The organism is Mycobacterium sp. DBP42, assembly GCF_005924235.1.
Taxonomy (GTDB): Bacteria; Actinomycetota; Actinomycetes; order Mycobacteriales; family Mycobacteriaceae; genus Mycobacterium; species Mycobacterium syngnathidarum.
This window is the reverse complement of sequence record NZ_VCMY01000017.1, coordinates 55,331-106,639: the sequence shown is the minus strand read 5'-3', so window position 1 is coordinate 106,639 and position 51,309 is coordinate 55,331. Positions and strand designations below refer to the sequence as shown.

Annotated in this window: 48 protein-coding genes and 1 pseudogene (1 of these 49 running past the window's edge); 19 read left to right on the top strand and 30 right to left on the bottom strand. The window is 67.2% G+C overall.

Annotated elements, in window-relative coordinates; genetic code table 11:
- Positions 1-389, top strand: a pseudogene (locus E0T84_RS31855) (hypothetical protein); the annotation flags it as partial.
- Here the strand turns inward: E0T84_RS31855 and E0T84_RS17300 are convergent.
- The 4 genes from E0T84_RS17300 to E0T84_RS17280 all read right to left on the bottom strand — a co-directional run bounded on the left by E0T84_RS17300 (position 386) and on the right by E0T84_RS17280 (position 3,336).
- Positions 386-829 carry an SRPBCC family protein gene (locus E0T84_RS17300; RefSeq protein ID WP_138745048.1) on the bottom strand — a complete coding sequence of 148 codons (444 nt, stop codon included), beginning with the start codon at positions 827-829 and terminating at the stop codon, positions 386-388. The pseudogene E0T84_RS31855 and the gene E0T84_RS17300 sit on opposite strands and share 4 nt — an antisense overlap.
- Before the next feature lie 245 nt (positions 830-1,074).
- A complete protein-coding gene (locus tag E0T84_RS17290) occupies positions 1,075-1,890 on the bottom strand; it encodes an SDR family NAD(P)-dependent oxidoreductase (protein WP_138745047.1) in 816 nt (271 codons plus the stop codon).
- On the bottom strand, positions 1,883-2,287 hold the full coding sequence (locus E0T84_RS17285; protein ID WP_070945782.1) for a nuclear transport factor 2 family protein: 405 nt from the start codon (positions 2,285-2,287) through the stop codon (positions 1,883-1,885). Before E0T84_RS17285 ends, E0T84_RS17290 begins: the two co-directional genes overlap by 8 nt.
- Positions 2,284-3,336, bottom strand: a complete 1,053-nt coding sequence (locus E0T84_RS17280; RefSeq protein ID WP_138745046.1) for a zinc-binding dehydrogenase — start codon at positions 3,334-3,336, stop codon at positions 2,284-2,286. Before E0T84_RS17280 ends, E0T84_RS17285 begins: the two co-directional genes overlap by 4 nt.
- 117 nt (positions 3,337-3,453) lie before the next feature.
- Between E0T84_RS17280 and E0T84_RS17275 the strand changes: the two genes are divergently transcribed.
- Positions 3,454-4,284, top strand: a complete 831-nt coding sequence (locus tag E0T84_RS17275; protein ID WP_138745055.1) for an IclR family transcriptional regulator — start codon at positions 3,454-3,456, stop codon at positions 4,282-4,284.
- On the opposite strand, the gene E0T84_RS17270 is transcribed toward E0T84_RS17275, so the two are convergent.
- Complete coding sequence (locus E0T84_RS17270) at positions 4,250-4,960, bottom strand: fumarylacetoacetate hydrolase family protein (RefSeq protein WP_171055063.1); 711 nt, start codon at positions 4,958-4,960, stop codon at positions 4,250-4,252. The genes E0T84_RS17275 and E0T84_RS17270 overlap by 35 nt on opposite strands.
- 160 nt (positions 4,961-5,120) lie before the next feature.
- Here E0T84_RS17270 and hrpA point away from each other — a divergent pair, with 160 nt between their 5' ends.
- Positions 5,121-9,032, top strand: a complete 3,912-nt coding sequence (hrpA, locus tag E0T84_RS17265) for an ATP-dependent RNA helicase HrpA (protein WP_138745044.1) — start codon at positions 5,121-5,123, stop codon at positions 9,030-9,032.
- Here hrpA and E0T84_RS17260 read toward each other — a convergent pair whose 3' ends face one another.
- The 4 genes from E0T84_RS17260 to E0T84_RS17245 are packed head-to-tail and all read right to left on the bottom strand — an operon-like array spanning position 9,033 to position 13,180.
- Positions 9,033-9,938, bottom strand: coding sequence for a fumarylacetoacetate hydrolase family protein (locus E0T84_RS17260; RefSeq protein ID WP_138745043.1), 906 nt, complete (start codon positions 9,936-9,938; stop codon positions 9,033-9,035).
- Positions 9,935-10,774 (bottom strand): alpha/beta fold hydrolase, encoded by an 840-nt coding sequence (locus tag E0T84_RS17255; RefSeq protein ID WP_138745042.1) that lies wholly within the window; start codon positions 10,772-10,774, stop codon positions 9,935-9,937. Before E0T84_RS17255 ends, E0T84_RS17260 begins: the two co-directional genes overlap by 4 nt.
- A gap of 44 nt (positions 10,775-10,818) precedes the next feature.
- A complete protein-coding gene (locus tag E0T84_RS17250; protein ID WP_249383671.1) occupies positions 10,819-11,985 on the bottom strand; it encodes an acyl-CoA dehydrogenase family protein in 1,167 nt (388 codons plus the stop codon).
- Positions 11,978-13,180: an acyl-CoA dehydrogenase family protein gene (locus E0T84_RS17245; protein WP_070945789.1), complete on the bottom strand. Its 1,203-nt coding sequence runs from the start codon at positions 13,178-13,180 to the stop codon at positions 11,978-11,980. Before E0T84_RS17245 ends, E0T84_RS17250 begins: the two co-directional genes overlap by 8 nt.
- Positions 13,181-13,239: 59 nt before the next feature.
- Between E0T84_RS17245 and E0T84_RS17240 the strand changes: the two genes are divergently transcribed.
- On the top strand, positions 13,240-14,391 hold the full coding sequence (locus E0T84_RS17240) for an FAD-dependent oxidoreductase (protein ID WP_138745041.1): 1,152 nt from the start codon (positions 13,240-13,242) through the stop codon (positions 14,389-14,391).
- A gap of 40 nt (positions 14,392-14,431) precedes the next feature.
- On the opposite strand, the gene E0T84_RS17235 is transcribed toward E0T84_RS17240, so the two are convergent.
- A complete protein-coding gene (locus E0T84_RS17235) occupies positions 14,432-17,053 on the bottom strand; it encodes an Ig-like domain-containing protein (RefSeq protein WP_138745040.1) in 2,622 nt (873 codons plus the stop codon).
- Positions 17,054-17,088: 35 nt separating this feature from the next.
- Positions 17,089-18,285 (bottom strand): cytochrome P450, encoded by a 1,197-nt coding sequence (locus E0T84_RS17230; protein ID WP_138745039.1) that lies wholly within the window; start codon positions 18,283-18,285, stop codon positions 17,089-17,091.
- A 292-nt stretch (positions 18,286-18,577) separates the two neighbouring features.
- Here E0T84_RS17230 and E0T84_RS17225 point away from each other — a divergent pair, with 292 nt between their 5' ends.
- Positions 18,578-19,477, top strand: coding sequence for a helix-turn-helix domain-containing protein (locus E0T84_RS17225; protein ID WP_249383670.1), 900 nt, complete (start codon positions 18,578-18,580; stop codon positions 19,475-19,477).
- Between the two features lie 28 nt (positions 19,478-19,505).
- Here E0T84_RS17225 and E0T84_RS17220 read toward each other — a convergent pair whose 3' ends face one another.
- The 3 genes from E0T84_RS17220 to E0T84_RS17210 all read right to left on the bottom strand — a co-directional run bounded on the left by E0T84_RS17220 (position 19,506) and on the right by E0T84_RS17210 (position 22,305).
- Complete coding sequence (locus E0T84_RS17220; protein WP_138745038.1) at positions 19,506-19,913, bottom strand: cupin domain-containing protein; 408 nt, start codon at positions 19,911-19,913, stop codon at positions 19,506-19,508.
- A gap of 142 nt (positions 19,914-20,055) precedes the next feature.
- The gene (locus E0T84_RS17215; protein ID WP_371726026.1) at positions 20,056-21,360 is read right to left on the bottom strand and encodes an esterase family protein; all 1,305 of its coding nucleotides are present in this window, start codon (positions 21,358-21,360) and stop codon (positions 20,056-20,058) included.
- 66 nt (positions 21,361-21,426) lie between these two features.
- The gene (locus E0T84_RS17210) at positions 21,427-22,305 is read right to left on the bottom strand and encodes an AraC family transcriptional regulator (protein ID WP_138745037.1); all 879 of its coding nucleotides are present in this window, start codon (positions 22,303-22,305) and stop codon (positions 21,427-21,429) included.
- A 75-nt stretch (positions 22,306-22,380) separates the two neighbouring features.
- Here E0T84_RS17210 and E0T84_RS17205 point away from each other — a divergent pair, with 75 nt between their 5' ends.
- Entirely contained in the window at positions 22,381-22,974 is a 594-nt protein-coding gene (locus E0T84_RS17205; protein ID WP_138745036.1) for a class I SAM-dependent methyltransferase, read from the top strand.
- On the opposite strand, the gene E0T84_RS17200 is transcribed toward E0T84_RS17205, so the two are convergent.
- Both E0T84_RS17200 and E0T84_RS17195 read right to left on the bottom strand, forming a co-directional pair.
- The gene (locus E0T84_RS17200; RefSeq protein WP_138745035.1) at positions 22,943-24,901 is read right to left on the bottom strand and encodes a CocE/NonD family hydrolase; all 1,959 of its coding nucleotides are present in this window, start codon (positions 24,899-24,901) and stop codon (positions 22,943-22,945) included. The genes E0T84_RS17205 and E0T84_RS17200 overlap by 32 nt on opposite strands.
- Before the next feature lie 83 nt (positions 24,902-24,984).
- A complete protein-coding gene (locus tag E0T84_RS17195) occupies positions 24,985-25,899 on the bottom strand; it encodes a LysR family transcriptional regulator (protein WP_138745034.1) in 915 nt (304 codons plus the stop codon).
- 79 nt (positions 25,900-25,978) lie between these two features.
- On the opposite strand from E0T84_RS17195, the gene E0T84_RS17190 reads away from it, so the two are divergent.
- Entirely contained in the window at positions 25,979-26,743 is a 765-nt protein-coding gene (locus E0T84_RS17190; RefSeq protein WP_070185749.1) for an SDR family oxidoreductase, read from the top strand.
- A 27-nt stretch (positions 26,744-26,770) separates the two neighbouring features.
- Here the strand turns inward: E0T84_RS17190 and E0T84_RS17185 are convergent, their stop codons facing one another.
- From E0T84_RS17185 to E0T84_RS17150, 8 genes are all read right to left on the bottom strand, one after another.
- A complete protein-coding gene (locus tag E0T84_RS17185) occupies positions 26,771-27,169 on the bottom strand; it encodes a heme-binding protein (protein ID WP_070945866.1) in 399 nt (132 codons plus the stop codon).
- A gap of 272 nt (positions 27,170-27,441) precedes the next feature.
- A complete protein-coding gene (locus E0T84_RS17180; RefSeq protein ID WP_138745033.1) occupies positions 27,442-27,906 on the bottom strand; it encodes a DUF4383 domain-containing protein in 465 nt (154 codons plus the stop codon).
- Positions 27,907-27,961: 55 nt separating this feature from the next.
- Positions 27,962-29,509 (bottom strand): acyl-CoA carboxylase subunit beta, encoded by a 1,548-nt coding sequence (locus E0T84_RS17175; protein WP_138745032.1) that lies wholly within the window; start codon positions 29,507-29,509, stop codon positions 27,962-27,964.
- 11 nt (positions 29,510-29,520) lie between these two features.
- The gene (lipE, locus tag E0T84_RS17170; protein WP_070185746.1) at positions 29,521-30,756 is read right to left on the bottom strand and encodes a lipase LipE; all 1,236 of its coding nucleotides are present in this window, start codon (positions 30,754-30,756) and stop codon (positions 29,521-29,523) included.
- Positions 30,753-31,238, bottom strand: a complete 486-nt coding sequence (locus tag E0T84_RS17165) for a peroxynitrite isomerase (RefSeq protein WP_070185745.1) — start codon at positions 31,236-31,238, stop codon at positions 30,753-30,755. The genes lipE and E0T84_RS17165 overlap by 4 nt, the downstream gene beginning before the upstream one ends.
- A 25-nt stretch (positions 31,239-31,263) precedes the next feature.
- Positions 31,264-31,899, bottom strand: coding sequence for an SRPBCC family protein (locus tag E0T84_RS17160; RefSeq protein ID WP_070185744.1), 636 nt, complete (start codon positions 31,897-31,899; stop codon positions 31,264-31,266).
- Positions 31,896-32,249, bottom strand: coding sequence for a helix-turn-helix transcriptional regulator (locus tag E0T84_RS17155; protein ID WP_070185743.1), 354 nt, complete (start codon positions 32,247-32,249; stop codon positions 31,896-31,898). Before E0T84_RS17155 ends, E0T84_RS17160 begins: the two co-directional genes overlap by 4 nt.
- A gap of 32 nt (positions 32,250-32,281) precedes the next feature.
- Positions 32,282-32,935, bottom strand: a complete 654-nt coding sequence (locus E0T84_RS17150) for a class I SAM-dependent methyltransferase (protein ID WP_083284046.1) — start codon at positions 32,933-32,935, stop codon at positions 32,282-32,284.
- Positions 32,936-32,969: 34 nt separating this feature from the next.
- On the opposite strand from E0T84_RS17150, the gene E0T84_RS17145 reads away from it, so the two are divergent.
- The 3 genes from E0T84_RS17145 to E0T84_RS17135 all read left to right on the top strand — a co-directional run bounded on the left by E0T84_RS17145 (position 32,970) and on the right by E0T84_RS17135 (position 35,754).
- Complete coding sequence (locus E0T84_RS17145; RefSeq protein ID WP_070185742.1) at positions 32,970-33,509, top strand: hypothetical protein; 540 nt, start codon at positions 32,970-32,972, stop codon at positions 33,507-33,509.
- A 99-nt stretch (positions 33,510-33,608) separates the two neighbouring features.
- Positions 33,609-35,015, top strand: a complete 1,407-nt coding sequence (locus E0T84_RS17140) for a PepSY domain-containing protein (protein WP_075910410.1) — start codon at positions 33,609-33,611, stop codon at positions 35,013-35,015.
- A gap of 70 nt (positions 35,016-35,085) precedes the next feature.
- Complete coding sequence (locus E0T84_RS17135; RefSeq protein WP_070185740.1) at positions 35,086-35,754, top strand: GNAT family N-acetyltransferase; 669 nt, start codon at positions 35,086-35,088, stop codon at positions 35,752-35,754.
- Positions 35,755-35,766: 12 nt separating this feature from the next.
- On the opposite strand, the gene E0T84_RS17130 is transcribed toward E0T84_RS17135, so the two are convergent.
- Positions 35,767-36,357 (bottom strand): TetR/AcrR family transcriptional regulator, encoded by a 591-nt coding sequence (locus tag E0T84_RS17130; RefSeq protein WP_070185739.1) that lies wholly within the window; start codon positions 36,355-36,357, stop codon positions 35,767-35,769.
- Positions 36,358-36,469: 112 nt separating this feature from the next.
- Here E0T84_RS17130 and E0T84_RS17125 point away from each other — a divergent pair, with 112 nt between their 5' ends.
- Genes E0T84_RS17125 through E0T84_RS17105 form a run of 5 tightly spaced genes read left to right on the top strand, consistent with a single transcriptional unit; the run spans position 36,470 to position 41,684 of the window.
- The gene (locus tag E0T84_RS17125; RefSeq protein ID WP_070185738.1) at positions 36,470-37,477 is read left to right on the top strand and encodes an NAD-dependent epimerase/dehydratase family protein; all 1,008 of its coding nucleotides are present in this window, start codon (positions 36,470-36,472) and stop codon (positions 37,475-37,477) included.
- On the top strand, positions 37,474-39,705 hold the full coding sequence (locus E0T84_RS17120) for an acyl-CoA dehydrogenase (protein ID WP_070185737.1): 2,232 nt from the start codon (positions 37,474-37,476) through the stop codon (positions 39,703-39,705). Before E0T84_RS17125 ends, E0T84_RS17120 begins: the two co-directional genes overlap by 4 nt.
- A gap of 8 nt (positions 39,706-39,713) precedes the next feature.
- Complete coding sequence (locus E0T84_RS17115; protein WP_070185759.1) at positions 39,714-40,934, top strand: thiolase family protein; 1,221 nt, start codon at positions 39,714-39,716, stop codon at positions 40,932-40,934.
- A 4-nt stretch (positions 40,935-40,938) separates the two neighbouring features.
- The gene (locus E0T84_RS17110) at positions 40,939-41,361 is read left to right on the top strand and encodes a Zn-ribbon domain-containing OB-fold protein (protein ID WP_138745031.1); all 423 of its coding nucleotides are present in this window, start codon (positions 40,939-40,941) and stop codon (positions 41,359-41,361) included.
- A 44-nt stretch (positions 41,362-41,405) separates the two neighbouring features.
- On the top strand, positions 41,406-41,684 hold the full coding sequence (locus E0T84_RS17105) for a hypothetical protein (protein ID WP_083284041.1): 279 nt from the start codon (positions 41,406-41,408) through the stop codon (positions 41,682-41,684).
- Here E0T84_RS17105 and E0T84_RS17100 read toward each other — a convergent pair.
- Genes E0T84_RS17100 through E0T84_RS17090 form a run of 3 tightly spaced genes read right to left on the bottom strand, consistent with a single transcriptional unit; the run spans position 41,635 to position 45,202 of the window.
- A complete protein-coding gene (locus tag E0T84_RS17100) occupies positions 41,635-43,149 on the bottom strand; it encodes a bifunctional 3-(3-hydroxy-phenyl)propionate/3-hydroxycinnamic acid hydroxylase (protein ID WP_138745030.1) in 1,515 nt (504 codons plus the stop codon). The two genes, E0T84_RS17105 and E0T84_RS17100, sit on opposite strands and share 50 nt — an antisense overlap.
- Positions 43,146-44,084, bottom strand: coding sequence for a fumarylacetoacetate hydrolase family protein (locus E0T84_RS17095; protein WP_138745029.1), 939 nt, complete (start codon positions 44,082-44,084; stop codon positions 43,146-43,148). The genes E0T84_RS17100 and E0T84_RS17095 overlap by 4 nt, the downstream gene beginning before the upstream one ends.
- Positions 44,081-45,202: a VOC family protein gene (locus E0T84_RS17090; RefSeq protein WP_212757716.1), complete on the bottom strand. Its 1,122-nt coding sequence runs from the start codon at positions 45,200-45,202 to the stop codon at positions 44,081-44,083. The genes E0T84_RS17095 and E0T84_RS17090 overlap by 4 nt, the downstream gene beginning before the upstream one ends.
- Positions 45,203-45,262: 60 nt before the next feature.
- On the opposite strand from E0T84_RS17090, the gene E0T84_RS17085 reads away from it, so the two are divergent.
- Positions 45,263-45,913: a TetR/AcrR family transcriptional regulator gene (locus tag E0T84_RS17085; RefSeq protein ID WP_120770951.1), complete on the top strand. Its 651-nt coding sequence runs from the start codon at positions 45,263-45,265 to the stop codon at positions 45,911-45,913.
- Entirely contained in the window at positions 45,910-46,812 is a 903-nt protein-coding gene (locus E0T84_RS17080) for an SDR family NAD(P)-dependent oxidoreductase (RefSeq protein WP_138745027.1), read from the top strand. The genes E0T84_RS17085 and E0T84_RS17080 overlap by 4 nt, the downstream gene beginning before the upstream one ends.
- Here E0T84_RS17080 and E0T84_RS17075 read toward each other — a convergent pair whose 3' ends face one another.
- Both E0T84_RS17075 and E0T84_RS17070 read right to left on the bottom strand, forming a co-directional pair.
- A complete protein-coding gene (locus tag E0T84_RS17075; protein ID WP_138745026.1) occupies positions 46,813-47,481 on the bottom strand; it encodes an enoyl-CoA hydratase-related protein in 669 nt (222 codons plus the stop codon). It abuts the gene before it with no gap.
- Positions 47,465-48,094 (bottom strand): TetR/AcrR family transcriptional regulator, encoded by a 630-nt coding sequence (locus tag E0T84_RS17070; RefSeq protein ID WP_138745025.1) that lies wholly within the window; start codon positions 48,092-48,094, stop codon positions 47,465-47,467. The genes E0T84_RS17075 and E0T84_RS17070 overlap by 17 nt, the downstream gene beginning before the upstream one ends.
- A gap of 102 nt (positions 48,095-48,196) precedes the next feature.
- Between E0T84_RS17070 and E0T84_RS17065 the strand changes: the two genes are divergently transcribed.
- Both E0T84_RS17065 and E0T84_RS17060 read left to right on the top strand, forming a co-directional pair.
- Complete coding sequence (locus E0T84_RS17065; RefSeq protein WP_138745024.1) at positions 48,197-48,910, top strand: TetR/AcrR family transcriptional regulator; 714 nt, start codon at positions 48,197-48,199, stop codon at positions 48,908-48,910.
- On the top strand, positions 48,910-51,309 hold the 5' portion of the coding sequence (locus E0T84_RS17060) for an ABC transporter ATP-binding protein/permease (protein ID WP_138745023.1). 201 nt of this gene lie beyond the right edge of the window; the window shows 2,400 of its 2,601 coding nt (coding positions 1-2,400); the start codon lies at positions 48,910-48,912; the stop codon falls past the right edge of the window. The genes E0T84_RS17065 and E0T84_RS17060 overlap by 1 nt, the downstream gene beginning before the upstream one ends.

Here is a 51,309-nt window from a genome sequence, read left to right as displayed (position 1 = left end):
CCCTCGACCACGGCCAACACCGCATCAACTACCACCACCGCCCCGAACTACTACTCACCCCACCCGAGGACGAACCACCAGCCGGACGGGACCTCGAATCGGAGTGGGAATTGCAGCCTGATCCGGAGCCCGAGCACTTCCCGCAGCCTGCCCCCGACCCGGAATGGGATCTGGAACCAGAGTGGTTGCCGGAATGGGATCTGACGCCCGACCCAGAGTGGGAGCTGAAGACCGGTTCCGCGCAGCAGATATCGCAATGGGACGATGGGGAACTGGACTGGCACACGCAGCCATGTGCGCCCGGGCAAAGCGACCCACGACTGCCGCCCGACTGGATCCTGCTCGACGACCAACCAGGCCTCACCAGCAAGGAAGTACGCGGACCCTAATCGTCACCTAATGCGGTGGCCGCCTGCGCCATGCGGACTGCACCCGCACTGGCCAGGCGCATGGCGATGGCGACGAGAATCTGCGTGCCCGGGACGATCGTGCGGAAGCTGATCACCGTCGACATCACGGTGCCGGTTTCCGTCGGCTCGACGGTGATCTGGCCCGTGTACTCCCGAAAGGGCAGCCCGGACATCAGACGGTACTGCAGGGTCGTCGGCGGTTCGAAACCCGTAATGCGTTCCCGGATAACAGGTCCAAACGTGTGAAGCGCCCGGATTGCGCCTACGCCGTTTCGATCAGGGCTGCCCGGGCTTTCCAGTACCACCCTGCGAGATGGTGTCCACTCGGACATTCGTTCATGGTTGGAGACGATGTTCCAAACGACAGCTGGGTCCGCGGCGACCCGGCGAACATCGGTATAGCGGTAGGACCGTCCCATCGGCTCAGGCAACCACGGCCGAAGTCTGCTGTCTATCAGCCGAGAGCTTGGACGCGTGCGGCGAGGGTGGCTGTAGCGCACTACTGCCTGGGCGCCTCGTTGGGCAGGCTGGAGACAGGCCTCGCCCTCCGGCACATCCTGCACCGCCGGCCGACGCTCGTGGATACGCCGGCATGGCGGGACACACCCGCCGTCCGGGGGCCGCTGACCGTGCCGATCCAGTTCAGCGCGTAGCGATTTGTACGTCAGGTACCCATCGAGGCGGTGACTGCCTGCGCGATGAACCGCACCGCGTCGTTGCGGCTCACGGACGCCATCAGTTGTGCGGCCGCTTGAATTTCCGGGCCCACCAGGCAGGTTGGTCCCGCGGTGAGATTGGCGAATGCGGCGGCCACCACATCGGCCACCGCCGCAGCGCCCAGCGGGGTCTGGTCAGGTGAATTGATCTGGCCCCGCTCAAATTCGAGCTTGCGCAGCGCCGGGGTGTCGGTCTTGCCGAGGATCAAACCGAGGACGTCAACACCCTTGTCGTGCAGTTCGGTCCACAAGGCCTCGGCGAACACCATGTCGAAGGCCTTGCTCGCGCCGTAGGCCACCATGTTCGGCCCACCGGCGAATCCGGCTCCCGACCCGAAGATGACGATGCCCCCTCGGCCCCGATCCACCATCGGCGGTGCGTAGTGGTGGCACAGTTGCATCGGCACCATGCAGTTGCGCTGCACCAGCGATTCCGCGGCGGCCAGCGGGCTAGCCAGGAACGGTTCGAAATGGGGGTCTGCCCCGGCGCAGTAGACCAGGAAGCCGATGTCGAGGTCCGCGGTGGCTTCGATCACTTCACCGGCCGCTTCGGGGGCAGCCAGATCGATTGCCAGCGTGCGGGTTTGCGCCTCGGTACGGTCCTCGATGCCGGCTGCCACATCATCGAGGACCGCCTGCCGGCGGGCCAGCAGCACCACGTTGAGACCGCGGCGGGCCAGCTCTTCGGCCATCGCCGAGCCGACGCCGTCGGAGGCACCGGCGACGAGCGCCCACGGTCCGTACTTCGCTGCGAATTCAGACATTGGTGATCCGCACCGCGGTGAAGCGTCGCCGCGCGATCCGCCAGCCGGCCGGGGTGCGGACGAGTTCGTCGTCGTAGAAGCCGACGGCGTTGACGCCGGAGTTGTTGTCTTGGGCCATGATCAACCCGTCGATGTAGGTGCGGGCCGTCGCGGTGTCGCCATCGACGGCGATGGCATGGTTGCTCAGCCGGTGCATGGTGTGCCCGGCCATCGCGTGGGATTGATCCATGAACTCGGTGACCGCGTCCACGCCCTGCCAGGTGCCGATCTCGCCGTAGTCCAGCACGCAATCGTCGGTGAACACCGTGCGGAACAGCGGCCAGTCCCGGCGGTCGATACCGGTGGCATAGCGGACCAGCACGTCGACGATGTCCAGGCGGTCCTGAGCAGTGGTCATGCGTTATCTCCGTTCGGATGCACAATGATTCGCGCCGGCCCGGCCGAGCGTCGGGACAGGTTGAGCGCGTCGGGAACCTCGTCGAGCGACACCACCATGCCGATGCTGGGTGTCGGGTCCAGCTCTGCCGAGACGATGGCATCCAACGTCCCGTACCAGTCCTGCGGCCACGGCCCGCCGCCGAACTGCAGGGTTACCCCCTGCCGGGTGGCGGTGGTGATGTCGAGGGTGTCGCCGGTGTACCAGCCGCCGGCGCAGTAGATGCGGGTGCCCATATCGGACTCCTCGACGACTTTCTGGATCAGGCCCGAGGCCCCGACGCATTCGAACACCACGGCAGGGCCCCACAGGTTGCGTTCGGCACGGAGTTCACGCCAGACCTCGATCGGTGAGCGTTCAGCCGGGTCGACCCCGACGTGGGCACCGAATTCTTTGCAGGCCAACACACGTCGATCCGCCTGGTAGTCCGAGACGATGACCGGTTCGATGCCGCGGCGGCTCAGGGCCGCCACCGCGGACAGCCCGATTGCCCCGGCGCCGATCACGATGGGGATCTCGCCGGGCTCGAGGCGGGCGCTGCGGACGTAGAACTCGCCGACTGCGAAGGCGTCGGTGAGGGCAACGGCGTCGTCGGACGCACCGGGACCCACGCCTCGTGCAATCGATTCCGACACCACGACCCGCTCGGCGAAGCTGCCGGGGGAGTCGGGGTGCTGGCCGATGATGTGTGCTCCGTCGGCGCCACCGTTGATCAGCCTGATGGGAATCGACGTGACTCGGGTGCCGACCGGGAACTGATCGGTACAGCCGGGGCCGTGCCCGATGACCTCCCCGACGAACTCGTGGCCCAGGACCACGTCTTGCCCGGGGTCGTAGAGCGAGCGGCCGGTCGGGTCGTTGAGGCCGAGTTCGGGATGGTCCATGAAATGGACGTCGGACGCACAGATCGCGGTACTGAGCACCCGCAACAGAAGCTCACCCGGGCCCGGTACGGGATCGGCGATCTCGCGCACGGTGAGTGCGCCTTCCCGCAGGACGACTGCGCGCATGGCACCTACCTATTCTCGAATAGTCGAGATAGTCTCTCGAACTGATACGTGCGAATGTAGGAACCGCCCGGAAAGGAGTCAAGGGTGCGTGGTGCGAGCTCGGCGCCCACCAGTCGGGTGCTCGATGTGATCGAGTTGCTGGCGAGCTCCGGTGACAAGCGTCTGCGGTTCTCCGATGTGGTCGGCGCGCTGGATCTGACCCAGGCCACCGCCCACGCGATCCTCAAGACATTGTGCGACCGGGGCTGGTTGATCCGTGATCCCACCGACAAGACATTCGCGCTGGGGCCGGGTCTGGCGGTGGTGGCGGCCCGGACGGCGGTGGCGCGACCACTGGCGCATGCGGCACGCATTGCCGCACAGGGGCTTTCGGATCAGCTCGGCTATGCCGCGTCTGTCGTCGAACGGGTGGCGGACGAGCTGGTGATCACCGCATTCGAAGGTGCCGGGCCGCGGCCGGCGGGTGCACCCGGCGACCGCATCCGGTACGCGCCGCCGTTCGGCGTCGCCTTCGCCGCCTGGGACTCGCCGGCTGGGCAGCGCGCCTGGATCGACCGCGCGCCCACGCCGACCGGTGCGCTCACCGACCGGCTCACCGAGGTGCTCGCACAGACGCGGGCCCGGGGGTTCGACGTCGACTGGACGACACCGGATCTCACCCGGGCAGCGCAGATGGTCGGCTCACTGCCGAGCGACGGTCTGCCCGACCACGTCCGGGGCATCACCGATCAATTGCTGGCCGAGTTCACCACGATCGGCCTTACGCCGGCTGGTGGCGCGACGGGCAAACCACAGCCCGTGGCCACGATCGCGGCCCCAGTGTTCGATCCTCATGGCCGCGTCGCGCTGATCCTGTGCATCCACCCGCTGCGCCCCATGACCGCCCGCCAGGTGGACACCGCGGGCGTGCGGGTCAGGCGGGCGGCCGATCGGCTGAGCCGACCGTGAAGGTGAACTCCGCGACGCCTGCGACGCCACCCGAAACGACGTCACCGGGTTGCATCGGACCGACCCCGGCGGGGGTTCCGCTGTAGATCAGGTCGCCGGGGGCCAGGCCGACGGCAGCTGAGATCGCGCTGATGATCTCCGGTACCGACCAGATCAGATCCTTGAGGTCGCCGCGCTGTTTGAGTTCGCCGTTGACGCGCAGCCAGATCTCGCCGCTTTCCGGATGGCCGACTTCTGAGACCGGGTGGATCGGCGTGCACGGGGCGGAGGCGTCGAACCCCTTGGCCCAGTCCCATGGCCGGCTGAGCTTCTTGGCCTCGTCCTGCAGATCGCGCCGGGTCAGATCCACCCCGACGCCGTAGCCCCAGACCAGGCTCAGCGCGTCGGCCGGTGCCACGTCGCGCCCACCGGCACCCAGCGCCACCACGAGTTCGACTTCATGGTGAAACGACGAGGTCAGTGACGGGTAGGGGACGGTGCCCTCGGCGTCGACCACCGCATCGGCCGGCTTCATGAAAAAGAACGGCGGTTCGCGGTCGGGGTCCTTGCCCATTTCCCGTGCGTGGGCCGCGTAGTTGCGTCCGACGCAGAACACCCGCCGCACCGGGAAACGGCCGGGCCCGGCGCTCACCGGGAGCGACGCCTGCGGCGGGGGCGGGATCACGAAGTCGGCCATGTGGTCCATCATTCCTGGCGAACCCCCCGCCCGAGCGTCACGCCAGTGTGGCGCTCGGCTTCGACGGCCACTCTGGCGTGGCCCTCGGCAAAGCAACGTGACTCTCGGCAAAGCAATCGGTGGCGAAAACCGGCTCGCGCCGTCGCCTATCGTTAGTGCAGTGTCTGAACGTCAGGAGCTGGCCGCGCTGCGTGCGCGTCTCGACGGCCTGACCATTCGCGACGAGGCCAGGCTCGGCCGCCGGCTCAAGAACCTGCGCGGTGCCGACCCGGCGAAGATCGCCGAACAAATAGCAGCTGCCGAAGCCCTGGTGCTCACCCGCCAGGCCGCTGTTCCGGCCATCACTTACCCGGACCTGCCGGTCAGTGACCACCGCGACGAACTCGCCAAGGCGATCAGCGAGAACCAGGTCGTGGTGGTCGCGGGCGCCACGGGATCGGGCAAGACCACCCAGCTGCCCAAGATCTGCCTGGAGTTGGGCCGTGGCATCCGCGGAACCATCGGCCACACCCAGCCCCGTCGGCTGGCGGCGCGCACGGTCGCTCAGCGCATTGCCGACGAGCTCGGCACCCCGCTGGGCGAGGCCGTCGGGTACACAGTTCGCTTCACCGACCAGGCCAGCGATTCCACCCTGATCAAGTTGATGACTGACGGCATTCTGCTCGCCGAGATTCAAAGGGACCGCCGGCTGCTGCGCTATGACACGTTGATTCTCGACGAGGCACACGAACGCAGCCTCAACATCGACTTCCTGCTGGGCTATCTGCGCGAGTTGCTGCCGCGGCGCCCAGATCTCAAGGTCATCGTCACATCGGCCACCATCGAGCCGGAACGGTTCGCGGCGCACTTCGGCGGTGCCGGAAATGGGCTCAGCAACAACGCGCCGATCGTGGAGGTGTCCGGGCGGACGTATCCGGTCGAGATCCGGTACCGGCCACTGGAAGTCACCGTCGGCGGTGCGGACGACTCCGAGGACCCGGACGATCCCGACCACGAGATCGTGCGCACCGAGCCCAGGGATCCGACCGAGGCCATCGTCGACGCGGTCCGTGAGCTGGAGTCCGAACCGCCGGGCGACGTGCTGGTGTTCCTGTCCGGTGAACGCGAGATCCGGGACACCGCAGAAGCCCTCAAGGATCTGCGGAACACCGAGGTGCTGCCGTTGTATGCCCGGCTGCCCACCGCCGAACAGCAGAAGGTGTTCCGGCCCAGCCACAGTGGACGACGAATCGTGTTGGCCACCAACGTGGCCGAGACCTCACTGACCGTCCCGGGCATTCGCTACGTCGTCGACCCGGGCACCGCGAGGATCTCGCGCTACAGCCGGCGAACCAAGGTTCAGCGGCTGCCGATCGAGCCCATCTCCCAGGCCTCGGCCGCCCAGCGCGCCGGACGCTCCGGCCGCACCGCACCCGGAGTCTGCATCCGGCTGTATTCGGAGCAGGATTTCGAATCCCGGCCCCGCTACACCGATCCCGAGATCCTGCGGACCAACTTGGCCGCGGTCATCCTGCAGATGGCTGCCCTGCAGCTCGGTGACATCGCGGATTTCCCCTTCTTGGACCCACCGGATGCCCGCAGCATTCGTGACGGTGTGCAACTGCTGCAAGAGCTCGGCGCGTTCGACGGTGCGGGGGCCTTGACCGATGTCGGACGCCGCCTGGCCCGGCTGCCGCTCGACCCGCGCGTCGGGCGGATGATCCTGCAGGCCGATACCGAGGGCTGCGTGCGGGAGGTGCTGGTGCTCGCCGCTGCGCTGTCGATTCCCGATCCGCGCGAACGCCCGACGGACAAGGAAGAGGCGGCCCGGCAGAAGCACGCCCGCTTTGCCGACGAGCACTCGGACTTCATCTCGTACCTGAACCTCTGGAACTACCTCCGCGAACAACGAAACCAGCTCTCCGGTAGTGCCTTCCGGCGGATGTGCCGGGAGGAGTTCCTGCACTACCTGAGAATCCGGGAATGGCAGGACCTGACCGGGCAGCTGCGCAGCATCGCCCGCGACATCGGGATCCGAGAGAGTGACGAGGCCGCCGAGCCGGCCGGCATCCATGCCGCGCTTACCGCGGGCCTGCTGTCCCACGTCGGGCTGCGTGAGGGCGAGGGTCGCGACTATCAAGGTGCCCGCAACTCCAAGTTCGTTCTGGCACCCGGCTCGGTGCTGACGAAGAAGCCGCCACGCTGGATCGTGGTGGCCGACCTGGTCGAGACCAGTCGGCTGTTCGGCCGCATCGCTGCGCGGGTCGAGCCGGAGGCGATCGAGCGGGTCGCCGGGCATCTGGTGCACCGCACCTACAGTGAGCCGCACTGGGAGGCCAGACGCGGCGAGGTGGTCGCTTATGAGCGGGTCACGCTGTACGGGTTGCCGCTGGTTCCCCGACGTAAGGTCGGATACGCCAAGATCGAGCCGGAGCTGAGCCGTGAGTTGTTCATCCGTCATGCACTGGTGGAAGGGGACTGGCAGACCCGGCACCACTTCTTCCGCGACAACGCCCGCCTGCGCGCCGAACTCGAGGAGATCGAGGAACGCGCCCGTCGGCGTGACCTGCTGGTCGGTGACGACGACATCTATGCCCTGTATGACGCCCGCGTCCCGGCCGACATCGTCTCGGCGCGCCATTTCGACGCCTGGTGGAAGAAGCAGCGGCACAAGACACCCGAGCTGCTCACCTTCACCCGGGATGACCTGCTGCGCTCGGAGGACGGTGCGGACAACCCCGACACCTGGCAGGCCGGCGATCTCGAGCTACCACTGACCTACCGGTTCGAGCCCGGCGCCGCCGATGACGGCGTCACGGTGCATGTGCCGGTCGGCGTGCTGGCCCGGCTCGGCGGCGACGGGTTCGCCTGGCAGGTACCGGCATTGCGGGAGGAACTGGTCACCGCATTGATCAAGTCGCTGCCCAAGGACCTGCGGCGCAATTTTGTGCCCGCCCCGGACACCGCACGGGCCATCCTCGGTGACATCGATGCATCCGCAGGGTCACTGCTGGACGAGGTGCAGCGTGAACTACGCAGGCGCAGCGGCATTCTGGTGCCGATCGAGGCGTTCGATCTCAGCAAGGTGCCCGACCACCTACGGATGACCTTCGCCGTGGAATCGGCCGACGGCAAAGAGGTGGCCCGAGGCAAGGACATCGACGCCCTGCGCGAGCAGTTGGCCGTCCCCGTCGCGCAAGCGGTGGCCGAGGCGCTGGGCGGTGAGTTGGAACGGCGCGGGTTACGAGCCTGGCCCGATGATCTCGACGAGTTGCCGCGCACGGTGGAGAACGTGTCCGGGGGCCACACCGTGCGCGGGTACCCGGCTTTCGTGGACACCGGAAAAGCCGTGGACATCAAGGTGTTCGCCAACCCGGCCGATCAGGCCGCGGCCATGCGTCCGGGCCTGCGCCGGCTGTTGCGCCAGGCCGTGCCGTCGCCGGTCAAGGCGATCGAGCGTGGGTTGAGCACGCGGACCCGCCTGGCCCTCAACGCCAACCCCGACGGGACGCTGGCCGCCCTGCTCGACGATTGTGCCGATGCGGCGGCCGACGTGCTGGTCCCCAAGCCGGCGTGGACCAAGACAGCCTTCACCGAAGTTGTCGCGCGGGCCGGTAAGGAACTCGGCCCCACCACCCAGGCGGCGGTGAGCCGCGTCGAGAAGGTGCTGGCCGCCGCGCACGAGGTACAGGTCGCGCTGCCGGAGAACCCGTCACCCAACCAGGCCGATGCAATCGCCGATATCCGATCCCAACTCGATCGCCTGTTGCCCAAGGGTTTTGTCACCACCACCGGGGTTGGCAGGCTGAACGATCTGGCCCGGTATGTGACAGCGATCCTCCGCCGGCTCGAGCGGCTGCCCCAGGCGCTCGTAGCCGACCGGGACCGGATGTCACGTGTGCATGCCGTCGAGGACGCCTACGACGACCTGGTCCGGGCGCTGTCGCCGGGGCGGGCCGCTGCCGCTGACATCCGCGACATCGCGTGGCAGATCGAGGAGCTGCGGGTCAGCCTGTGGGCCCAGCAGCTCGGCACCCCGCGGCCGGTCAGCGAGCAGCGCATCTACAAGGCGATCGACGCTGCCGCCAGGTAGTCAGAGGATGACGTGCTCGATGCGGCCGATACCGTCCAGCGTGAGCGTGAGGGCGTCCCCGGGGCGCAGCCAGTGCCCGGTCTCCATGCCGCTGCCGCCGGGCAGCGTCCCGGTACCGAACAGCTCTCCGGGACAGAGCGGTTCGCTGCGTGACGCGTGGGCCAGCACCTGCCCCAGGCTGTGTTGCATCCCGGCGCTACTGACGGTGCTGACCACCGACCCGTTGAGCGCAACGGAACCGGTGAGGGCGTCGATGCGGGGCAGGATCTCGTCGGCGGTCACGGCGGTATCCGACATCGAACTGGCGAAGTGCTTGGACTTCTGCGGCCCGAAGCCGCTGAGCATCTCCGGCCGCTGCACGTCCCGGGCGCTGAAGTCGTTGAGCACCACGAACGCACCGATGGCAGCTATCGCCTCCTCAGGCGTGGCGTTGAACAGCGGTGCGGCCAAGACGAATCCGATCTCCAGCTCGAAATCCAGCGCCTGCGAGTAGTCCGGGACGGGAACCGGCGTACCGCTCGGCACGAAACTCTGGGCGTTGGACATGTAGTAGATCGGCTGCCGGTAGAACAGCGGCTTGGGTTTGAACTGCGGCACGGGGCGCCCGGTCACGCGTTCGTACAGCGACGTCGCCCGGTACAGGCCGGGATGCAGGCGCCGGATCAGTCCGCGGGCAGCGTCGATGTTGTGCTGTTCGTAGAGCATGAAGTCGCGGAACGACACCGGCTGGAAGGGCAGCAGGTAATCGCTGTGCTGCAGTTGGCGTTCGGCCGCCGCCGCCAGCCAGTCGCCGTCGAACACCCGGCCGCCCAACGGGGTGAGGTCGGGGTGTGCAACCCATTGCCCCTCGGAATCCAGCGCTTGCACGGCCAGCCCGGTGGCGGTGCGAATGCGACGCAGCTTCATGCGTTCCGTCCGAGTTGCCGGTGCAGGAAAGCGGTGACGTACCCGGCCACCGCGTCGGGCTGTTCCAGCCAGGGCCAGTGACCCGTCCCCGGCACCGGCTGTATCTCGCAGTTGCCGAAGATCTGGCGGTAGTCCTCGGTCTGTGCGAACGGCACGTAACGGTCGTCGGTACCCCACACCACCAGGACGTCACCGCCGTAACCGGCGAGCCGATCGGCATACGGCGCAAGGGCATTCGGCCCGGTCGACCGGTACAGCTTAAGCACCGCATCAGGGGTGCCACGGGCGAACATGTGCTCGGCGATCGAATCCAGCGCATCGGCCGGCAAACCAGGATCGCGCATGGCGAGCACGCGGCGCAGCACGGCCGGATTGCCGATCCGTGAAAGCGCCTCGGCCAGAATCGGTGTGCGCCACAGCTTGGCGGCGAAGTGGTTGATCACCACCGGGGCGTTGATCAGCGTGATGCTGGCCACCGACTCGAGATGGTCGGCAGCCCACGCGAGGGCCCAGGGCCCGCCGAAATCGTGGGCGACCAGGTGTGCTCGTCTGACGCCGAGTTGGTCCAGGATCGCTCCCAGATGGGCCGCATAGGCGGGCACGGTGTACGGCCACTGGGCCGGTTTGTCGGCCGCACCGAAACCAGGCATCTCCGGGGCGATCACCCGGGTGAAACCGGCCACCGGCGACAGCAGCCGGTCCCATTTGGCCCCGGCGTTGTTGCCGTGCACGAACACCACGGCCTCGCTGGGGTCAACGCCGTCCGGGCCTGCGACGAGCACCGGCGACCGTACCCCGTCGACAGCCAGCGTGCGATGTTCGACGGGGCCGTCCATCAGCGGGATTTTACGGTTGCGCAACGCTTCCTGCGGGTTTTCGACTAGTTGACTCCGGTGGCCACCCACGGCACGCGGTCGGCGGGAATGTCGTCGAGCACCAATTCGGCGACCCGGGACCGGTGTGCTTCGGCGCTACCCAGCAGGGCGGCATCGGTGGTGGCTCGCTTGAAGTACAGATGCGCCTGGTGCTCCCAGGTGAATCCGATACCGCCGTGCACCTGGATGGTGTCGGCGGCGATCTTGGCGAACGCCGCCGAGGCGGTGGCCTGGGCGATGCTGGCCGCCAGCGCAGGGTCGTCGGTGCCGTCTGTCAGTGCCCACACCGCGTGGTACATCGCCGAGCGGGCGTGCTCGAGGTCGACCAGGCAGTCCGCCAACCGATGCTTGACGGCCTGGAAAGACCCGATCTGCCGGCCGAACTGCAGCCTCGATTTCGCGTACTCCACCGAGAGATCCAGCAAATGCTGTGCGGCGCCTACCTGTTCGGCGGCCAGCAGTGCCGACGCGACCTGGAAGGCGTGGGCGATGACGCGATCGGCCTCGTCGGGACCGGCCACCAGTTGCGCGGTGGCAGCGGTCAACGCGATGCTGGCCTGCGGCCGGGTCAGGTCGAGCGTGACCAACGGAGTGCGCTGCACGCCAGGTCCCGCCGCCTCGACCGCGTACAGGGCGACGCCCTCAGGCCCCGTGGCGGCCACCAGCAACACATCTGCGGCGCCGCCATCCACGACCCGCTCGACCGTCCCGGTGAGCGTCCCGTCTTCGGCGACAGTGACATTCACGGCGGCGGGGTCGAATACGCCCGCCTGGTCTGGGACCGCGAACGCCGCGGTGCGCGTGCCTTCGGCGAGGGCGCCGAGGAGTTCGTCGCGCACCGGACCGGTCGAGGCGGCGACCAGCGCCGGGATGGCCAGCAACACGGTGCCGAACACCGGACCGCAGGCCAGTGCCGCGCCGAGTTCCTCGACGGCGATGGCCTGGTCGACGAGTGTGCCGCCGGCTCCGCCGCCGGCCTCGGGAACGGCCAGACCGAGCACGCCGAGCTCGGTGCCCAACCGCGCCCAGACTTTCGGATCGAAACGGGGCTCGGACTCCATCAGGGTCCGCGCCGTCTGCTCACCGAAGTTCTCGGCACAGAACTTGCGGACCGCGGTGCGCAGCTGGGTCTGCTCGTCGGTGAATGCGAACTCACCTTGCTTGTCAGCCACGCGGGATCTCCTTCCACGGCATACCGGCATCGGCCCGCAGATCACCGGGCAACCCCAGGATCCGTTCGCCCAGAATGTTGCGCATCACCTCTGACGTGCCACCTTCGATCGTGTTGGCCTTGCTGCGCAGGAAGCGCTGCTGGATCGGGCCGCGCCAGTCCTTCTCGTCGGGCTCGTCGTCACGGTCGCCGGACCCGTATCCGTGATACAGGATCCCTTCGGGCCCAAGCAGATCCATACACCACTGGTAGATGTGCTGGTTGAGTTCGGCGCCGACGAGCTTGCCGATCGACCCCTCGGGTCCGGGTCCGCCTACGGTGGCCGCCGCACGCGAGCGCTCCGCCGTCAGCCGCTGGGCCTCCGAGCGCAGCCACAGTTGGGTCAGCCGGTCCCGCAGCACCGGGGTGCGCAGGTCCGGGCGTGATGCCCACAGCGCCACGGCATCCGAGATGGTCCCGGCTCCGCGACGGTTGCCGCTGCCGCCGAGGGCGCTACGCTCGTTCATCAGCGTCGTCATCGCGACATTCCAGCCGTTACCGACCTCCCCGAGCCGATGTGCGTCGGGGATCCGGGCGTCGGTGATGTAAACCTCGTTGAACTCGGCCTGGCCGGTCATCTGCCGCAGTGGTCGTGTCTCGACGCCGGGCCCGTGCATGTCCAGGACGAAATAGGTGAGGCCCTTGTGTTTGGGCACATCGGGATTCGAGCGGGCCAGCAGCAGGCCCCAGCGCGCACGGTGCGCCAGGCTGGTCCACACCTTCTGGCCGTTGAGCACCCACTCGTCACCGTCGCGGACCGCGGAGGTGGCCAGCCCGGCCAGGTCGGATCCGGCACCCGGCTCGGAGAACAACTGGCACCAGATGTGTTCGGTGCTCGCCAGCGGCCGCAGCCACGACTTCTTGAGCTCGTCGGACTGAGCGTGTTCCCGAACCGTCGGGGCGGCCATGCCGTAGCCCATCGGGTTGAGGCCCAGTGGTACCGGGCCGCCGGCACCCTGCAGAATGCGGTCGGCCACAGCCTGCAGACCTCGTGACACCCCGAGGCCACCGAGGCCCTCAGGGAAGTGCACCCAGGACAGGCCCGCGTCATAACAGGCAGCCAGGTACTCGGGGATCGGGACTTTTTTGGGATCGTGGTCGGCCACGACCTGGCGGGCGAGGTCGGCGACCCGGTCCGCATCAGCGACGCTGCTCATCCAGCCACGATAGGGAAAGGGATTCGGCGGCTCGCGGGCGGGCGGTAGCGTCACCGAACGTGGACCGAAAGCGCGTGGTGATCGCCGGGCTCGGTGACACCGGCGTCCTGACCGCGATCCGGTTGGCCCGCCGGTTCGACGTCGTCGGCATATCGGTGAATCCCGGCCTGGTCAGCGGTCAGGAACTCGGCACCCGGCTGGCCCGGCCCGACGACTGGGCGCGCGATTACTGGATCGGCTTCGACCGCTTCCGTGAACTCGACCGCGTCCGTACCGTGCACGGCACCCTCACCGGTGCCGACCTCTCCGGGCGGACGGTCGAGGTGCGCGAGGCCGACGGGACCGTGCGGACGGAACGTTACGACGCACTGGTGATCTCCACCGGGGTGAGCAATGGCTTTTGGCGGCAAGGAGTTCTGCAGTCGGCGGGCGATGTCGAGGCTGGGCTGCGGGCCGCACACGAGCGGTTGGGTGCGGCACGCTCGGTCGCTGTCATCGGCGGCGGCGCCGCGGCGGCCAGTAGTGCCGCGAACATCGCCCAACGGTGGCCCGGCACCCGGGTCGGGTTGTACTACCCGGGCGAACACCCTCTGCCGCAGCATCATCGGCGGGCCCGGCAGCGTGTTGAAAGCCGGCTGGCCGCGGCAGGGGTGACGCTGCACCCCGGGCATCGAGCAGTGGTGCCCGACGGCTTCGACGGTGGGGCCATCACCTCCGAGCCCGTTCACTTCAGCGGTGGCCAGGCGCCGGTGCAGGCAGACGCCGTGCTGTGGGCGATCGGGCGGGTGCGGCCCAACACCGCCTGGCTGCCGGCGGACATCCTCGATGAGCACGGGTTCGTGCGCGTGACGCCCGACCTCCGGGTGCCCGGTCACGACGGCGTCTTCGCCGTCGGCGACGTCGCAGCCACCGACGCGCTGCGCTCCTCGGCTCGCAACCGGGCCGACGGACTGGTTGCCCGCAACGTGGCCGCCCATTTCACCGGGGGCTCGATGCGCCGTTACCAGCCGCCGGCCAGCCGGTGGGGATCGGTGCTCGGCGTGCAACCGAATGGTCTGGAGGTGTTCGCACCCAACGGTTTTGCCTTCCGGTTCCCGTCGTGGTCGATCGACCGGGTGCTGCAACCGTGGATCGTCCGCCGCGGCATCTACCGTGGCGTGCGAGCACCCGATCGCCATCCCACCGGAAACCAGACAGCTGAGCGCTCCTGAAGCGAGCGCTCAGCTGTTGGTGTTGGTAGGGCCGTCGGTGCTAAACCAGTTTTTCGGCACTCTCAGCGAGGGTTTCAGAGACCACGTAGGGCGAGGTACGCAGCGCCCATCCGCTCTGCCGTTCTGCGATCTGCTTCGCCCGATCTTCGGGGGTGTACCACACGGTGGTCTCCGGCAGCTCGTCTTCGAGATCGTCGACGCGAACGACCTTCGTCGAGACCGTGGGGACATCGGTGGAGGTCGGGTCGAGCTGCTGGAGCCGGATGAAGATCGTGCCCTGGTTCAAGCCGCCCGTCGACACCCAGTTCGCAACGCCAGGATCACTCTTGGAGATGACAAATGTGTAGGTCCCGTCGGGATTCGGGATGGCCTGCGAGTTGTTGAGGCTGGTCGGTTGGTTGACGTAGTCGGAAGTGATGGTCCAGTCGTTGGTAACCGGAACGGTGAAATACTCGGCCGTTCCCGGATCGACAGTCACGACCAGTGCCTCATCGTCGGCCAGGTCGAAATGTCCGATGCTCTGCATCTGGGTGGCCAGGGTGTTCGAGCCCTGGTTGGCCGGCTGCGGCAGTGTGTTGACGGGGGCCTTTCCTGACAGCGGGAGCCAGGCGTCCGTCGAGGCGTTGACCGACTGCATCATGATGCCGTTGGCAATCGCGGCGACCGCGGCCGGGGGGACCTCCGTGTTGGTGCCACTGACCTGTTCGATCGACAGGTCCACCGCCTGTTGGCTGTTCCAGTCCGTCACCGTGTCGCGCACGAAGATCATCTGTGTGCCCGGCGGAAGGTAGAGATGGTTCGGTTGCCCGATCTTGGTCGGGTCGCTGTCGGCGGTGATGGTGAAGGTGCCGTCCGGGTTGACCTGCAGATCGTCCGCGGTGATGATCGATGCAGCCTGCCCGGTCTGGCCGACCTGCGCGGTGATGTTCAGGTCGGACGGCAACTCGCCGTTGACCTTTCCGTGGATGACGTAGGAACTACCGGGGTTGACGAAGGCCATCCGGTACATGGTGTCGGGGTTGTCGTAATAGACCCGCGTTCCGCCGAGCCCCGTACCGTCTTCGGTGTGTGGTGCGGCGGCGATCCAGATGAAGGAGGGCCTGCCGGCCTGAGCGTCCGCCATGTTCACCGCGGCCAATGCGGCGTAGTTGGCGTACTCATCGACAGCCGCGTCGAGCAGCGCCATGTTCTGCTCATCGACCCCGCCGGTGTCCGCAAACGTCAGTTGTTGTGTCGCCAGCCATTTGGCCTTGAGGGCTGCCTTTGATGCGTCCAGCGCTCCGGACTCGATGAGCGCGGCGGCACGCTCTTCGCTGCTGATCTGTTCCGGTGTCAGCAGTGGGCTGGTCTGCGGCGCCGTGACGACTGTGACCGTCGTGCTCGCGGTGTGTTTGATGCCGAACAACCCCTTCAGTCCCAGTGGATCCCCGGCAGTATCGTTCGCTGTGACGGTGAAGGTGTCCGTTCCACCATTGGCCAGCGTTTGTGGGTTGGGCACGTACTTGAAGGAGCCGTCCTGGTTGAGGGTGACCGTTCCGTTATCCGGACCGTCCGTAACCGTGAGCCGCAGGTTGTCGTTGTTGGGGTCCGTCGCGACGACTGAGCCGTAGATCGCGCCGTTCAACTGCTTGGTCTTGGTGGCGTCGTACGAGATACTCGGGGCCTTGTTGTTCACGACGGAATCCAACTCGCGGCGGACCAATGCGAGCAGGCCCTGGAACAGTTGCGGCCGCATGGGTGAATTGGGCGTCGAGCCGAGGGTCGGGGCCAACACGTTCTTCACTGCTGCCGCAACGACACCCAGCGGTGTCGAGGCCACGACTGACGGAGCGTCGGCCGCAGCGGTGAGGATCGCATCCGGTGGCGCAGCCGGTAGGTGCGACGTGACGAGCGAGGCGACGGGTTTCACTGCGGAGGTGAGGCTGTCCAGCGACACAGGGTTCAGAGTCGGGAGCTTGGGAAGCGCGTTCACTGCCTCGGTGAGGATTTCGGATGCGGCCGGGTTCGCGGGCAGGTGCGACGTGACGAGCTTGGTGAGCGGTTTGACCGCGTCGGTGAAGTCGTTGCCGGCCGCGGGACCGCGCGTCGGGAGTTCGGGAAGTGCCGAGAATGCCTCCGTGAAGTTCTCTGAAGAGGGGAGTGTTGACGGCAGGTGCGACCTGACGAGTGTGGTGAGCGGTTCCACGGCCTCGGTGAGGTCAATGGTCGGTGCGGGGGCCGGCTTCGGGAGCTTGGGAAGTGACGACAACGCGTCGGTGAGCGCCGCGGTGGGTCGCTTCACCGCGTCCCTGAGCCCGCCGATCCTGGCCTTGACAGTTTCAGCGGGCTTCGCGGTTGGTGCGTCATCTGCTGCGTCCGCCGAACCGGTCGTCGACGAACCGCCACCAGTCGCCGTATCGGCTTTTGCCTTCGACCAACCCGAATGCTTCTTCTGCGTTGCAACGCCTTTGGAACGCAGCGACGGACGTGGTGTGGATGCCGAGGCCCCGCGGTCGGTCGCGTTCCGCGCCGCAGCTTGCCCGGTCTCAGAACTCTGACTTGACGACGGGGTGCTGGAGGTACCGTCGTCGGCCCAGGCGACGCCGTGTCCGAATACCGTCGCACCCACGCCGAGTGCGAGGGCCAATCCGCCGACCCGGCCGATATATCTTGCAGCGCTCATGATTTGGATTCCTTTCAAGTTTGGTTGTGGGTGGGTCAGTCTTGGTCGGCCGGTTCGAATCGGACGTCTAGGCGATCCGGGCCGCGCAGCTCGGTCCCGAGCTTGCCGGTGATCTTCACGCTGTCCGGATCGATGAGCTCAAGCTCGGAAAAGCGCTCAAGGAGAACGCGCAGCGCAACCTCCATCTGCGTGGTTGCCAAGGCCATGCCCAGGCAGACATGCGGCCCTGACCCGAAACTCAGCGGAGCCGAGGCGTGACGGCTGATGTCGAACCGGTCGGGATCGTCGAATACGTCGGGATCCCGGTTGGCGGCTGAGATGGCGAGCAGCAACCAGGTGCCGGCTTTGATGTCAATGCCGTGCCACGTGACGTCAGTCGTCGCCAATCGCGGCACGATCACGGGGCCGGGCTCCCAGCGCAACGCCTCTTGGACCGCCCACTTGACCTCACCAGGATTGTTGCGCAGACTCGCGAGTTGCTCAGGGTGGATCAGCAAGGAGGACAGCATGTTTCCCATGCTCAGATACGTGGTGTCCACTCCGGCCGGGAACAGAAGTCGGACAAAGGAGTAGATCTCTTCATCGCTCAGGCCGACGCCGTCGACCTCCACCGTCACCAATTTCGACAACAGGTCATCGCCTGGCGCCCGCCGCTTCTCGGCGACGAGGGGTGCCAGGTACTCGGTGAACGCGGCCGACGCGCGCATGGCACTTTCCGGATCCGTCGGATAGAAGAAAAGATCGTGGGCCCACCGGGCGAACGACGGATAGTCCTCCACGGGTAGGCCCAACAGTTCGTTGGTCACCAGGAACGGGAACAAGTGGGTGAACTGGCCGACCAGATCCGCGGTTTCATCGTCGGCAAACCCGTCGACCAGGTTGTGCGCGATAGGTTCGAGCAGTTCAGCGCTGTAGGTCTTCATCAGCGCGCGCCGGAACTCCGGAGACACCAATGCCCGGTTCATCCGATGCTCGTCGCCTGTCATGCATTGCAGCGTCTTGCCCATCACCGGTTCGGTCATCAACCCGTACAGGGCCTTGGCCGGGAACGTTTCCTCGTCCTTGAAAGCGGCGCCCACCAACTCGTTGGCCAGGATGATGAACGCGGGCATGCCGTGAAACAGCGCAGGAGCGTAGGCCCCATTTGCGCGAAGTGACCGCAGCACCCCGTGAAAGTCCGTCAAGTGATCGGTGCCGAAGTCGATCAACTTGTCGCTGATTGCAGCGCTCACCGCTGCCCTCCTATCTGCTCAGGAAACGCCATGATCAGCGCACTCCTCGATCGGTGACGAATATTCGTTGTTATTGATGCGAATATGCGTTGCAGACGCTAGAGCGGGGTGATCGAGCGATGCAACGCGATGTCCCAGTGACAGAGACAACTGCCCACGGTGCAATGTGAGGTAGATCGCTCAGGAGGCGGGTGCATCCGCCGCGACATCCGTCGGGTTTCCCGGTGCTAGGTTTCATGGACCTCGAAACCGATCCGCGACGGGACGTGTCCGCCGCGCAGATAGGAACCCCGTGAATTCGCCGATGCCGGACACCGCCAGGGCGGGATCGCCGCCCACTGAACGGGTGGTCGCGATCGTTGAGTTTCTGGCCGCGGAATCCGAACCGAGCTCGGTGGCGTCGATTGCCACACGGTTGGAGCTGAGTCGTTCCACCGCGACGGCAATTCTGGGAGCACTCGAACGCGCAGGCTGGGTCCAGCGCCATGCGGACCTTCGGTATTCGCTCGGGGCCGGGCTGTACGGGGTCGCCGACGCGGTCAGGGAATCGATGCCGTTGTCGCACAGATTCGATGAGGCGCTCGAGGACCTTGCTCAGCGGACTGAATGCGACGTAAGCCTGGTGCTGGTCGGCGCTTCCACGTTGACATTTCTGGCGGTAGCCCGCGGTCACGGCCAGGTGCCGGCAGGCGTTCGGGCAGGTGTTCACCTACCGCTGACGGCGCCCTTGGGTGCCACGGTGGTTGCGCATCGTGACCGTCAGGCGCAGGAAGCGTGGCTGAGCACCGCCGACCGGGGCAATCAGCGATTGCTCAACGGCCTTCTCGCGCATATCCGCCAGACGGGTGTTGCCGTCTTCGGGCTCGGGGACGCCAGCCCGGGGATTCTGCTCGTGCTAACCGAAGTTGCACAGATGCTTGCCGAGCGGCCGAGGCGCGGCCGACTTCAGCAGCAGGTATACGAACTCCTCGCCGGTCTCGCCGGAAATCCATACACGGCAACACAATTGGCGTCAGAATCCGAACTTTCGGTGAGTTACCTCACCGCTCCGATATTCAGCGATGGCCGTGCGGTGTACGAACTGCAACTGGGGCCGATGGAGCATGCGGTCAGTCCGGCGAAACGAGCTATGTACGTCAGCGAGCTTCAGGGGGCCGCGCACTCGCTCAGCGCCCCTGAGTCACCCTCCTGAGCGTCCGGGTCGCGGCTGGAAGGCCCGATCAGTACATCGTCACCAACGGCTGATCGACGGGCACCACATAGGTGGACAGCATCAGGGTCCGCACGCTGCCGACGTTGTGCGCATTGTGGACGACGCCGGCCGGGATCAGGAACGGGTCGCCAGAATGCAGATGCTGGGTCGGGCGGTCGTCGAACACCATGTCGACGTCTCCCTGGACGATGTAGCCCACTTCCGGCCCGGGATGGCTGTGCCGGCCGGACTCCTTGCCGACTGGGATCTCGAACCTGGTCTGGATGATCTCGAACCCCGGTGTGGGAGCGGCCGAACGCTGAAGCTCGGTGCGGGAGACCCCCGCGGTCGGATCATCGGCGAGCGCGGCCGGGGCGGTGAGGGCCGCGACGGCGCTCGCAGCGAGGGCGGTCAGGACGAGGCGGGTGCGTGTCATGCCTCCATCACAGTGGCCTCAGACGATCAAGTCCAACGATGGTTCTAGATGGAAGTCATTTCTGATACCGATGACTACTTCACGTTTGTAACGCCATGGTGGGAATCCCGCTGATTCACCGCCATGGCGTTACAAACGCGGATCAGGCTCGCGGCAGCGATACCGGCACGGTCTGCAGGCCGGGGCTCACCGGAACTGCGGGAGCCACGGGAGCTACGGGAGCCGCCGGGGTCCCCGCCGCGCCGGGCACGCCGGCTACCCGAGGAACGCCGGCCACGCCTGGTACCTGACCGGGCACCTGAGGAACCTGGCCGGGCAAGACTGGTGCGGCGGGCGCCGCCACGACGCCGGGCATCTGGCCGGGCACCTGTCCCACGACACCGGGAACCTGGCCGGGCATCGGGGCGACCTGGCCGGGCAGGGCCGGAGCAGGCGCCGCCGGGGCGGGCGGAGCGGCGGCCGCCGCCGCGTTCTGGTTGAGCACCCGCAGCAGGTCGGGCTTCATCTGCTGCAGCTGCGATCCCCAGTAGTTCCAGTTGTGGGTGCCGTTCGGCGGGAATTCGAACCGTGCGTTGCGCCCGCCGGCTGCCACATACTTCTGCTGGAACTCCTTGTTGGAGTTGATGGTGATGTTCTCCAGGAACTGCGCGCTGTACATCGTGCCGAAGTTGCCGTCGGAACCGTCGAGTTCAGACGGAACACCGTTGCCGCAGTACACCCAGATCGCGGTGTTGTTGGCCACCAGCCGGTTGATGTTGACCGTCGGGTCGTTACGACGCCAGGCCGGATCGCTGGAAATGCCCCACATGTCGGTCGAGTTGTAGCCGCCCGCGTCCTTCATCGCGAAGCCGATCATGGTGGGCCACAGTCCCTGTGAGGGATTCATGAAGCCGGACAGGGCACCGGCGAAGATGAACTGGGTGGGATGCCAGATCGCCAGGGTGAGGGCCGCCCCGCCGGACATCGACAGCCCGACGACGGCGTTGCCGGTGGGCGCGACATCGTGCTTGGCGGCCAGGTAGGCCGGAAGTTCTTGGGTCAGAAAGGTTTCCCACTTGTAGGTGGTGGTCCCCGCGCTACCGGCCGCAGGGCGGTACCAATCGCTGTAGAAGCTGGACTGCCCACCCACGGGCATGACGACGGAGATCCCCGACTTGTAGAACCACTCGAACGCGGCGGTGTTGATGTCCCAGCCGTTGTCGTCATCCTGGGCGCGCAGGCCGTCGAGCAGGTACAGCGCGTGCGGACCGCCGCCCTGGAACTGCACGGTGATATCGCGACCCATCGCGGCGGACGGCACCTGCAGGCGTTCCACCGGCAGCCCATCGCGCGAATACGCCGCGGCGGTCGGTATCGGCGCGGCCATCACCAGCGCCGGCAACATCAACCCCGCGATCGTCGCGGCCGCCACGCGGCGCGACATCCGACCGATCATTCTCAGTCTCACACCGCGCACGCTAACAACGGGTGATCAGCACTTACAGGGGCCGCGCGCGGCGTAACCCCTCCGTTATCAAGGTGATTCGGTTCCGATGCGGGGTGAGCCCGATCGGCGCCACTCCCGCGGCGACAGGCCGTGCATCCTGCGGAACTGGCGGGTGAAGTAGCCCGGGTCGGCCATTCCCACCCGCATGGCGACTTCGGCCACGGATAGGTCCGTATCCCCCAGGAGGTCGCGAGCCCGGCTCATCCTGCGCTCGTTGATCCACTCGCCGACGGTGCGTCCGGTCCGTCGGCGCACCACCGTGGTGAGATGACCCGCCGTCATTCCGACCTCGGCGGCGACGTCGCTGAGCGAAAGCGGCTCCGACAACCGGCGGTCGATCACCGCGAACACCTCGGCCAGCAACGGTTCACCGCTGCGCCGCAGGTCGCCGACCACGTCGTGGGCGAGTCGGGCCAGGTCGATGAGTAGCAGGGTCAGATGGGCCAGCACGGCTTGGTGATAGCCCTCGCGACGACTGTCCAGCTCAGCCTCGATCGATCGGATCATGCTGCCCCACAGCGGTTGCCGATCGGCGGGCACCAGCAATTGCAGTAGTCCACCGGACCGGCCATGGATGAACGGGAACAGCAGCGGGTGGGCCTGCCAGGTCGGCCAGGGCGACCCTGCTTCGTTCCCGAGCGCGGTGGGATCGAAAAACACCCCGAACCCGTCGGACTCGGCGATCAGCGGCCGTGGATCGATCACCTCGCCCGCGGCGACCACAAAGACGACTCCGTCGCCCGGTACGTACCAGAGCACGGGGAAGTCGTGGATGTGCGGTCGGTGTTCGGGGAGTTCCGCGCGCCGGCCCCGCGTCACCGACACCGGTGGCGTGTCGCGGTCCGTCCAGTAGCGGTAGACCGGGACACCATCGCGGTGCCGGACCAAGCGGGAAGCGTCGGGCACAACACCAAAGATAATCCTGATATTGCCAATCTTCACCCAACTATCCCTGGACCCACCCGCTGGACCATGGAGTTCATGACCGAACATCGTCCACATCTTCTGCACAACCGGCATGACTACCTGCCTGCCGCAGGCCACGACGTGTTCCTGCCCGGCTACGACCTCCTGACCCGGGCCCTCGGGATGAACCCGGCCTATCGCGACCTGGTCGCACGGGCGGCGCTCTCGGATGGCCAGCGAGTCATCGAAATAGGTTGTGGAACCGGAAATCTCACCCTCAGAGCCAAGAAGGCGTACCCGGGCGCCGACATTGTGGGGACCGACCCCGATCCGCGGGCGCTGCAGCGGGCGGAGCGAAAAGCCAAGGGCATGAGTGGTATCGCGTTCACACGGGCCTATGCCCAGGACCTACCGTTCGGTGACGGAGAGTTCGACCAGGCGCTGTCCTCGATGATGTTGCACCACCTGGACGAAGCGACCAAGGCGTCCGCCGCCGGTGAGCTGTTCCGGGTGCTGAAGCCGGGCGGCCGACTGCACATCGTCGACGTGCGTGGCGACGCCCTCCCTCGGCTGTTCGAGGACGCGGGTTTCGATTGCGCGGTGGTGGGATCCGGGAGTATCCGGCTGGCCGGAAAGCTCACGTACCTCCGCGCGACTCGTCGGGCGTGAACGCGGCGGGGTTGGCAAGCGAGATGAGCAGGCTCGACGGCGCGTCTCCGCCCTGACGGATCCGGTAGGTGCCGCCTTCCAGCGCCTGCCGGGCCGGTTGAGTGGGCACCAGGTGCGGGAAGTCGTAGGTGGTGAGCGTGAGCCGCAGCCGGTGGCCCGGCTCGATCAGCGCTGCGGTGGGGAAGACGTCCAGGTCGTAGCGCGTCAGCTCACCGGGCACCACCGGCTCGACGGCGGCGCGGGTGCTGAGGTGGTGAGGCCGCAGAACTTCCCGATCTGGTCCATCCGCCAGATACCACGTCGCCTCCGGATCCAATGCCCGATGGGATCCGAGCAGCGCGCCCTGGGTCAGTGGGCGGCTGGCGCCGTCCGGCGCCACGTCGTCGAGGTGAGCCACCCACAGCGTCTCCGTGGTGTCGGCCGTCGCGTGCAGCGTCAATGTCACTGGGCCTGCGATGAGTTGGGCTTCGGTGAACTCGGCCGTGGTGTACGTCAGCGCCTCGCGCTGCAGCCGGCGGTTGTCGAGGTCGTAGCGGATTCGCCGCCCGGTCTGGGCGGCCATGAAGCTGCCCATGCCCAGCGTCCACTGCTCCAGGCTGCGTCCGGATATCGGACCGCGCACCGCATAGCGCAGCGTGGCCTCGGTCAGCTCGGTGGCCGGTTGGGCGGTCAGATGCCCGCCCTCGGCCAGGTACAGCCGGGTCGGCGTCGCCTCGGGGAACGGATAGTCCTGTGCCTGGAACCAGGATTGGCCGGCGATGGCCTGGAAGCGGATCGGCGCCCCGGTGACCTCGGCCTCGGTGTCGTCCTTGAGCCAGCGGTCGAACCAGCGGAGCTGCAGCGCATGGACGTGCAGACCGTCCATGTCGGAGACGTGATACCAGGGGCCCATGATCAGCTGGACCCGGTCGGAGAGCGGCTGACCGGGCTCCATCGGAGCGTTGGGCGGCCGGCCCGTGTAGGCGTTCTGCAGCGCGGCGTAGTTCAGCGGTGCGCCGCGCTGGAACGCATCGTGCCAGCCACCGATCAAGAACACCGCGACGTTGTTCTTGGCGATGTCGGGCAGTACGTCCGAGGCGCGCATGGTGTCCCAGAACGGCCCGTCGAAGGCGGTGTCCCCGCCGGCGGTGGCGTCGCCGATCATGGCGCGGAAGTACTGGCGCTGAGCGCGCCCACGTTGGCGCACGGCTGCAAGGCCGCCGGCCCGGGGTCGCTCATGAGTGCCGCGCTTGGCGAACTCCAGAGCCGGGTTGACCACATTGAGCAGTGAATACACCGCGCCGTAGGCACGCACCGTGCGCATGTGCGGTACGCCACCCATCGTGACCACATCGCGGTAGAAGTCGTTGGCGGCCATCACCGGGAAGATCGCCTTCAGCGGCGAGTCGGGGCCCACCGCAGCGGCGGTGAGAAGCTGGTTCATGGCCAGATAGGAGATACCGAACATCCCTACCCGCCCGTTGGAATTCGGCAGCCGCGCAGCCCAATTCACCAGATCGACACCGTCCTGGACCTGAACGGCGCCGAGCATCTCAAACGATCCGCCGGAGGCCCCGGTACCGCGCACATCGGCCATCACCTCGATGTATCCGCGCCGAATCAGGTACGGGGTGGCCCCGCCGCCGATCTGGGCGGCCGGCGGCGGCGCCTTCTTGCCGTAGGGCGTCATGGACAGCAGCACCGGGAACGGGCCTGCCGCCGGTGCCCCCGTCTCGGGGTCCGTCGGATAGTGGATGTCGGCCCGCAGCACGGTGCCGTCGGAGACGCGGACCGCCACGTTGTGGTGGACGCCGACGCCGTAGCGGGCCGGGGGCGGTGTCCAGGCCGGTTCCAGTGGCGATGGATTGCGCTTACGGGGGCGGGGCGCCGATCGTCCGGCCACCCTCCTGCCGCCGTTGCCTCGGACCACCTGCCACGGGTTCGCCATTCGTCCTCCTTGACGCGTGTCGGCCTGGCTCCACGTTATGACGCGCGGCTCCCGGCCTCGGGATGGCCCCACGCCACGCGGGGTCACAGCAAAGTCTGTCGGACCGCCGTGCGCACCACGCCGCGCAGCCACTGATGGCGCGCGTCGTTGTCGAAGGCCGGGTGCCAGACCATCCGGTAGGCCATGGTGGCGATCTCGTCCGGTGCGTTCAGGACCCGAAATTCGCCGGCCGGGATGAGGGTGTTGACGCATTGGCTGGGCAACGTGGCGATCAGGTCCGTGCCGGGCAGCAGCCGTGCTGCCACCGAATGGTAGGGAATGGTCACCGCGGGCTGCCGGGGGCGGCCGAGCTTGTGCAGCGGCAGATCGATGTCGGGCTGGATTCCGTCATGGACGTCGACGATCACATGGCGTGCTCGGGCGTAGTCGGTCAGCGTGATGCGCTCGTGTGCGGTCAGTGGGTGGTCGGCGGCGACCACACAGACGAAGCGCTCGACCAGCAACTCCTCGGAGTGCAGCTCCGCGGTCGTGTAGCCGCCGAACAGCCCGAGGTCGACGCCCGAATCGCGAATCTGTTCGGCGACACCCTCGCGGCTCCAGCTGTGGAAGCGCACCGGTGCCGTCGACTGGCGGATCACTTCCTGGCAGATGGCGGGACCGAAGGCCTGCACTGCGTAGTCGGTCGCTGCCAGGCGCACCGGTGTGGTGGCGGTCTGGGGGTCGAAATACTCAGGGGCGAACATTGTTTCGAGCTGGGGGAGGACTGTGAGCAACTGCGTTCGGACGGACTCCGCGCGTGCGGTCAGCCGGTACCCGGTCGCGTCACGGATCAGCAGCGGATCGTCCAGCAGGCGGCGCAGCCGCTGCAGGGCGCGGCTCATGGCGGGCTGGCTCAAGCCGACGCGCTCGGCGGCGCGGGACACCTGTCGCTCTTCCAGCAGTGCCACCAGCGGCGGGATCAGGTTGAGGTCGATCCGCTCGATATGCGTCGCACGCATACCGCACATATTAACTATGCATGTGACTTATAGGTGCGGTCCTGCCACGCTGGATGACAGATACAGAAGGGACCTGACCGTGAAGATTTCCGGCAACACCATCTTCATTCCGGGCTCGACCAGCGGCATCGGCCTGGCACTGGCACTGGCCCTGGCCGCCAAAGGCAATACCGTGATCGTCGGTGGCCGACGTACCGAGTTACTGGAACAGATCGCCACCGAACACCCCGAGCTGGAGACTGTCCGGATCGACACCGCCGATCCGGACAGCATCACCGCGGCCGCCGCGACGGTGCTGGGCGATCACCCCGATCTGAATGTCGTGATCGCAATGGCAGGCATCATGGCGATCGAGGACTGGCATACGCCCGAGGGCTTTCTGCGCTCGGCGGAGGCCACCATCACCACGAATGTGCTTGGCCCCATTCGGCTTATCGCGGCCTTCACCGAGCATCTGCAGGCACAGCCGGACGCCACGATCATCACGGTGTCCTCGGGCCTGGCCTTCGCGCCCCTGCGGGCCACGCCGAGTTACAACGCTTCCAAGGCGGCCATCCACATGCTGACCGAATCGGTGCGGATGCAACTGGCCGACACCAGCGTCGAGCTGGTCGAGCTGATCCCGCCCTCGGTGGCCACCGACCTGGTGCCAGGCCAGCGGGAGAGCAGTTTCGCCATGCCCCTCGACGACTTCGTCTCCGAGGTGGTCGATCTGCTGGAGCGCCGGCCCGACGCCAAGGAAATCCAGGTGGACCGGGTCAAATTTTTGCGCTACGGCGAGGCGCGGGGGGACTACGACGAGGTGGTTGCCACCCTCAATGCCGCTGACCCGCACGGTCATTGAAACGGCATTGAGGATGGCGCCCGATACTTATCCAGCCATGAACTCCGAGTAGGCCGAGGCCAGCTCGGGTGACAGCGCCGTCACGTTGCACGCGCGCTGGGTGTCCCCGATCGGAGCCAAGATGCCGCGCAGGTCGTTGTACTCCTGCGGGTTGGCCGTGAAGTACCCGCGCAGCGTGGCCGCGGCCTGCGGACGCGGCTGGCTGAACGCGGTGGTCACGGCCTGGTTGGCGCCGGGGTGACTTTCCAGATAAGCGCGTGCCGCACCGGTGGTGCTGCTGACGGTGCCGGCCACCCCGCTGGCACTGCAGTCGGGTGCGGCCGCCGCCGTCGGTGCGCCGATCATTGCCGCGGCCACCCCGCCGAGGAGTCCCGCGGCACAAGCGCCGGCAATTCCGCGGCGCGCGGTGATACCAGTGAATTTCATGATCATTTTCCTTCGGGATTCTGGGATTCCCCGCCCGAATTCGAAAGTAACCGCAATGCGGGCGAGCAAAACATCGGAAGGCTGAAACGGCTGTGACGGCTGTGGTGGTGTTACAGCGCTACCGCGTGAATTGCGCCTCAATGCCGCAGAATAACGACCGATGATCTTGAAATGTCTCAGAGACGGGTTGTCATTCTTAATTGATCGTGATCTGCGGCGCCGGGCGTAGTGACCCAATCGTTATCCGGGGCGCACTCAGCTAACTGATCCGCTCACTGCTTGAGGGTTAGCCCGGCCAGCGAGTTGCGCAAGCCGCCATCGCGGTAGATCTGTACACCGGCCACCGCCAGCATGATCGCGGCCGTTGCCAGGTGCACGACCGCGTCGGTGATGTTGTTGGGGAAGGCGAATATGTAGGCGACCTGATTCGAGAAGAACGCCCAGATGCCCGGCAACGCGCCGGCCACCGCGGCCAGCAGCAGATAGAGCACCGCCCAGGATTTTCGCCGGCACAACACCAGGCCGGGACCGAACAAGGCCAGGCCCGCCACCGCATGCCAGCCGTTGTAATCCATCCCGAAAATGGGTGTGGTCGGTGCGTCCGGGCCGATGGCGAAACTCGGCTCGGCAATGAAGCCGATGATTGCCTGCACCACATGAAACAGCGAGATGATCAGCAGGCCCCATTGCGCAAAACTCCACCGCCGGCCGTGCGCGTGAGGAGGATTATCAGGCACAGTGCGGGACGTTACGTCTACTACAACGTGTAGTCAATGGTTTCGGTGCCGACCCTCACCAGGTGTCGACGAACCGCACACTCGGTGCGGGTCGTTCATGCTGGGCGGCCGCGGCCAGCGTGGCGGCGATCAGCTCCCGGGTTTCCGCCGGGTCGACGACATCGTCGATCTCGAACAGCGCGGCGGAGTTGAGCGCACGCGCATTCTCCTCGGCCGCCGCCGTGGCGGCCCGCACTGCCTGCTCACGCTCGTCGTCATCGGCGATGGACTCCAGCTCTTTACGCATACCCAGGCGGACGGCTCCCTCCAGGCCCATCGGACCCAGATGGGCACCCGGCCATGCCACCGTGAGCAGCGGTTCATGGAGGCTGCCCCCACACATCGCTTGTGCCCCAAGGCCGTAACCCCGCCGTAGGATCACCGCGACCAGCGGCACCGTCAGCGCCGCACCGGCGACCAGCAGCCGGGAACCGCGCCGCACCAGGGCTTCGGCTTCTGCCGCCGGGCCCACCATGTAGCCGGGGCAGTCGACCAGCGAAACGACCGGCAGCCCGAACGCATTGCACAGCTGCAGGAACCGGGCGGCCTTGTCGGACGCCGTGGCGGTGATGGCACCGGCCCTGACCATGGTGTTGTTGGCGATGACGCCCACCGGCCTGCCATCGACGCGGGCCAGCGCCGTCACCATCTCCGGGGCGAACTTCTCCCTCAGAACAGTGACCGAATCGGCGTCGCCCAGCGTCTCGATGATGGGTGCAACCGGGTATGCGCGCCGTGCGCGTTCGGGAACCATTGCACGCAAGGCGGTTTGGTCGGCAGCCGGTCCCGGGTCGGCAGGCCCGGAGAAGTAGCCCATCAGCTTCTTGGTGGCCACGACCGCCTGCGCCTCGTCTGCCACCACGACATCGACGACGCCGTTGGGCGCCTGCACCGAGATCGGGCCGACGTCGTCGGGAGCAACGTCACCGAGGCCACCGCCGGCGATCATCGCCGGTCCGCCCATGCCGATCGAGCTGTCCTCGGTCGCGACGATCAGATCGGCCGCGCCGGCGATCACCGCATTGCCCGCGAAACACCGGCCCTTGACCACGGCGATACGCGGCACCACCCCGGACAGCCCCGCCCACAGCGCGAAAGCGCGGACCTCCAGGGAGGACACCGTCGGATAGTCGGTGTCACCCGGGCGTCCGCCGCCGCCCTCGGCGAAGAACACCGTCGGCAACTTCAAACGCTCGATGATCTCGAACAGCCGGTCCTTCTTCCGATGGCCCAGGGCGCCTTGAGTTCCGGCCAGCACGGTGTAGTCGTAGGACAGCACCGCGCACGCCGCACCGCCGATCCGTGCCGTCCCGGCCAGCAGCCCGTCGGCCGGCGTGCGTTCGATCAGGTCATCGAGGCTGCGACGCCGCCGTTGAGCCGCGATCGCAAACCGCCCGTACTCGACGAACGAACCCTCGTCGACCAGGTCGGCGATGTTCTCCCGTGCCGTGCGACCCCCGGCCGCGTGCCGGCGGGCGACCGCGTCGGGCCTGCCCGCGTCCCGTGTCAACCCCCTCCGGCGCAGCAGTTCGGCCAGATCGTCGCGAAGCGGTTCGTCGGGCATCGGCAGGACTCCTAGTCGACCGGGATCTCGGCGGAGATCCGGTTCAGCACCGCCGGATAGCGATTGGCTTCCAGATGTGCTCCGGGCTTTCCACTGCTGACGACCGCGGCCGACAGGCTGCGCTGCGGGTCGGCCCACACCGCGATGTCGACCAGGCCGGTGTGCCCGAATGCCGCGGGGGTGTTGCGGCCGAACGGCCCGAAGCGCTTGCCGCCCAGCATGTATCCGGTTCCCCAGCGCATCGGCTTGAGGCCGGTCGCCACATCTGGTCGCATCCGCCGACAGGGTCTCGTCGCGGCTTGCAGGGTCTCCGGTTTCATGATCCGGACTCCGTCGAGTTCGCCTCCGCGGCGAAGGATTTCGGCGAATCGCGACAGCTCGTCGGCGTTGGAGACGGTGGTCGACGACGGGATGACGCTGGTGAGGAACAACGGGGTGTTGCTCAGCGGGATGATGCGGTCCAGCGTTCCGCCCACCGCGGCCCGGAACGCCGCGGCGATCGGCGCCGGCAGCGGCTTGCCGGTGACGTGGCTGGGCGCCACGAGTGGGACCTCTTCGGGGGCAACGCCGTAATTGGTCCACCGGAAACCCAGCGGCTCGAGGATCTCGCCGGCCAGGATGTCGCGGATGTTGCGCCCGGTGGCCGCCGAGACGATCTCACGGACCAGCGGGCCCCAGGTCAGGCCGTGATAGATGTGCACCAGACCGGGCCGGTAGACCGGTTTGAGCAGAGCCAACTGCTCGCGGGTGTACTCGCTGTCGTCCACCCGGGTGACGTCCGGGCGCGGTCCGGTGTGGATCGGGACGCCGGCACTGTGGGTGATCACGTGGCGGATGGTGGTGCGGTCCTTGCCATGGCTGGTGTAGTTGGGCAGGTAGTCGCAGACCCGGTCGTCGAGGGAGAAGTGTCCCTGCTCGACGAGCATGTGCACCACCGTCGTGCTGATCGCCTTGGCTGCCGAGTAGACACAGAACGGGGTTTCGGTGGTGACGGGAATCTTCTCGGCATCCGGGGCATCGGTCGGGCCGTTGCCCCAGCCGTGGCCGATCGCCCGGTTCAGCACCGTTTTTCCGTTGCGCCGCAGGCACACCTGGATGGCCGGGTGCATACCGGAGCCGTACCAGTGCCGGACCGATTCCCAGATCCGCTCGACGGCCCTCGGGTCGATCTCGGAGTGGTCCTCCTCGCCGATGTCGGTGACGGAGTCCAGGTCTGCGGGGAGGGTGATCTTGCCGTCTTGGCTCATGCGGTCTTCCTGGTCAGGGTGGCGGAAAGGTGGTGCTGCAGTGGCTGTCCGACCGCGCCCATCTGCAGGTTGTAGGTCAGCTGGTCGCCCTGGATCTGGATGGAACGTGACAGTGCCGCAACATTTTTGGCCGACGCGGTCAGCCCGATGGTGGTCGCGGTGAGCTCCATGTCGATACGTTCGGCGTCGACGCGCAACGTGCCCTCCTGGATCTCGGTGATCCCGGTCGGGTGCGCCAGTACCCACTCGACCCGCCCAGGCGCCGGGACTCGCAGGTATCCGGTCTCGGCGTGCAGCGGCCGGCCGTCGTCGCGGGCCCTGGTGCGTTGACTGTAGGTCAAAAACGGCTTGCCGACGTGACCGAAGGTGACCTCTTCGAGGTACTCGAACGATTCGATCGTCGGGTACTCCCCGGCGCCGGGTCCGGCCCAGGTGCCGAGCAGGGGGGCCAGCGCGGTCAGGTTCGGGTGGAGGTCAGGCACAACGACAGGGTACGGCGATGCCGGCTCAGCCTCCGGTATAGGCCTGGACGGTGCGATCTGCGGCTGCGCGCGCCTGGGCGGGATCCTCGCCGGCGGCCAGATCCGCCTGGTACCAGAGTTCACTGGCCGCCGTCATGAAGCCGCGACCCTCTTCGCCGGCCGACCAGGCCGCACCCTCCTCAGGTGTGATGCGGTCACCACCGGAGAGGTAGCCGGCAAGCCCGAGAAGTGCGGAGTCCCAACCCACTCCGACCGCACCCGGCCCGAACTGCAGCCAGAACTCGTCGTCGTCGCCGGAGTGCATGATGTGGTCGAGCGTGAAGGTGGCCCGGCCCTCACCGGCGTCGGTGATGGTGACCTCGACCCAGCTGGTGGCGCCCATGGCCTCCCACGTCGTGGTGAAGGAACGGGGCGGATCGCAGGTCAGCACCTCTCCCGAGGCGTTTCCTTCCAGCTGGAAACGACCGCCTACCCGCAGATCGCCGGTGATGGGCAGGAACCAGCGCCCGATCCGCTCGATGCTGGTGCAGGCATCCCACAGATCGGCGGCGTCGGTGTCGTAGGTCTGGCTGACGCTGACGACGCGTGCCTCCCGGGCTTCGAACGTCTTGCGGCCCACACTGCGGCGGACCTCGTTGAGCTGCTGTCGGACGTCGATCACTGGGAAGCCTCCTTGTTCGTGGTTCTTCTTCGTTCCCGCCTACCGCGCGCGATCTCGGTTGCCAGTGCATCCAGGTGCGGCGTCCAATTGCGCCGGAACCGCTCCAGCCAGCGGTCGACCTCGAGCAGCGGCGTGGTGTCGACGCTGTAGAGCCGGCGGGTTCCTTCGGCTCGCACGGTGGCGAAACCGTTGTCCCGCAAGACCTTGAGGTGCTGGGAGACCGCAGGCTGGCTGATCTCGAATTCGGTCCGGATCACCTCGGTGATGGCGCCGGAGGACATTTCACCGGACTGGATGAGCTCGAGTATCCGCCTGCGCACCGGATCGCCGAGGATGTCGAACGCGTGCACGTGATCAGATTAGAAGCGGTCACTTATATAAGTCAAGGGTTTTTATTGTGCCCGCCGGTGTGCGCGATCACCATCGCCTGAGCCGTGGGTTCATCGAGCTGCGGCTGACGTGCCCGCTTGGTGGTCGCATACACCGTGAAGCCCGACACCTCCAGGGCGGCGCAGACCGTGGCCACGTCGTGGCGCAGGAACTCCAACGACACGTCCCGACCGAAGGCGTGGCCGTAGACCGCCGTATCGCCGTCGGTTTGAAAGCCCAGCAGCAACCACCCCGGGGCGGAAAGGAGCCGGCGGAATTCGGTGAACAACTCGGGCAGGGTCTCGGCCGGGGTGTGAATGATCGAGTACCACGCGCACACCGCATCGAAGGATCCGGCCGGGTACGGCAGGTCGAACATGTCCGCGGTCTGAAACCGCAGCTCCGGGCAGCGTTTCCTGGCCAGGGACACCATCGCCGAGGACCCGTCGACGCCTGCGGCACGAAGTCCGCACGCGGCAAGCTCGGCGGCCGCGTCACCGGGACCGCACCCCACATCGAGCACCGTCTTGCCGCCGTCGTGGGAGACCAACTCGGCGAAGGACCGCAGCATTGCGCGATCCAGCGGGCGGTCATCGAACTGGCCGGCAAAGGCTCGGGCGTACTCGGCCGCGATCAAGTCGTACTGCTCGCATGCCCGGCCAGCCACGGCGCCCACTCTAGGCAGCCGTAAGATTCCGCAGGTGAGCACGCCTGCCAACCATGCCGCCAGGCTGCGCGGCGGGCTGGTGGGCGCGTGCTCGGCACTGACTGCAACGGTCGCGCACGCCGCGGCCGGTGGCATGGTCCCGGCGAGCAGCCCGCTGATCGTGTTGTTGTTGCTGTGCGCGGCGCTCGGTGCCGCCGTCGGTGGGCTGAAACCGCAGACGCGCTCGGGCCGGGCCGGCCTGCTGATCGCCGGTCTCGGCGCCGGGCAGTTCCTCGGTCACTTCGTACTGGCGATGTCCGGTCATCACCACGCGTCATCGCTTCTCACCGTGCCCATGGCCGGGATGCACGCCGCCGCCGCGGTGGGCCTCGGTGTGCTGATCGGCGTGGCCGAGTATCTGTTCGTGGTCTGCGCGTCGGTGCTGACCTGGCTGCGGGTTTTCGCCACCGCCCAGATCCGCCCCTCGATCCGCGATCCCTGGTGGCCCTCGAACGTCGTTGTCGCGCGGCCCGTTCTGCTGCGCACCGGTCTGGGGATGCGAGCACCGCCGGCGGTGTCCGGCATGGGCTTCTGACGCCCCTTCCTTCTTTCGGCAGCCCGTCGACTGACGGGCCTCACTCCTTTGTTGCGCCCGCGTGCGCACTCCACAGTTCTTTTCCGCGAAGGCATTTCCATGACCATCACCCCCGACGATCAACTGCGCGAGGAATCCCCTCCCTCCACCCCAAGCCGCTCCATCCGCCCCCTGCTGGTGCGCTTGCACTTCTACGCCGGCGTCTTCGTCGGTCCGTTCATCCTCATCGCAGCCGTCACGGGTCTGCTCTACGCCCTGATCCCGCAGATCGACACGTTCGTGTACCGGCACGAGCTGACGGTCGAGCGGGTCGGGTCCGAGCGCATGCCGCTGGCCGACCAGGTGGCCGCGGCCCGCCACGCCCATCCTGAGGGCACGGTGGAAAGCATCCGTCCGCCGGTGGACGCCGACGAGACCACTCAGATCCGGCTCGTGGTGGGCCCGGAGTTCAAGGACATCCCGGCGGACTACTCGCGCACGGTGTTCGTCGACCCCTACACCGGCGAGGTGCGCGGCGCGCTGACCACCTACGGGCAGTGGATGCCGCTGCGGGCCTGGTTCGACGAGCTGCACCGCAACCTGCATCTGGGTGCCGTCGGCCGCAACTACAGCGAGCTGGCGGCCAGCTGGATGTGGGTGATCGCCCTGGCCGGGGTCGGCCTGTGGGTCATGCGGCGCCGGGAGAACCGCACGATGCGCGATCTGGTTCTGCCCGACCGCAGCGCCTCGGGTCGTCGCCGCACGCTGTCCTGGCACGGCGCGGTGGGGGTGTGGACGGTGGCGATCCTGTTGGCTTTGTCGGTTTCGGGCATCACCTGGTCTCGTTATGCGGGGGAGACGGTCAACGGCATCCAGGCGAACCTGAACACCACGGCGCCCACCGTGGATACGTCCCTGTCCGGCACCACCCCGGCAGCGACGGCTGCCCACCACGGCCACCACGGCGGCCGGTCCGAGCTCGGCGGAGCTGACACCGTGTTGCGCGCCGCCGAGCAGGCGGGGTTGCGTGGCCCGATGTGGATGTACCCGCCGACCGAATCCGGTCAGGCGTGGAAAGTGGCCGAGCGTAAACGTGATTGGCCGACCCGTGCCGACGAGATCGCGGTCGAACCTGATTCCGGCAAGGTGACAGACCGGGTGAACTTCGCGCAGTGGCCGTTGCTGGCCAAGCTCACCGACTGGACGATCGATGCTCATATGGGCCTGTTGTTCGGGGTCGCCAACCAGGTCGTGCTGGCACTCACCATGGTCGGGCTGATCACCGTCATCGTGCGTGGTTACCGGATGTGGTGGCAGCGCAGGCCGACCCGGGGTTCGGCATGGGCCGTGGGCCGCCCGCCGCTGCGTGGGGCGCTGGGCCAGTTGCCTCCCTGGGCCAGCGTGGCCGTGTTGATGGTCGCGGGGGCGCTCGGCTGGGCCCTGCCGCTGTTCGGGTTGAGCCTGGTGGCGTTCGTGGTGGTAGACGCGCTCGTGGCGTTCCGGAAACGGGGCCGGCGCCGGAGTTGATCGGCCGGTCTGGAGCCACCGGGCGCAGTTGTCCTGCACAGAGCCCACGGCGCTGATCTACGCTCGCGGTATGACCGATCACGACAAAGCCGCGGCGCGGCGCGAAATCGCCGACGCTCTGCTCAACGCCCTCAACCGGCGCCACGAAGTGCTCGACGTGATCGTGGAGGCCGACGATCGTGCGGCGGCCGTCGAGGCGGTTGCCCAACTGCTCGGCACCTCGCACGTCGCGGCCGAGGCGGTCGTGGGGCTGTCGTTCGCCCAGATCACCAAGGACTCGCGCCGCGCGATCGCCGCGGAACTCGACGACCTGAACAGCCAGCTCAGCTTCACGGTGTCCGAGCGGCCGGCGGCTTCGGGTGAATCGCTGGAGCTACGGGCATTCAGCGCCGACGCCGACCGCGACATCTTCACTGCCAGGACCACCGACGTCGGTGCCTCCGGTGACGGGTCGGGTGCGCCCGCCTCCGACGTCGACGACGAGATCCGTGCCGCCCTGAGCCGGGTGGATGCCGAAGAGGCCGCCTGGTTCGTGGCCTTGGAGGGAGATCAGAAGGTCGGGATGGTGTTCGGCGAGCTGACCCACGGCGAGGTCAACGTCCGGATCTGGATCCACCCGGACTTCCGCAAGCGCGGTTACGGCACCGCTGCCCTGCGTAAATGCCGGTCAGAGATGGCGACCTATTTCCCGGCGGTACCGATGGTGGTGCGGGCGCCGGGCGCGGTACCCGGCGCATAGCCCGATCGGCATTCAGCCGGTGCGCAGGCTGGTGACGATCAGGCGGGCCATGTCTTCGGCCCGCTGCCGGGAATATTCCTGTCCCTCGGACAGGATCGGATAGACCACGCCGCCGAGTAGGGCGTCGGCGGCGGCCGACGCCAGGCCGGCATCGATGTGTTCGGCCAGCAGTCGGTTGCGCGCAGATTCGACCAGTGGCCGGCTGAACCCTGCCCGCAGCCGCGCTGCGGTGTCCTCGTGCTCGAGTGAGGCCGCCGTCAGGATGCGCAGCATCGCGTTGCCCCGTTTGGTGGTCAGCGCGGCGGCCAGCGTGCCGGCCCAGGAGACCAGGTCCGCGGTGACATCGCCGGTGTGCGGCATGGTGGCCAGGATCTTGTCGGCGTCTTCGAGCAGCACGTCGGCGACCAGCGCGGGGCGGCTGGGCCACCAGCGGTAGATGGTCTGCTTGCCGACCCCGGCCCGCGCCGCCACCGCTTCGATACTCAACCCGTCAAACCCTCGCTCCAGCAGCAGTGCGCGCGTGGCCTCGATGATGGCCACGCGCGATCTCTCGCTGCGGCGCCGCGGAGGCGTCGCTGGCTCGGTCGTCGGGGTGGTCGGCATGTCCTGGTCGGTCCTCCGCAGGGATCTTTACACGGAAAGCTACCCGCCGTAGTCTCCCACAAGACGAGACGTAGCGTCTCGTAAACTTGGAGAACGTCGAACGCAAGGGCGCATGAGAACAAAGAAACTGGTCATCGGGGCCAGCGGATTCCTCGGCTCACATGTCGCCCGGCGGCTGGTCGAGCGAGGTGAGGACGTCAGGGTGCTGATCCGCAGCACCAGCTCCACCCGGGGGATCGACGACCTCGACATCGAGCGCGTCTACGGCGACATCTTCGATCCCGAGTCGGTGCGCGAGGCGATGGACGACTGTGACGTGGTGTACTACTGCGTCGTCGACGCCAGGGCCTGGCTGAGCGACCCCGCGCCGCTGTGGCGGACCAATGTCGAAGGGCTGCAAGAAGTTCTGGACGTCGCCGTAGAGGCGGGGTTGAGCAAGTTCGTCTTCACCAGCTCGATCGCCACGATCGGCATCGCCGAATCCGGGCGCGCCACCGAGGATCTGCGGCACAACTGGCTCGACATCGGCGGAGACTACGTGCACACCAGGGTGCTCGCGGAACAGATGGTGCTGCGCTACGCACGCGAGCATGGGCTGCCCGCGGTCGCGATGTGCGTCGCCAACACCTACGGCCCCGGGGACTGGCTGCCGACGCCGCACGGCGGTCTGGTCGCCGCCGCGGTGCGGGGCAAGATGCCGTTCTACGTCAAGGGAGCGGCAGCGGAGACAGTAGGCATCGCTGACGCCGCCGAGGCGCTGATCCTGGCCGGCGAACGGGGCCGGATCGGTGAGCGCTACATCGTGTCCGAGAGCTTTATGACCGCCCAGGAGATCTACCAAACCGCTTGTGCGGCTGTTGATGTCGATCCGCCCCGGCGTGGTGTCCCCATCCGTGTGCTGGCGGCCGCGGGCGCGATCGTCGATCCATTGGCCCGGCTGCGCAAGAAGGAGAACCAGCTCAGTCCCCTGACGGTGCGGTTGATGCACGTGATGTCGCCGATGGACCACAGCAAGGCGGTTCGCGAGCTCGGCTGGCAGCCGCGTCCGACGACGGAGGCGATCGCCGAAGGGGCACGGTTCTTCACGTCCAACTCCTATACGTCGAGGCGGCGCGTATGACCACCCACGTATCGATCGCGCTGACCCCTGAGCAGCAACAATTGGGCGAAGCCGTCGCACACTTCGCGGCCCGGCATGCTCCCGTCGACGGGACCCGGGCGGTGCTCGACGAGCTGGCCTCCGGGCAGTTGCCGCCGTGGTGGCCCGCATTGGTGGACAACGGGTTTCATGCGGTGCACCTGCCTGAGGCCGTTGGCGGGCAGGGCGGCGGGCTCGAGGACATGGCCTGCGTGCTGGAAGCCGCGGGCTCGGCACTGTTGCCGGGGCCGTTGCTCGCCACGGCGATTGCCGGGGCGGCAATGGTCCGCCAGCAGAGCCCGGCTGCCCAGACCTTGCTCAAGGAGATCGCCGAAGGAGCCACCGCCGTCGTGGTGGCCGGCGAGCAGTCCGACTTCCAAGGCCGGGCCGTCGGCGACGGTTGGCTGCTCACCGGCTCGTCGGGCGTGGCCATGGGGCTGGGATCGGCGCAGCGCATCGTGGTGCCGTTCGCCGACGAGACGGGAGACCTGCGCTGGGCCGTCCTCAATCCGGTTGAGGGACAGGTTGAATTGCGCCGCGGCACCGACCTCACCACCGATCTGGGTGTCCTGCGGCTGAGTGATGACGCGGTCCCCGCCACCGCGGTCCTGACCGACATGGACGCCGACCTGGTCACCGATCTGACCGTCGCGTTCACCGCCTCGGTTGCCGCCGGTATCACCCAGTGGTGTGTGGACATCGTCACCGAGCATCTGCGTAGCCGCGAACAGTTCGGCAAGCCGATCGGCACGTTCCAGGCGTTGCAACACAAAGCGGCCATGCTGCTGGTCAACAGTGCGCTTGCGACGGCATCGGCCTGGGATGCGGTGCGGGCCCTCGGTGGATCCACGGACGCCGAGCAGCATCGGCTCGCCGCCTGCTCGGCGGCGGTGATGGCGGTCATGCCGGTACCGGGCCTGGTACTCGAGGCACTCACCATGCTCGGCGCGATCGGATTCACCTGGGAACACAACCTGCACCTGTACTGGCGCCGAGCCACCAGCCTGGCCGCATCGATCGGCCCGATGTCGCGGTGGACCCGCAACCTCGGCGAGCTGTCGGCCACCTCCGCCCGGGACATGACGGTGAACCTCGGTGAGTCCGACGCCGAGTTCCGGGCCCGGGTAGGCACAACGCTGGATCGTGCCCTCACCCTGTCCGACACCGGTTTCAGCCGCCAGGGCGACTATCCGGAGTTCGCCGTCGGCCCACGGCGCGAGCTGATCGCCGATGCGGGCCTGATCGCCCCGCACTGGCCCGCACCGTGGGGATGCGACGCGACGGTGCGCCAGCAGCTCATCGTAGACGAGGAGTTCGCCCTGCGCCCCGGCCTGGTACGGCCGTCGGTGGGTATCGCCGAGTGGATCCTGCCGAGCCTGATGGCGGCCGGATCCGAGGAACTGCAACAACGTTTCGTGCCCACCACGTTGCGCGGCGAGCTGTCGTGGTGCCAGCTGTTCAGCGAGCCGGGAGCAGGCTCGGACCTGGCTTCGCTCAGTACCCGCGCCGTGCGCGTGGACGGCGGCTGGAAGATCAACGGGCACAAGATCTGGACCTCATTGGCGCACCGGGCCGATTTCGGTGCGTTGCTGGCCCGTACCGACCCTGATGCTCCCAAGCACGGCGGCATCGGCTACTTCATCCTCGACATGCGTTCCCCCGGAGTGGAATTCCGGCAGATCACCCAATCCAGCGGGCGGGCCGAGTTCAACGAGGTGTTCCTGACCGACGTCTTCGTGCCCGACGAGATGCTGCTGGGGGATCCGGTGTCGGGCTGGCAGCTGGCCATCAGCACCATGGCACACGAACGGGTCGCGATCAGCGGATACGTCAACATCGACCGGATGGGCGCGCTGCGCGAACTCGTCGGGGTGAGCCCTGACCCGGACCCGATGCGCCACGCCATCGGCGAGATCGATGCCTACACCAACGCACTCAAGGCGCTCGGCGTGCGTGAGACGTTGCGCCTGCTCGACGGGCAGGCACCGGGACCGGCGTCGAGCATCGCCAAGGTGGCCACCAACGTGATGCTGCGCCGGGCCGCTGAGCTCACGCTGCGTCTGACCGGACCGCTGGCAATGGAATTCGACAGCCAACCCGCGGTGGCGTCGCCCTATCTGGACTTGCCCGCCGAGTTGATCGGCGGCGGCACCACCGAGATCCAGCTCAACATCATTGCCCAGCTGATCCTGGGCCTACCGCGTAAGTGAGGATGAGGATGAGATCGCGTAGGGGACTCCACGGCGACGCCGCGATCGTCGGCTACGTCGAGCTGCCGCCCGAACGGCTGACGAAGGCCTCACCGGCGCCCTTCACTCTCGAACAGTGGGCACTGCTGGCGGCCGCCGCCCTGGAGGATGCCGGTCTGTCGGCCGAGCAGGTCGACGGCATCGTCACATCGCATCTCGGCGAGTCGGAGATTTTCGTACCGTCGACGGTGGCCGAGTATCTGGGTGTGCGAGCCAATTTCGCCGAGTTGCTCGATCTCGGCGGCGCGAGCGCCGCGGGCATGGTGTGGCGGGCGGCCGCCGCCATCGAGCTCGGCCTGTGTGACGTGGTGTTGTGCGCATTACCTGCGCGCTACATCACGCCGTCCTCCGAGCTGAAACCGAAGGCGTTGACCGATGCGGTGTTCTTCGGCTCGTCCAGCAACCAATTCGGTTCACCGCAGGCCGAATTCGACATTCCTTACGGCAACCTCGGCCAGAACGGGCCCTACGGGCAGGTGGCGCAACGCTATGCCCATGAGTACGGCTACGACGAGCGCGCGATGGCCAAGATCGTGGTGGACCAGCGGTTCAACGCCAACCACACCGATGGCGCCATCTGGAAAGACACCCCGCTCAGTGTCGAGGACGTCCTGGCCAGTCCGGTGATCGCCGATCCGTTGCACATGCTGGAGATCGTGATGCCGTGTGTCGGTGGCGCCGCGGTCGTGGTGGCCAGCGCCGACATCGCGGCCCGGGCCCGCAACCGGCCAGTATGGATCAAGGGTTTTGGCGAGCACGTACCGTTCAAGACTCCCACCTACGCCGAGGATCTGCTGGACACGCCGATCCGCAAGGCGGCCGACACCGCGTTCGGGATGGCCGGGCTGACCCGCGGCGACATGGACATGGTGTCGATCTACGACTGCTACACGATCACGGTGCTGCTCAGCCTGGAAGATGCCGGATTCTGCGAGAAGGGCAAGGGTATGTCCTTCGTGTCCGACCACGATCTGACCTTCCGCGGCGATTTCCCGTTGAACACCGCCGGCGGCCAACTCGGTTTCGGGCAGGCAGGATTGGCCGGCGGCATGCACCACGTTTGCGATGCCACCCGTCAGATCATGGCCCGCGCTGGTGCGGCCCAGGTTCCCGATTGCAACCGCGCGTTCGTCTCCGGCAACGGCGGCATCCTGTCCGAGCAAACCACCCTGATTCTGGAAGGCGAGTGAACCGATGACCGGATTCGCCAGGCCCATGCCGGTGAAAACTCCCACCAGTACGCCGTTCTGGGATGCGTTGGCCGAGCACCGCATCGTCATCCAGTACTCACCGTCGACGCAGGCCTTCGTGTTCTATCCCCGCGTCCTGGCGCCCCGCACGCTCGCCGACGACCTCGAGTGGCGGGAGATCTCGGGGATGGGCACGCTGTACTCGTTCACCGTGGCTCGCCGCCCCGTCGGCCCGCACTTCGCCGATGCGGTGCCGCAAATTCTGGGCATCGTGGAGTGGGATGAAGGTCCGCGGTTCTCGACCGAGATCATCGACGTCGCACCGGAGGAACTCAGTGTCGGAATGCGGCTCAAGCCTGTTTTCTGCGACTACCCGGAGGCCTTTGCCGGCGCAGGTGTGACGATGCTGCGCTATACGCGGGCTTGATCACATCACTTGGCAGGAGGCTCACAGGAGAGGAGTATGGAGTCATGCTAACCATACGAAAACTCATGGGGTCAGTGTTCGTAGCGGGAGCCGCGGTGGCGATTGCAGCAGTACCGACCGCCGCGATCATGAATGATGCACCTGCCACGACGATCAGTGCTCAACCCAGTGGTAGCGGCGACGCCGGCGGCGGTGGTGGCTGCGACAGCGGTCCCGGCTGGAACGGCTGTGGCGGCTGGAATCCCGTCCAGGGTGGCTGGGGTCATGGCTGCATCAACGGCCTCTGCGGCGGCTGGGACGGCCAGCGCGGCTGGGGCAACTGACCAACCCCGCTGACGACGGCACCAGCTCAGAGAGCCCGACGACATTCGTACCCGATCGCATCACCGTGCGGTCGGGCCGGATGATCGCGGCTTTGGCTCGTCCGGTGCGTAACCACCGGCCCAGCTCGCTGTCGGGATCGACCACGAGCACAGTAGTGCCTCGTTCGGTCAATTCGCCGTGGACAGCGGGAGGCAGCGGTGTGGTGGTCACGAAGGTAAAGCCCTCCGACTGAACTGTATTGGGGCACAACGTGCCTGCCAGTGAGCGGCGACCCCGCGGTCGGTGTACGAGCGCTGAGTTCCGCAATGCCGGGGTGACCCCGTCGAACAGGCGCAGACGCAGCGCGGGGATACGGCCCAGTCGGGGCAGCACTGCGCGGCGCACGGTGTCACCGAACCCGCCCCCGGCCGTCATCGCCCATCCCATTGCCAACGCGACCCGGATCAGGGCGCGGGCATGGGGCTTTCGTTCCTGCGGGTAACTGTCCAGGATGTGCTCCGGCAGATCGCCGGCGATCACGGCCGCCAGCTTCCAGCAGAGATTCACCGCATCCCGCACCCCTGCACCCATCCCCTGGCCGATGAACGGCGGGGTGAGATGTGCGGCGTCTCCGAGCAGGAACACATTGCCGACGCGCCAGCGGTCGGCGATCGCTGCCCGGAATGTGTACTCGGCCACCCGTACCAACTCGAGGTCGGCGCAACTACCCACCCACGGTGCGATCAACGGCCGAAGCGTCTCAAGCGTCGAGTAGTCCGCAACCGATTCGTTCGGCAAGAGCCTGAATTCCCAGCGGTAGCGGTCATTTCCGATTCGCATGTAGGTCGCGGCACGGGCCGGGTTGCACACCTGGTGCACCCCGTCCCACTGCTTGAGGTCGACAGTGCTCCGTACGTCGGCCACCAACCAGCGCTGTTCGAAGTGCATGTCGGTCATCGCGACCCCGAGCCTTCGACGGATCGTGCTGTTGGCGCCGTCGCAGCCGAGGAGGTAGTCGGCCTCGACGTGTTCGGTGGCGCCGGTGGTGCGGTCGACGAACGCAACCTGAAGGCGGCCCTGGCCGAGCCTGGTGAAACCGGTGATCTCGACGTTGGTCCGTAGCCGAAGCTGGGGATACCGCGCCAGATTCGCGCGCAGCAGTTCCTCGAGCTGGGGCTGGTCGAACATGTTGGCCTGAGGGAGGCCATGCCTGCCCGCGGGCTCGCGAGTGAACCGGGCCAGCACCTTCAGGTCGGCGTCGAGCAGCTGTAACCCGGCCGCGGGCCGGGAGATCGCCGCGAACTGCTCGGCGAGACCGAGATCGGCCAGGATGCGGTAGATCTCATCGTCGAGGTGTACGGCACGTGGTTGGCGGTAGACCTCGGGCCAGCGGTCGAGCACCAGACAGTCGACGTGGTAGCGGGCAAACAGTGTCGCGGCGACGATCCCGGTGGGTCCGGCACCGACGATGACGACCGAGGTCACTCGAACCGCACAGTGTTGCGTTGGCGGCCGAGGTGGATCGCGCCGTCATCGGTGGAGACCGAGGCCTCGACGACATCGCCGTGGTGCAGGTAGCGCGGGTTGCCGGCTTGGCGTTTGAAGAAGGCCTTCCACTTCACCGCCGGCGGCAGGAGCGCGCCGATCATCTCGATCGGCTTGGGAGGTGCGCTGAGTGCCGTGCCGGCCGGGGTGCCGGTGAGGATGAGATCACCGGCGGCCAGGTCCTGGAACCGGGCCAGGGACTGCAACGCCTGCGCGGGCCGGTACAGCATGTCGCCGTCGACCAGCATGTCCTGCCGGAGTTCGCCGTTGACCTGCAGCCGCAGCCTGAGCTCGCCGAACCGGCCGAGCTCGTCGCTGTCGAGCAGGACGAGCGCGGGTCCGGCCGGGGTGAAGCTCGGGTAGGACTTGGCCTCGTAGAACTGGGTCTGCGGCAACTGGACGTCGCGGGCCGACACGTCGTTGGTGACCACCAGGCCTGCGATGTAGTCCGCGAGTCGGTCGGTGGAAATCGCTGTGCCGGCTGGGATCTCACGCCCGATCACCAGTCCGATCTCGACCTCGTAGTCCAGCAGGCGCACGTGAGCCGGCTTGATGATGTCGTCGTGCGGGCCGGTGATCGAGGCCGATGACTTGCGGAAGAACGTCAGTGGGACGTTGTCAGGATTCATCCCGGAGTCCCGGACATGTGAGGCGTAATTGGTCATCTGGGCGACGACCCGACAAGGTCTGGTGATCGGCGACACCAGTTCCAACGAGTCCACCGCTACGGTCTCGGTACTGGATGCCGCTGCTCGCACCGCGTCGCGGTCGGCGAGTAGCTCCGCGGTGGTGCGGGCCGTCGTGGTGATCCTGACCGCGCCGGAAGGTGTTTGCAGCCACCAGGATTCGGCGGTGCGAAGGACAGAAAGTGTCATGACTGGGCAACTTTCATCAGGCCGAGCAGGCGGTTGAGGTCGAACTCGTTGTCGGAACGCAGGGCGCTGAACATCGAACGCGCCTCGCCGGGGATCGATCGGGGGTCGATGCCCAGGAAGTCGCGGGTCACCGGAGGGCCCCACTGCGACAGCCCGGACGCGGTGAAAGGGGCCCATTCGGGCGCGGCAGTGCAGTCGAACATGTCACCGTCGGTGAAGTGTTCGACGAGGAATCCGTCCGGATCGCGCCAGTAGTCGAACAACTGGCTGCCCTGGATGTGGCGGCCGATACCCCATGACCGCTGATAGCCGCGGTCGCGAAGATGCTGGCCGCCTGCGGCCAGCGCGTCGAGGTCGCACACCTGAAAGGCTGAGTGCACGTACCGGTTTGCGGGTCCGAGCGCGAGCGCGAGGGTGTGATGGTCGGTCGGTGTCATGCCACGGTCACAACGGAGGAAGCTCATCGTGGGTCCGCGTTCCCGTTGTCCGGGAAAGAACAGGAAATCGCTGACGATCAGGCCGAGGTGTTGCAGGTACCAGTCGAGAGTTTCTCGGTAGCGGGTGGTCTGCAGAACCAGATGCCCGAGGCGCTGCACTTTGGCGGGGACCCGAGGCGGGCGCTGGGTGGCGTTGATGCGGGGAGCGTCGTGACCGAAGTTCAGCGGCAGCGGCTCCTGGTGGCTCAACCGTCCGAGTCGGTGGGTCCCGGCCACCACACGCACCGGTAGGCCGGTGGGATCGGCCAGGTCGACCGCGATGCCGCCCAGCGAGTCGGGCAAAGCCCGGATCGGGGCGCCTGTGTGTTGTGCCAGCCTGTGCACATCACGCGCGTCGGCTGCGGTGAACGCCACCGCGGTGAAACGTGAGCTTTCACCCGGCCGGACAAATACGCACGGCGAACCGGGGTCGGTCCCGCGCAGCCGTAGCTCGGTGGGTGTGTGTGCGGCGACCTCGAACCCGAATGCTCGAGCGAAAGCCTCCGCCTTGACCAGGTCGGGCTTCTCGAATTCCAGCCAGGCGAGATCGTGGATTTTGATCACCGGGTTGGGTGCCCGACCAGGGTGTTCCTGCATCGCGTCTCCTTGGATTGACGAAATCGTCACATGCGAAGGAATCATCAGTCAAGGCAATCTGACGAAATCATCAGAACTGAATCCGGCCTGTTAACCTGAGTGGCTGTGAGCGGCCACGAGCAACCGAGCCGGCTCGAGCGGCGCAAGCAGCGCACCCGGGCGGCGCTGATCGGCGCAGCCCAGTCATTCATCGCGGCCGGCAAGCTGAACGCACCGGTCTTGGAGATCACTCAGGCCGCCGATGTCGGAATGGGCTCGTTCTACAACCATTTCGACAGCAAGGAGCAGCTGTTCGACGCGGCCGTCGCCGAGGCGCTCGATGCCCACGGCGCTCTGATGGACCGGCTCACCGGGGATCTCGACGACCCGGCTGAAGTGTTCGCCAGCAGTTTCCGGCTGACTGGACGGCTGTTCCGGCGACGTCCCCAGGAAAGCCAGATCATTCTCGCCAACGGGCTGCAGTTACTGGCATCGGATCGTGGCCTGGCGCCCAGGGCTCGGCGCGACATCGAAGCCGGTGCCCATGCGGGGAGGTTCCTGGTCGACGACCCCGACCTGGCCCTGGCTGTTGCCGCAGGCGCGCTGCTGGGTCTGGGCCGGCTGCTACGCGACCAACCCGACCGAGACGACGCGGCCGCCGCCGATAAGGTCACCGAGGATGTGCTGCGCATGCTGGGCATGGATCCCGCCGAGGCAGCGGAGATCTGTCGCAGGCCGCTACCCGAACTCGATGCGTCGCTACTGTCACCGATGTGAGCACTCAAGCCAACCTCAGGTGGACCCCGGACCGGCTCGGCGATCTGACCGGAAAACGCATCATCGTCACCGGGGCGACCAACGGAGTCGGTCTCGGCACCGCCCGCGCGTTGACGCGGGCCGGAGCGCACGTGATCCTGGCGGTGCGTAACACCGCGCTGGGGGCACAGCGCGCGGCGGAGATCGGCGGATCCACCGAGGTGATCGAACTCGACCTCGCCGATCTGTCATCCGTGCACGCGTTTCCAGGGCGCCTCGATGGCGACGTCGACATCCTGATCAACAACGCCGGAGCGCTCAGCCAACACCGGGCCGACACGGTCGACGGGTTCGAGATGACCATGGGCACAAACCTCCTCGGCCCGTTCGCGTTGACGAATCTGTTGTACGGCCGGGTCCGGCAACAGATCGTCAACGTCGGCTCCGAGGCGCACAAGTCAGCGACGCTGCGGCTCGATGACATGCACCTGCGTCACCACAAGTGGACGGTGATGGGCGCCTACGGGCGGTCGAAGCTGGCGGTCATGTTGTGGGGCCTGGACCTCGACCGCCGTTTGCGCGCCGCCAAATCGCCTGTGGTCACCCAACTCACCCATCCGGGCTGGGTGGCTTCCAACCTGCCGAATGTCTCCGACAAACCGTTGATGTCTGCGGTCCAACGCGGCGTCAAGGCGGTGGCCGACGTGTTCGCCAACGACATCGATGCCGGAGCCGCGCCCACGCTGTACTGCCTGAGCGAGCCGATTCCGCCCGGCAGCTATGTCGGTGTAGAGGGCAGATTCGGGCTGCGCGGCGGCCCCGTGCTGATCGGACGATCGGCCGTGGCATGCGACTACCAGAGTGCGGCCCGGGTGGTCGAATTCGCCGAACGCGAGACCGGCACCGCCCTCCCGGTTTGACTAGCCGGCGGCGTGGGCCGCGGTCAGTGCCTCGACTGCAGGGCCGAACATGCCCTGCTTGATCGCGCCCAAGGTGCCGGAGTCCTTGCCGCCCAGCGGGCGCAGCAGGTCGATGGCCACCGTGGTCACCGAGCCCTCGGGTGCGGTGGCCTCGACCAGTCCGCACGTCTGTGCGTCACGGCCGCCGAACCGGCGGCCGGTGGTCATGGACGCGACCGCGGCCTGCGGGGTCAGCTTGGCCTGGATCAGCGCGGCCATTCCCGGGGTGAACGGGATCCGGATGTCCACCTCGGGGAAACAGAAGAAGCCGCGGTCGTCACGCATGGCCCGGAAGTCGTGGGCGATTGCCAGCATGGCGCCGGCACCGAAGGCATGACCCACCACCGCCGCGGCCGTCGGGATCGGCAACGTCAGCATCCGGGCCAACAGGCCCTGCACCCGTCCCACATACCAGTCACCCTGATCACTGTGGGCGCCAAGCCAATCCAGGTCGAGCCCGTTGGAGTAGAACTTGCCCTCGGCTGTGGTCACCAGGCCATGGGCACCTCGGGCCAGAATGGTGTCGAGCTGTGCGTCGACCTCGTCGAGGAATTCGGGTGAGAACCGGTTCTCGTCGTCGCCGAGGTCGAGGATGGCGATGTCGCCGTCGTAATCAAGGTTTGTGGCCATGAGATTCCTTCGTTCGTGGGTCAGGGGCAGGTCCCACCGCCAGCACGGCAGACACCGCCGCGTTGAGGTGATCGCGGGCGGTGGGATCGTCAATACGGTTACGCTGCAGCAGGACGGCCGTCGGCAGGTCCACGATGCACGTCGTCACGGTGTCCACGGCGGCCCGGTCGCGCCGGCCCCACGTGGCAACCGCGAGTTGGATCATCAAGTCCACCAACTGTTCTTGCAGCTCGCGTGCTTGGGCGGCCAGATCCTCCGGCAGTTCGGGGCCGAGCACTTGCTCACGCCGAACCTGTAGAAGTAGCCGCGCCGAGGCCGGGTGACGCTCGGCGAAGATCACCGGGGCGTACGCGGCCGCCGCGATCGCGACGCTGCCCTGGTGGGCAGCCTCGACCAACTCGCGCTGCATGGCCAGAAACCGCCGCCCGGCCCGGAGCCAGACCTGGCCGAGCAGTCCGGCCCTCGAACCGAACGAGTGATACAACGCGCCGTTGGAAACCCCGACGGCGTCACTGAGGGCGCGGATGGTCACCGATGCCGGTCCGGAGTGCACGGCCAGGGATTCGGTGGCATCGAGGACCGCATCCGGGTCGTGGACGCGAGGGCGGGGCACCGCGACACGATAACAGAGCGATTGCTCTGTTATCGGGGGAGCGGTTGACGTTCACTAAGGCGACCCTTAGTTTGTGGGGGTAACTTTCCTGTGGAGGTAGTTGTGGCCGGAACCGATGCGCCCGCGCGCGTGGGTGGACGTCCGCCGCTGATCGCGGTGTCCGACATCGTTGCCGCGGGGCGTGAGCTGGGCATGCGCAATCTGAGCGTCAACGCGGTGGCCGCCCGGCTTTCAGTGTCTGCGACTGCGCTGTACCGCCACATCAGCGGCCGTTGGGAGCTGGAACGGCTGGTCGGTGAGAGTCTGCTCGCCGAACTCGAGTTCACCGACGACCCCGCCGGATCGGTCGAAGACCATCTCCTGGCCTTCGGGGTCAGCCTGCACCGATTCGCGCTCGGACATCCCGGTCTCGCCACCTATATGCAGGTGCTGTTCCCCCGCGGGGAAGCCGGTGCCCGGCTGCTGGCCGACGAGATCGCCGCGCTGGGCCGGCGCGGGTACACCGCCGAGGGCGCCGCCTTGCTGAGCAGTTCGGTGGCCGTGCTGGCCATCGGGCTGGCCGCCCAGCACGAGCTCAAGGCCGAGGCCAGCGGCGGCGACGACGGATTCGTCCTGGAACGAGACGCCGCCGCGCAACGGCTGGCCGGCGACGCCGCGCTGGGCGCGGTGCACAACGCGGGCATGCAACTGAGCGGTCCGCAGTATCTGGAACTTTTGCTGAACGCGCTGATCCGGGGCCTGCTGACGTCCGTGGCGCCCGGTAGGCCGATTGTCGACATCGTGGCGGATCTGACCGCCGGGGGAGAGGACCGCTGATGGCACGCGGATTTCAGGGAGTGATGATGCGCGGCTTCGGCGCGCGCGATCATCAGGCGACCGTGGTCGAGACGACCTACCTGACACCGAACATGTTGCGTCTGCGGCTGGTGTCGCCGACGGTGTTCGAGGACGCGATAGCCGAGCCGACGTCGTACCTGCGATTCTGGGTTCCGGACCCCGACGGCTCGAAGACCGAGTTCCAGCGCGGCTACACGATGTCCGAAATGGACCCCGACACCGGACGTTTCGCGGTCGATGTGGTGCTGCACGAACCATCCGGCCCGGCGTCGAAGTGGGCCAGGACGGCCAAGCCGGGCGACACCATCCCGGTGATGGCTCTGGGCTCGACAGGATTCACCGTGCCGGAGGACCTGCCCGCCGGCTACCTGTTGATCGGTGATGCGGCAGCCATCCCCGCCATCAACGGGATCATCGGCGCCCTGCCGCACGACGTCCCGATCGAGGCTTATCTCGAGCAGCACGACGAGCACGATCTGCTCATCCCGATCGCCGAACATCCACGGCTGCAGGTGCACTGGGTCGAACGCCACGACACGACATCGCTGGCCACCGCGATCGAGGCCAGGGACTGGTCGGACTGGTACTGCTGGGTGACGCCGGAGGCCGGCTCACTCAAACACCTGCGCACGCGTTTGAAGGACGAATTCGGCTTTCCCAAATCCGAACTGCACGCCCAGGCCTACTGGACCGAGGGCCGGGCGATGGGCACCGATCGCACCGAAGAGAAGGCCGCCAAGACCGAGACCAAGCCCGATGCCAAGGCCGGGACTGCGAAATCCGGTGTCGTCGAACCTGTTGCCGCCCCGGCCGCGGCCCCGGCGCGAGGTACCTGGCGGGCACAGGGTGCGGGGCGATTGCTGGCGCCGCTGAAAACCCCGCTGATCGTGTCGGGTGTGCTGCAGGCGATCATCACACTGATCCAGCTCGCCCCCTTCGTGCTGCTGGTCGAACTGGCCAGGCTGCTCCTTGCCGGGGCTGAGGAATCCCGGTTGTGGACACTGGGTTTGACCGCGGTCTGGCTGCTGGGCCTGGGCGCGCTGCTGGGCGCCGGGCTCACACTCTGGCTGCACCGCCTCGACGCGAAGTTCGCCCGTGACCTGAGGACCCGGCTGCTGACCAAGATGTCGCGGCTGCCGCTGGGCTGGTTCACCGCACGGGGTTCCGGTTCGATCAAGCAACTGGTGCAGGACGACACCTTGTCACTGCACTACCTGGTGACCCACGCGATCCCTGATGCGGTTGCGGCCGTGGTCGCACCGGTGGCCGTGCTCGTCTACCTGTTCACTGTCGACTGGCGGCTGGCTCTCGTGCTGTTCATCCCGGTGCTCACCTACCTGGTGCTGATGTCGGTGATGACCATCCAGTCCGGAGCCAAGATCGGGCAGGCACAACGTTGGGCCGACCGGATGAGCGGGGAAGCCGGCGCCTACCTCGAAGGCCAGCCTGTCGTTCGGGTGTTCGGCGGCGCGGCGTCGTCGAGTTTCCGCCGCCGCCTCGACGAGTACATCGGGTTCCTGGTCGGCTGGCAGCGTCCCTTCACCGGCAAGAAGTCGTTGATGGACCTGGTCACCCGGCCGGGCACGTTCCTGTGGTTGATCGCGGCCGTCGGTACTCCGATGATCATCGGTGGCTCGATGGACCCCGTCGACCTGTTGCCGTTCCTGTTGCTGGGCACCACGTTCGGGGTCCGACTGCTGGGCGTGGGCTACGGGCTGGGCGGAATCCGCGGCGGCATGCTGGCCGCGCGCCGGATCCAGAACGCGCTCGACGAGGCGGACCTTTCGCTGCATGAGCACCCGGGGCAGCCGGGCGCCTCGGCCGCTGTGGTGTTCGACGGGGTGACCTTCGGGTACCGGCCGAGCGTTCCGGTGATCCAGGACGTCTCGCTGACCTTGCGCCCGGGCACCGTGACCGCGCTGGTCGGTCCGTCCGGGTCGGGCAAGTCCACGCTTGCCGCGCTGCTGGCCCGCTTCCACGATGTCGACTCGGGGTCGATCCGGTTGGACGGCAAGGATATTCGAACGCTGTCCGCCGACGAGTTGTATCGCCGGGTCGGGTTCGTGCTGCAGGACACCCAGCTCGTGGCCGGGACCGTCGCCGAGAACATCGCGCTTGCCGACCCGGAGGCGGATCAGGCACGGATCGAGCAGGCCGCGCGCGACGCCCAGATCCATGAACGGATACTGCGGCTGCCCCAGGGCTATCAGACGGTGCTCGGTGCGTCGTCGGCGCTGTCCGGAGGCGAGCGGCAACGGCTCACCATCGCCAGGGCCATCCTGGCCGACACTCCGGTGCTGATCCTGGACGAGGCCACGGCCTTCGCCGACCCGGAATCGGAATACCTTGTGCAACAGGCCCTCAACCGGCTGACCAAG

What these genes read in the sequence shown, in the direction of transcription:
- E0T84_RS17300 (WP_138745048.1), bottom strand. Translation starts at nt 829, where the DNA reads ATGGGACGGTCCTACCGCTATACCGATGTTCGCCGGGTCGCCGCGGAC.
- E0T84_RS17290 (WP_138745047.1), bottom strand. Translation starts at nt 1,890, where the DNA reads ATGTCTGAATTCGCAGCGAAGTACGGACCGTGGGCGCTCGTCGCCGGT.
- E0T84_RS17285 (WP_070945782.1), bottom strand. Translation starts at nt 2,287, where the DNA reads ATGACCACTGCTCAGGACCGCCTGGACATCGTCGACGTGCTGGTCCGC.
- E0T84_RS17280 (WP_138745046.1), bottom strand. Translation starts at nt 3,336, where the DNA reads ATGCGCGCAGTCGTCCTGCGGGAAGGCGCACTCACCGTGCGCGAGATC.
- E0T84_RS17270 (WP_171055063.1), bottom strand. Translation starts at nt 4,960, where the DNA reads ATGGCCGACTTCGTGATCCCGCCCCCGCCGCAGGCGTCGCTCCCGGTG.
- E0T84_RS17260 (WP_138745043.1), bottom strand. Translation starts at nt 9,938, where the DNA reads ATGAAGCTGCGTCGCATTCGCACCGCCACCGGGCTGGCCGTGCAAGCG.
- E0T84_RS17255 (WP_138745042.1), bottom strand. Translation starts at nt 10,774, where the DNA reads ATGGACGGCCCCGTCGAACATCGCACGCTGGCTGTCGACGGGGTACGG.
- E0T84_RS17245 (WP_070945789.1), bottom strand. Translation starts at nt 13,180, where the DNA reads ATGAGCAGCGTCGCTGATGCGGACCGGGTCGCCGACCTCGCCCGCCAG.
- E0T84_RS17235 (WP_138745040.1), bottom strand. Translation starts at nt 17,053, where the DNA reads ATGAGCGCTGCAAGATATATCGGCCGGGTCGGCGGATTGGCCCTCGCA.
- E0T84_RS17220 (WP_138745038.1), bottom strand. Translation starts at nt 19,913, where the DNA reads ATGACACGCACCCGCCTCGTCCTGACCGCCCTCGCTGCGAGCGCCGTC.
- E0T84_RS17205 (WP_138745036.1), top strand. Translation starts at nt 22,381, where the DNA reads ATGACCGAACATCGTCCACATCTTCTGCACAACCGGCATGACTACCTG.
- E0T84_RS17200 (WP_138745035.1), bottom strand. Translation starts at nt 24,901, where the DNA reads ATGGCGAACCCGTGGCAGGTGGTCCGAGGCAACGGCGGCAGGAGGGTG.
- E0T84_RS17195 (WP_138745034.1), bottom strand. Translation starts at nt 25,899, where the DNA reads ATGCGTGCGACGCATATCGAGCGGATCGACCTCAACCTGATCCCGCCG.
- E0T84_RS17185 (WP_070945866.1), bottom strand. Translation starts at nt 27,169, where the DNA reads ATGAAATTCACTGGTATCACCGCGCGCCGCGGAATTGCCGGCGCTTGT.
- E0T84_RS17175 (WP_138745032.1), bottom strand. Translation starts at nt 29,509, where the DNA reads ATGCCCGACGAACCGCTTCGCGACGATCTGGCCGAACTGCTGCGCCGG.
- lipE (WP_070185746.1), bottom strand. Translation starts at nt 30,756, where the DNA reads ATGAGCCAAGACGGCAAGATCACCCTCCCCGCAGACCTGGACTCCGTC.
- E0T84_RS17140 (WP_075910410.1), top strand. Translation starts at nt 33,609, where the DNA reads ATGACCATCACCCCCGACGATCAACTGCGCGAGGAATCCCCTCCCTCC.
- E0T84_RS17135 (WP_070185740.1), top strand. Translation starts at nt 35,086, where the DNA reads ATGACCGATCACGACAAAGCCGCGGCGCGGCGCGAAATCGCCGACGCT.
- E0T84_RS17130 (WP_070185739.1), bottom strand. Translation starts at nt 36,357, where the DNA reads ATGCCGACCACCCCGACGACCGAGCCAGCGACGCCTCCGCGGCGCCGC.
- E0T84_RS17125 (WP_070185738.1), top strand. Translation starts at nt 36,470, where the DNA reads ATGAGAACAAAGAAACTGGTCATCGGGGCCAGCGGATTCCTCGGCTCA.
- E0T84_RS17120 (WP_070185737.1), top strand. Translation starts at nt 37,474, where the DNA reads ATGACCACCCACGTATCGATCGCGCTGACCCCTGAGCAGCAACAATTG.
- E0T84_RS17115 (WP_070185759.1), top strand. Translation starts at nt 39,714, where the DNA reads ATGAGATCGCGTAGGGGACTCCACGGCGACGCCGCGATCGTCGGCTAC.
- E0T84_RS17110 (WP_138745031.1), top strand. Translation starts at nt 40,939, where the DNA reads ATGACCGGATTCGCCAGGCCCATGCCGGTGAAAACTCCCACCAGTACG.
- E0T84_RS17105 (WP_083284041.1), top strand. Translation starts at nt 41,406, where the DNA reads ATGCTAACCATACGAAAACTCATGGGGTCAGTGTTCGTAGCGGGAGCC.
- E0T84_RS17095 (WP_138745029.1), bottom strand. Translation starts at nt 44,084, where the DNA reads ATGACACTTTCTGTCCTTCGCACCGCCGAATCCTGGTGGCTGCAAACA.
- E0T84_RS17090 (WP_212757716.1), bottom strand. Translation starts at nt 45,202, where the DNA reads ATGATTCCTTCGCATGTGACGATTTCGTCAATCCAAGGAGACGCGATG.
- E0T84_RS17075 (WP_138745026.1), bottom strand. Translation starts at nt 47,481, where the DNA reads ATGGCCACAAACCTTGATTACGACGGCGACATCGCCATCCTCGACCTC.